The sequence below is a fragment of the Polaribacter sp. genome (genome assembly GCF_049276715.1).
Taxonomy (GTDB): domain Bacteria; phylum Bacteroidota; class Bacteroidia; order Flavobacteriales; family Flavobacteriaceae; genus Polaribacter.
In genome coordinates this window covers 57,672-115,342 of record NZ_JBASWY010000026.1, presented here as the reverse complement: position 1 = coordinate 115,342, position 57,671 = coordinate 57,672, and the positions used below count along the sequence as shown (strand labels likewise).

At 30.0% G+C, this 57,671-nt stretch carries 61 protein-coding genes (2 of these 61 cut by a window edge); 18 read left to right on the top strand and 43 right to left on the bottom strand.

All coding sequences use genetic code 11. The features are described 5' to 3' along the window. Both WAO74_RS07340 and WAO74_RS07335 read left to right on the top strand, forming a co-directional pair. A protein-coding gene (locus tag WAO74_RS07340; RefSeq protein ID WP_422160824.1) for a zinc-dependent metalloprotease crosses the window boundary here: on the top strand, positions 1-1,286 show its 3' end. The gene continues 1,339 nt to the left of window position 1, outside the view; the window shows 1,286 of its 2,625 coding nt (coding positions 1,340-2,625); its start codon lies off the left edge, out of view; its stop codon occupies positions 1,284-1,286. A gap of 62 nt (positions 1,287-1,348) precedes the next feature. Continuing rightward, positions 1,349-2,227, top strand: a complete 879-nt coding sequence (locus WAO74_RS07335; protein ID WP_422160823.1) for a TIGR01777 family oxidoreductase — start codon at positions 1,349-1,351, stop codon at positions 2,225-2,227. Positions 2,228-2,257: 30 nt separating this feature from the next. Here the strand turns inward: WAO74_RS07335 and WAO74_RS07330 are convergent, their stop codons facing one another. From WAO74_RS07330 to rsfS, 7 genes are read right to left on the bottom strand one after another with little or no spacing between them, the layout of a single operon-like run. Further along, complete coding sequence (locus WAO74_RS07330) at positions 2,258-2,902, bottom strand: YceI family protein (protein ID WP_422160821.1); 645 nt, start codon at positions 2,900-2,902, stop codon at positions 2,258-2,260. A gap of 33 nt (positions 2,903-2,935) precedes the next feature. Beyond that, positions 2,936-3,226, bottom strand: a complete 291-nt coding sequence (locus WAO74_RS07325) for an acyl-CoA-binding protein (protein ID WP_422160819.1) — start codon at positions 3,224-3,226, stop codon at positions 2,936-2,938. Beyond that, complete coding sequence (locus WAO74_RS07320; RefSeq protein ID WP_422160817.1) at positions 3,201-3,857, bottom strand: phosphatidylserine decarboxylase family protein; 657 nt, start codon at positions 3,855-3,857, stop codon at positions 3,201-3,203. Before WAO74_RS07320 ends, WAO74_RS07325 begins: the two co-directional genes overlap by 26 nt. A gap of 2 nt (positions 3,858-3,859) precedes the next feature. Then, positions 3,860-4,654: a phosphatidate cytidylyltransferase gene (locus WAO74_RS07315; protein ID WP_422160815.1), complete on the bottom strand. Its 795-nt coding sequence runs from the start codon at positions 4,652-4,654 to the stop codon at positions 3,860-3,862. A gap of 1 nt (position 4,655) precedes the next feature. Further along, a complete protein-coding gene (locus WAO74_RS07310; protein ID WP_422160814.1) occupies positions 4,656-5,240 on the bottom strand; it encodes a hypothetical protein in 585 nt (194 codons plus the stop codon). 9 nt (positions 5,241-5,249) lie between these two features. Further along, positions 5,250-7,223, bottom strand: a complete 1,974-nt coding sequence (gene ftsH / locus WAO74_RS07305; RefSeq protein WP_422160812.1) for an ATP-dependent zinc metalloprotease FtsH — start codon at positions 7,221-7,223, stop codon at positions 5,250-5,252. Positions 7,224-7,244: 21 nt separating this feature from the next. Then, positions 7,245-7,613, bottom strand: a complete 369-nt coding sequence (gene rsfS / locus WAO74_RS07300) for a ribosome silencing factor (protein ID WP_422160810.1) — start codon at positions 7,611-7,613, stop codon at positions 7,245-7,247. Positions 7,614-7,699: 86 nt separating this feature from the next. Here rsfS and WAO74_RS07295 point away from each other — a divergent pair, with 86 nt between their 5' ends. Further along, positions 7,700-8,431, top strand: coding sequence for a biotin--[acetyl-CoA-carboxylase] ligase (locus WAO74_RS07295; RefSeq protein WP_422160808.1), 732 nt, complete (start codon positions 7,700-7,702; stop codon positions 8,429-8,431). On the opposite strand, the gene WAO74_RS07290 is transcribed toward WAO74_RS07295, so the two are convergent. Both WAO74_RS07290 and pyrE read right to left on the bottom strand, forming a co-directional pair. After that, a complete protein-coding gene (locus WAO74_RS07290) occupies positions 8,428-8,817 on the bottom strand; it encodes an SRPBCC family protein (RefSeq protein WP_422160807.1) in 390 nt (129 codons plus the stop codon). The genes WAO74_RS07295 and WAO74_RS07290 overlap by 4 nt on opposite strands. An 18-nt stretch (positions 8,818-8,835) precedes the next feature. After that, on the bottom strand, positions 8,836-9,477 hold the full coding sequence (gene pyrE / locus WAO74_RS07285; protein ID WP_422160805.1) for an orotate phosphoribosyltransferase: 642 nt from the start codon (positions 9,475-9,477) through the stop codon (positions 8,836-8,838). Positions 9,478-9,484: 7 nt separating this feature from the next. On the opposite strand from pyrE, the gene WAO74_RS07280 reads away from it, so the two are divergent. Continuing rightward, positions 9,485-10,087 (top strand): NUDIX domain-containing protein, encoded by a 603-nt coding sequence (locus WAO74_RS07280; RefSeq protein WP_422160803.1) that lies wholly within the window; start codon positions 9,485-9,487, stop codon positions 10,085-10,087. Between the two features lie 41 nt (positions 10,088-10,128). After that, positions 10,129-11,802, top strand: coding sequence for a SulP family inorganic anion transporter (locus WAO74_RS07275; protein WP_422160801.1), 1,674 nt, complete (start codon positions 10,129-10,131; stop codon positions 11,800-11,802). A gap of 3 nt (positions 11,803-11,805) precedes the next feature. Here WAO74_RS07275 and WAO74_RS07270 read toward each other — a convergent pair whose 3' ends face one another. Further along, positions 11,806-12,897, bottom strand: a complete 1,092-nt coding sequence (locus WAO74_RS07270; RefSeq protein WP_422160800.1) for a cyclic nucleotide-gated ion channel — start codon at positions 12,895-12,897, stop codon at positions 11,806-11,808. Positions 12,898-13,028: 131 nt separating this feature from the next. Between WAO74_RS07270 and WAO74_RS07265 the strand changes: the two genes are divergently transcribed. Next, entirely contained in the window at positions 13,029-14,096 is a 1,068-nt protein-coding gene (locus tag WAO74_RS07265; protein WP_422160798.1) for a T9SS type A sorting domain-containing protein, read from the top strand. A gap of 1 nt (position 14,097) precedes the next feature. On the opposite strand, the gene WAO74_RS07260 is transcribed toward WAO74_RS07265, so the two are convergent. From WAO74_RS07260 to WAO74_RS07245, 4 genes are all read right to left on the bottom strand, one after another. Continuing rightward, on the bottom strand, positions 14,098-15,201 hold the full coding sequence (locus tag WAO74_RS07260; RefSeq protein WP_422160797.1) for a lactonase family protein: 1,104 nt from the start codon (positions 15,199-15,201) through the stop codon (positions 14,098-14,100). Further along, positions 15,198-16,955 carry a M14 family metallopeptidase gene (locus WAO74_RS07255; protein WP_422160795.1) on the bottom strand — a complete coding sequence of 586 codons (1,758 nt, stop codon included), beginning with the start codon at positions 16,953-16,955 and terminating at the stop codon, positions 15,198-15,200. The genes WAO74_RS07260 and WAO74_RS07255 overlap by 4 nt, the downstream gene beginning before the upstream one ends. 63 nt (positions 16,956-17,018) lie before the next feature. Beyond that, positions 17,019-17,474 carry a pantetheine-phosphate adenylyltransferase gene (coaD, locus tag WAO74_RS07250; protein ID WP_422160794.1) on the bottom strand — a complete coding sequence of 152 codons (456 nt, stop codon included), beginning with the start codon at positions 17,472-17,474 and terminating at the stop codon, positions 17,019-17,021. Between the two features lie 36 nt (positions 17,475-17,510). Further along, positions 17,511-18,485, bottom strand: a complete 975-nt coding sequence (locus WAO74_RS07245; RefSeq protein ID WP_422160793.1) for a D-alanine--D-alanine ligase — start codon at positions 18,483-18,485, stop codon at positions 17,511-17,513. A 191-nt stretch (positions 18,486-18,676) separates the two neighbouring features. Here WAO74_RS07245 and WAO74_RS07240 point away from each other — a divergent pair, with 191 nt between their 5' ends. Beyond that, positions 18,677-19,132, top strand: a complete 456-nt coding sequence (locus WAO74_RS07240) for a PASTA domain-containing protein (protein ID WP_422160791.1) — start codon at positions 18,677-18,679, stop codon at positions 19,130-19,132. A 114-nt stretch (positions 19,133-19,246) separates the two neighbouring features. Then, positions 19,247-20,284, top strand: a complete 1,038-nt coding sequence (locus WAO74_RS07235) for an RluA family pseudouridine synthase (RefSeq protein ID WP_422160790.1) — start codon at positions 19,247-19,249, stop codon at positions 20,282-20,284. A 20-nt stretch (positions 20,285-20,304) separates the two neighbouring features. Here the strand turns inward: WAO74_RS07235 and WAO74_RS07230 are convergent, their stop codons facing one another. From WAO74_RS07230 to WAO74_RS07195, 8 genes are all read right to left on the bottom strand, one after another. Beyond that, complete coding sequence (locus tag WAO74_RS07230) at positions 20,305-20,787, bottom strand: GNAT family N-acetyltransferase (RefSeq protein ID WP_422160788.1); 483 nt, start codon at positions 20,785-20,787, stop codon at positions 20,305-20,307. A gap of 2 nt (positions 20,788-20,789) precedes the next feature. Continuing rightward, a complete protein-coding gene (locus WAO74_RS07225) occupies positions 20,790-21,251 on the bottom strand; it encodes a DUF6428 family protein (RefSeq protein WP_422160786.1) in 462 nt (153 codons plus the stop codon). 25 nt (positions 21,252-21,276) lie between these two features. Next, positions 21,277-21,603, bottom strand: a complete 327-nt coding sequence (locus WAO74_RS07220; protein WP_422160784.1) for an ArsR/SmtB family transcription factor — start codon at positions 21,601-21,603, stop codon at positions 21,277-21,279. 49 nt (positions 21,604-21,652) lie between these two features. Continuing rightward, positions 21,653-22,558, bottom strand: a complete 906-nt coding sequence (locus tag WAO74_RS07215; protein ID WP_422160782.1) for a hypothetical protein — start codon at positions 22,556-22,558, stop codon at positions 21,653-21,655. Positions 22,559-22,571: 13 nt separating this feature from the next. Next, positions 22,572-23,045, bottom strand: coding sequence for a hypothetical protein (locus tag WAO74_RS07210; protein ID WP_422160780.1), 474 nt, complete (start codon positions 23,043-23,045; stop codon positions 22,572-22,574). 47 nt (positions 23,046-23,092) lie between these two features. Then, positions 23,093-23,965 carry a hypothetical protein gene (locus tag WAO74_RS07205; protein WP_422160778.1) on the bottom strand — a complete coding sequence of 291 codons (873 nt, stop codon included), beginning with the start codon at positions 23,963-23,965 and terminating at the stop codon, positions 23,093-23,095. 84 nt (positions 23,966-24,049) lie between these two features. Next, on the bottom strand, positions 24,050-24,583 hold the full coding sequence (locus tag WAO74_RS07200) for a hypothetical protein (protein ID WP_422160777.1): 534 nt from the start codon (positions 24,581-24,583) through the stop codon (positions 24,050-24,052). A 41-nt stretch (positions 24,584-24,624) separates the two neighbouring features. After that, complete coding sequence (locus WAO74_RS07195; RefSeq protein ID WP_422160775.1) at positions 24,625-25,164, bottom strand: RNA polymerase sigma factor; 540 nt, start codon at positions 25,162-25,164, stop codon at positions 24,625-24,627. A 196-nt stretch (positions 25,165-25,360) separates the two neighbouring features. Between WAO74_RS07195 and yaaA the strand changes: the two genes are divergently transcribed. Continuing rightward, positions 25,361-26,119 carry a peroxide stress protein YaaA gene (yaaA, locus tag WAO74_RS07190; protein ID WP_422160774.1) on the top strand — a complete coding sequence of 253 codons (759 nt, stop codon included), beginning with the start codon at positions 25,361-25,363 and terminating at the stop codon, positions 26,117-26,119. Here the strand turns inward: yaaA and WAO74_RS07185 are convergent. Further along, entirely contained in the window at positions 26,116-27,000 is an 885-nt protein-coding gene (locus tag WAO74_RS07185) for a Brp/Blh family beta-carotene 15,15'-dioxygenase (RefSeq protein WP_422160773.1), read from the bottom strand. The two genes, yaaA and WAO74_RS07185, sit on opposite strands and share 4 nt — an antisense overlap. Positions 27,001-27,089: 89 nt before the next feature. On the opposite strand from WAO74_RS07185, the gene WAO74_RS07180 reads away from it, so the two are divergent. Then, positions 27,090-27,812, top strand: coding sequence for a bacteriorhodopsin-like (locus WAO74_RS07180; protein WP_422160771.1), 723 nt, complete (start codon positions 27,090-27,092; stop codon positions 27,810-27,812). 57 nt (positions 27,813-27,869) lie between these two features. On the opposite strand, the gene WAO74_RS07175 is transcribed toward WAO74_RS07180, so the two are convergent. Together WAO74_RS07175 and WAO74_RS07170 are read right to left on the bottom strand one after the other, a co-directional pair. After that, the gene (locus WAO74_RS07175; protein ID WP_422160769.1) at positions 27,870-29,294 is read right to left on the bottom strand and encodes an L-serine ammonia-lyase; all 1,425 of its coding nucleotides are present in this window, start codon (positions 29,292-29,294) and stop codon (positions 27,870-27,872) included. Positions 29,295-29,382: 88 nt separating this feature from the next. After that, positions 29,383-29,724, bottom strand: a complete 342-nt coding sequence (locus WAO74_RS07170) for a DUF2853 family protein (protein WP_422160767.1) — start codon at positions 29,722-29,724, stop codon at positions 29,383-29,385. Positions 29,725-29,976: 252 nt separating this feature from the next. On the opposite strand from WAO74_RS07170, the gene dnaK reads away from it, so the two are divergent. The 6 genes from dnaK to WAO74_RS07140 all read left to right on the top strand — a co-directional run bounded on the left by dnaK (position 29,977) and on the right by WAO74_RS07140 (position 37,642). Next, positions 29,977-31,878: a molecular chaperone DnaK gene (dnaK, locus tag WAO74_RS07165; protein WP_422160766.1), complete on the top strand. Its 1,902-nt coding sequence runs from the start codon at positions 29,977-29,979 to the stop codon at positions 31,876-31,878. Positions 31,879-32,101: 223 nt separating this feature from the next. Further along, positions 32,102-32,626 carry a hypothetical protein gene (locus tag WAO74_RS07160; protein ID WP_422160764.1) on the top strand — a complete coding sequence of 175 codons (525 nt, stop codon included), beginning with the start codon at positions 32,102-32,104 and terminating at the stop codon, positions 32,624-32,626. A 68-nt stretch (positions 32,627-32,694) separates the two neighbouring features. After that, positions 32,695-33,996 (top strand): NAD(P)/FAD-dependent oxidoreductase, encoded by a 1,302-nt coding sequence (locus WAO74_RS07155; protein WP_422160762.1) that lies wholly within the window; start codon positions 32,695-32,697, stop codon positions 33,994-33,996. A gap of 95 nt (positions 33,997-34,091) precedes the next feature. Then, positions 34,092-36,248, top strand: coding sequence for a TonB-dependent receptor (locus WAO74_RS07150; protein ID WP_422160760.1), 2,157 nt, complete (start codon positions 34,092-34,094; stop codon positions 36,246-36,248). 399 nt (positions 36,249-36,647) lie between these two features. Continuing rightward, complete coding sequence (locus tag WAO74_RS07145) at positions 36,648-36,977, top strand: DUF2141 domain-containing protein (protein WP_422160759.1); 330 nt, start codon at positions 36,648-36,650, stop codon at positions 36,975-36,977. Positions 36,978-37,018: 41 nt separating this feature from the next. Then, positions 37,019-37,642, top strand: coding sequence for a tetratricopeptide repeat protein (locus tag WAO74_RS07140; protein WP_422160757.1), 624 nt, complete (start codon positions 37,019-37,021; stop codon positions 37,640-37,642). Positions 37,643-37,728: 86 nt separating this feature from the next. Here the strand turns inward: WAO74_RS07140 and WAO74_RS07135 are convergent, their stop codons facing one another. From WAO74_RS07135 to kynU, 15 genes are all read right to left on the bottom strand, one after another. Continuing rightward, positions 37,729-38,817: an amidohydrolase family protein gene (locus tag WAO74_RS07135; RefSeq protein WP_422160755.1), complete on the bottom strand. Its 1,089-nt coding sequence runs from the start codon at positions 38,815-38,817 to the stop codon at positions 37,729-37,731. Positions 38,818-38,996: 179 nt separating this feature from the next. Further along, complete coding sequence (locus WAO74_RS07130; protein WP_422160754.1) at positions 38,997-39,530, bottom strand: 3-hydroxyanthranilate 3,4-dioxygenase; 534 nt, start codon at positions 39,528-39,530, stop codon at positions 38,997-38,999. 155 nt (positions 39,531-39,685) lie between these two features. Continuing rightward, the gene (locus WAO74_RS07125; RefSeq protein WP_422160752.1) at positions 39,686-40,465 is read right to left on the bottom strand and encodes an SDR family oxidoreductase; all 780 of its coding nucleotides are present in this window, start codon (positions 40,463-40,465) and stop codon (positions 39,686-39,688) included. A gap of 145 nt (positions 40,466-40,610) precedes the next feature. Next, entirely contained in the window at positions 40,611-42,062 is a 1,452-nt protein-coding gene (locus tag WAO74_RS07120) for an aldehyde dehydrogenase (RefSeq protein ID WP_422160751.1), read from the bottom strand. Further along, a complete protein-coding gene (locus WAO74_RS07115; protein WP_422160749.1) occupies positions 42,062-42,781 on the bottom strand; it encodes a DUF6090 family protein in 720 nt (239 codons plus the stop codon). Before WAO74_RS07115 ends, WAO74_RS07120 begins: the two co-directional genes overlap by 1 nt. Positions 42,782-42,812: 31 nt before the next feature. Then, positions 42,813-43,508: a DUF6090 family protein gene (locus WAO74_RS07110; RefSeq protein WP_422160748.1), complete on the bottom strand. Its 696-nt coding sequence runs from the start codon at positions 43,506-43,508 to the stop codon at positions 42,813-42,815. A 35-nt stretch (positions 43,509-43,543) separates the two neighbouring features. Continuing rightward, a complete protein-coding gene (locus tag WAO74_RS07105; protein WP_422160747.1) occupies positions 43,544-44,257 on the bottom strand; it encodes a DUF6090 family protein in 714 nt (237 codons plus the stop codon). A gap of 43 nt (positions 44,258-44,300) precedes the next feature. Further along, positions 44,301-45,047, bottom strand: a complete 747-nt coding sequence (locus WAO74_RS07100) for a DUF6090 family protein (RefSeq protein WP_422160746.1) — start codon at positions 45,045-45,047, stop codon at positions 44,301-44,303. A 40-nt stretch (positions 45,048-45,087) separates the two neighbouring features. After that, on the bottom strand, positions 45,088-45,504 hold the full coding sequence (locus WAO74_RS07095) for a hypothetical protein (protein WP_422160745.1): 417 nt from the start codon (positions 45,502-45,504) through the stop codon (positions 45,088-45,090). Positions 45,505-45,708: 204 nt separating this feature from the next. Next, positions 45,709-45,816 (bottom strand): DUF6090 family protein, encoded by a 108-nt coding sequence (locus tag WAO74_RS07090; RefSeq protein WP_422160907.1) that lies wholly within the window; start codon positions 45,814-45,816, stop codon positions 45,709-45,711. Positions 45,817-45,856: 40 nt separating this feature from the next. Beyond that, complete coding sequence (locus WAO74_RS07085) at positions 45,857-46,261, bottom strand: RidA family protein (protein WP_422160743.1); 405 nt, start codon at positions 46,259-46,261, stop codon at positions 45,857-45,859. A gap of 1 nt (position 46,262) precedes the next feature. After that, the gene (locus WAO74_RS07080) at positions 46,263-46,784 is read right to left on the bottom strand and encodes a DUF1697 domain-containing protein (RefSeq protein WP_422160741.1); all 522 of its coding nucleotides are present in this window, start codon (positions 46,782-46,784) and stop codon (positions 46,263-46,265) included. Between the two features lie 246 nt (positions 46,785-47,030). Next, complete coding sequence (locus WAO74_RS07075; protein WP_422160906.1) at positions 47,031-47,114, bottom strand: GIY-YIG nuclease family protein; 84 nt, start codon at positions 47,112-47,114, stop codon at positions 47,031-47,033. A gap of 62 nt (positions 47,115-47,176) precedes the next feature. Continuing rightward, positions 47,177-48,598 carry an FAD-dependent oxidoreductase gene (locus WAO74_RS07070; RefSeq protein WP_422160740.1) on the bottom strand — a complete coding sequence of 474 codons (1,422 nt, stop codon included), beginning with the start codon at positions 48,596-48,598 and terminating at the stop codon, positions 47,177-47,179. A 1-nt stretch (position 48,599) separates the two neighbouring features. Beyond that, a complete protein-coding gene (gene kynU, locus WAO74_RS07065) occupies positions 48,600-49,859 on the bottom strand; it encodes a kynureninase (RefSeq protein ID WP_422160738.1) in 1,260 nt (419 codons plus the stop codon). A 106-nt stretch (positions 49,860-49,965) separates the two neighbouring features. On the opposite strand from kynU, the gene WAO74_RS07060 reads away from it, so the two are divergent. Beyond that, complete coding sequence (locus tag WAO74_RS07060; RefSeq protein WP_422160736.1) at positions 49,966-51,150, top strand: NlpC/P60 family protein; 1,185 nt, start codon at positions 49,966-49,968, stop codon at positions 51,148-51,150. An 86-nt stretch (positions 51,151-51,236) separates the two neighbouring features. Here WAO74_RS07060 and serA read toward each other — a convergent pair whose 3' ends face one another. Further along, positions 51,237-53,129: a phosphoglycerate dehydrogenase gene (gene serA, locus WAO74_RS07055; RefSeq protein ID WP_422160734.1), complete on the bottom strand. Its 1,893-nt coding sequence runs from the start codon at positions 53,127-53,129 to the stop codon at positions 51,237-51,239. A gap of 134 nt (positions 53,130-53,263) precedes the next feature. Then, positions 53,264-54,076: a hypothetical protein gene (locus tag WAO74_RS07050; protein WP_422160732.1), complete on the bottom strand. Its 813-nt coding sequence runs from the start codon at positions 54,074-54,076 to the stop codon at positions 53,264-53,266. 203 nt (positions 54,077-54,279) lie between these two features. On the opposite strand from WAO74_RS07050, the gene gcvP reads away from it, so the two are divergent. After that, the gene (gcvP, locus tag WAO74_RS07045; RefSeq protein ID WP_422160730.1) at positions 54,280-57,165 is read left to right on the top strand and encodes an aminomethyl-transferring glycine dehydrogenase; all 2,886 of its coding nucleotides are present in this window, start codon (positions 54,280-54,282) and stop codon (positions 57,163-57,165) included. A gap of 184 nt (positions 57,166-57,349) precedes the next feature. Here gcvP and WAO74_RS07040 read toward each other — a convergent pair whose 3' ends face one another. Next, a protein-coding gene (locus WAO74_RS07040) for a class I SAM-dependent methyltransferase (RefSeq protein ID WP_422160729.1) crosses the window boundary here: on the bottom strand, positions 57,350-57,671 show its 3' portion. It continues 344 nt past the right edge of the window; only the last 322 of its 666 coding nucleotides appear in the window; its start codon lies off the right edge, out of view; the stop codon is at positions 57,350-57,352.

The following is a 57,671-nucleotide window of genomic DNA, read 5'->3' as shown; positions in this document are numbered from 1 at the left end:
AGAAAAATAATTTATTGTATTGTTCTGCTGGTCATATAATGCACGAAAATCTTCAATTAGGAACTGCTGTTTTAGAAGCTTCTGGTGCCTCTGATATGGATATGGAAGCAATTAAAAAAGAAGGAATGAAATCTTTAATTATGCACGAAGTTGGGCATACATTAGGGTTAAACCATAATATGAAAGCTTCTCAATTATTTTCTCCAGCTCAATTAGCAGATGCAGATTTTATCAAAGGAAAAGCACTAACAGGTTCTGTTATGGATTATGCTGGAATTAATATTACTAATGATAGAACAAAACAAGGACAATACTATGATATGGCTGTTGGACCCTATGATGTTTGGGCTATTCAGTTTGGTTATATGCCATTTAAAAGCGAAACAGAAAGAAATGTTTTATTAGAAAGATCTACAGAGCCAGAATTAATTTTTGGAAATGATGCTGATGATATGCGTTCACCTGGAAAAGCAATCGACCCAAGAGTAATGATTGGAGATTTATCAAATGATCAAATTACCTATTCCATCAATCGTTTTGAATTGGTAAATAATATGATGAAAAACTTAAAAACTCAGTTTACTAAAAAAGGAGAAACCTATGAAGATTTAAGAAGAGCTTACTACACATTACATAGTCAATCTGCAATTGCAGGAGGTGTTGTTTCGAGGTTTATTGGAGGTGTTTATGTTGATAGATCTACCTTTGGTCAAGAAGGAGGAACACAACCTTACACTCCTGTAAGTTTAGAAGATCAAAAAAGAGCCATGGCTGCTTTAAAGAAATACATTTTTGCTCCAGATGCTTTTAGCACTCCAAAAGAGGTTTACAATTACTTAGCAAGTCAAAGAAGAGGATATAATTTCTTTGGAGGGCCAGAAGATCCAAAAATTCATGAGCAAGTTTTAAGCTATCAAACAAGAGTTTTGGCACATATTATGCATCCAAATACGTTGCAAAGATTGTCTAACTCAGAGTTATATGGAAATGATTACAAGTTATCTGCATTTATGACAGACTTAAATGATATGATGTTTAAGCCAGATGTTTATGGCAGTATAAATTCTTTCCGTCAGAATTTACAAGCTGTATATACGAAACAATTAATTGAAATGCTAACAGGAAGAGCAAATGGAAGGTTTTCTGTTGCTTCTAAGTCTATGGCAATTTATAATTTAAAAAATATTAAAACTTGGGTAAGTAATAATTCAGGAGATTTAGCTACAAAAGCTCACAAAAATCATTTGAATACTTTAATTACAAATGCCATGAAAGAAATAAAATAATTCTTTAAAATATTTAACTTAAAACCGCAATTTTTTAATTGCGGTTTTTTTATTTTTGATACATGGCAAAAATATTAATTACAGGTGGTACAGGTTTGGTTGGTTCTAGACTAACAGAAATGCTATTAGAAAAAAAACATGATGTTTTAATTCTTAGCAGAAAACCTAAAAATAAAAACGAATACAAATGGGATATTTCTAAAAATTATATTGATAAGAAAGCTTTTGAGAATATAACTCATATTATTCATTTAGCAGGTGCAGGAATTGCAGATGAACGTTGGACACAAGAAAGAAAAAAAATAATTATTGAAAGTAGAGTTGATACTGCTAACTTACTTTTTGAAAAAGTTAAAGAACATAAAGTAAAATTAAAAGGGTTTGTATCTGCTTCTGGAATTGGCTATTATGGAGCAATAACTTCTGATAAAATTTTTACAGAAACTGATAAAGTTGGTAAAGATTTTTTAGGTGAAGTTTGTGAAAAATGGGAAGATGCTGCTCATCAATTTAAAACATTAAATATTCCTGTAAGTATTTTAAGAACAGGCATTGTATTGTCTAAAAAAGGTGGCGCATTAGAAAAAATGAAACTTCCAGTGATAACTCCTTTAGGTTCAGGAAACCAATATATGCCTTGGATTCATATGGATGACTTATGTGAAATGTACGTAAAAGCTATTGAAGGAAAATTAATTGGAATTTATAATGCTGTAGCACCAGAACATCAAACTAGCAAAACATTTTCTAAAATATTAGCAGAAAGTGTAGGGAATCCTTTTTTAGCTATAGCTGCTCCAAGCTTTGCTTTAAAATTAGTGTTTGGTGATATGTCTAAAATTTTACTTGAGGGTAGCCGAATTTCGTCAGAGAAAATCAAAAAAATAAATTTTAAATTTCAATTTCCAACCTTAAAAATGGCTTTAGAAAATTTATTCTAAATATCCGATTTCATTTTCTTTCATAAACTATTAAAATGTAGTGGTAATATTTAACCCTACTTCACTCCAAGTTTTAGAAACACCATCTGCGCCTTTGTGCAAGTCTTCACAAACTTTATTTAAAGATGCTAATGCTGCACTTGCATTCCAAGTATTAATATCTATAGTGGCTTGCATATTAAAAGTCTTATCGTTAATAGTATATGTAAAAGGTACATCCTTTGTTTCACCATTCATAGTAATTTTTGCAGTTCCATTCGCATCATCATTCAAAATCAAATTACCAGAAAGTAATTTGGTATTGTCCATAATTCCGAAGAAAAACTTCTTAATTTTATAATCTCTACTAGCATCTTTGGTAGCTAAACTACTTACAGGAATTGAAAAGTTAATATTATTAATTGCCTCTTTTACACTATTTCCTTCTCCACCAGAAATGATATCAATTTTTTTAAACTGTCCTCCAACTGCAACTTTTTCTGTAGTTTTATAGGCTGTGAAATTAATTTCATTATTTGCATTTAAAACTGAAAATGGTGCTGTGGATTTTTTAATTTCAGATGTTGCAACCTCTTTAGATTCCTCTTTTTTAGTTTCAGATTTACATGCTAAAAAATTAAAAGCGATAGCTAGAATCAAAAAAGAAATAATATTTGTTCTTTTCATGTTTTTCATTTTTAAAATTTAATAATATTTACTTATTCAGACTTATTTCTTAAGTATACTTTTTGCCAACTCAATGTATTCTTTTTTAGCATCTTCTGCAGACATACCATTTAATTGTATCCATGCATTAAATTTAAAGGCACTTCTTACATCTAAATCGCTATTAAAAGAAAAGTTGTTGCCAAAACTAGCTTGTTTATAATAAGCATATAGTTTTAGCATAATATCTGGAGCAATAGCATTTTTAAATTTAGAAATTTCATTGAAAATAATTTCAAATTCCTCATTTAAATCTTTAGGCTTCTCTTTATTTTTTTGCGATAACTTGGACACCACCTTTAACTTTATCTCCTAAATTTACTTTAATACTAGTTCCTAATGGTAAATATAAATCTACTCTCGAACCAAACTTAATAAAACCAGCATCTGTTCCTTGTATGACCTTGTCATCTATATGAGCATAGTTAACAATTCTTTTAGCAAGTGCACCTGCTATTTGTCTGTACAAAACTTCACCAATCGATTTGTTTTCAATAACAACTGTGGTTCTTTCATTTTCTGTTGATGCTTTTGGATGCCATGCAACTAAGTATTTTCCTGGATGATATTTACTATATTTTATAATTCCACTCATGGCATATCTTGTAACATGCACATTAATTGGTGACATAAAAATTGATACTTGTAGTCTTTTATCTTTAAAATACTCTGGTTCTTCTACCTCTTCTATAACCACAACTTTACCATCTACAGGAGCAATAATTGTGTTCTCATCTAAAACTGTTAACCTTTTTGGATTTCTGAAAAACTGCAAAACAATAATTACAAAAAATATAGCAAGCACTTGAATACTTTTTTGAACCCAAAATATATTTACAAAATTATCTGCAAGCAAAACAAATGCAATTGCTATAATAAAAGTAATAACAATAATTTTATATCCTTCTTTGTGAAAACGAATCATTTTTAAATAATAAAGTTAATATACAAATATACAAATGGCGTAACAAACAGCAAACTATCTAACCTATCTAAAATACCTCCATGTCCTGGCATTAAATTACCACTATCTTTAATATTGGCTTGTCTTTTAAATTTAGACTCAACCAAATCACCTAAAGTACCTATAGATGAAACAATTACGCCAATTATAAGCCAATTTAACATTGTGAAATTCGAATTAAATTTACTAATAAACATAGCTGCTAAAAGAGAAAATACAAGACCTCCAAAAAAACCTTCCACCGTTTTTTTAGGAGATACAGAAGAAAATAATTTATGTACGCCTAAATTTTTACCCACTAAAAAGGCAAAAGAATCATTTACCCAAATAATAGATAAAATGCTTATAATTAAATTTGGATGGAATTCGTTTTGATGAAAAGGGAGTAAAATTAAAAAAGTAATAGAGAAAATAACATATCTAATTGTTACCCCTAATTTAGCTCTATCATTAGAAAATGTTATCTCTTTCTTTGCTAATAGTTGATAAATTAAGCTTAAAGATGATAAAATGGTAATCATTAAAATACCTGTAGTCGCGTAACTTTCTTGTTTTTTTAACATCAAAAAAAGTAGCGTTCCAAAAAATATATAGGTTACAAAACTTTTTAATTGAATCATCTTAGAAAATTCCCAAATGCATAAAAATCCAAATAAAGCAGTTAAAATTACATAAGACTCTTTAGAAAAAAGGATTGCAGATATAAATAATAAAACAAAAACAATACCGGAAAAACTCCTTTTTAAAAGGTGGCGCATATTATAAATCTTCTAATAGCAACAAATATAAGTTTTTTGAATTACTGTTACCATAGTTTAAAAAATTATCATCGTTTTTATTAATGCTATAATTTTTTATAGAAGAAATATTGGTTGGTAAACTTCCAGAATTGTTTAGTTTTATGCCAGTTAAACCTTGGCCAGTATCTTTAACTAACTGACTTGTAGTAGCAAATACAATAAAATTTTCAGAATAACCATTCAATTTAACGCTACCCAGTTGATTGGATGAAAACAAAATATCGCCTTTATCTGCTATTAAATGCTCACAAGTAGTAAAAACAGGAGACATTAATGTATGTTTTTCTAAAACTTGAATGCTTTTTTTATTTAAAAATAAAGACAATTGTTTCTCTAATAAATGTATTTGATGCCAATTATTTTCTAGTAAAACCTTTTGGAGATTCTCTACAACTTCTTGCTTTTTTGTACAATAAAGAAACTTGCCTCCCTTATTCACAAAATTATGCACAAAAAGATCATCAAGAGATAATTTCACTTCTTGTTTCTTAATCTCAATATCTTCTTTTATTGGGATATTAAAAAGCTTTCTAAAAATATTCATTCTAAAAAATTACTCTTCAGACACCTTATCTGCAGCTAAGGTATCTATTTCCTCATCTACATTTTTTTTCTGTGCGTCTTCTTCAAATGGTCTTTTACCGAAGATTTTTTGTAAATCATCTTTAAAAATAACTTCTCTTTCTAGCAGTAAATCTGCTAAAACTTTTAATTTTTCCTTGTTATTACTCAACAACTCTAAAGCTCGTTGATATTGAATTTCTATCATTTTAGAAATTTCCTTATCAATTTTCTTTCCTGTTTCCTCACTATAAGGCTTTACAAAGGCGTCATTTCCTGAAGAGTCATAATATGTAATATTACCAACCTCTTCATTTAAACCATAAACAGTAACCATAGCTCTTGCTTGTTTGGTTACTTTTTCTAAATCGCTCAAGGCACCAGTAGAGATTTTATTAAAAATAATTCTTTCTGCTGCTCTACCTCCTAAAGTAGCACACATTTCATCTAACATTTGATCTGTTTGTACAATCATTCTTTCTGCTGGTAAATACCAAGCAGCTCCTAAAGATTGACCTCTTGGAACAATAGTTACTTTAACTAAAGGTGCAGCATGCTCTAACATCCAACTTACAGTTGCATGACCAGCTTCGTGATAAGCAATAACCTCTTTTTCTTTAGGCGTAATTACTTTTTTCTTTTTCTCTAAACCACCAACAATTCTATCTACTGCATCTAAAAAGTCTTGATGATGAATTGCTTTTTTACCTTGCCTTGCAGCAATTAAAGCAGCTTCATTACACATATTTGCAATATCTGCTCCAGAAAAACCTGGTGTTTGTTGCGCTAAAAACTCGATATTTACATCATTAGACATTTTTAAAGGTTTAATATGTACTTCAAAAATTTCTTGTCTTTCTCTAATATCTGGCAAATCGACATATATTTGACGATCAAAACGCCCAGCTCTCATTAAGGCTTTGTCTAAAACATCTGCTCTATTTGTTGCAGCAATAACAATCACATTAACATCTGTTCCAAAACCATCCATTTCTGTTAGTAATTGGTTTAACGTATTCTCTCTTTCATCATTACCACCTGTCATACTATTTTTTCCTCTTGCTCTACCAATCGCATCAATTTCATCAATAAAAATAATTGAAGGAGATTTTTGTGCTGCTTGTTTAAACAAATCACGAACTCTAGAAGCACCTACTCCAACAAACATTTCTACGAAATCTGAACCTGAAAGTGAGAAAAATGGAACTCCTGCTTCACCAGCAACTGCTTTTGCTAATAATGTTTTTCCTGTTCCTGGAGGACCAACTAACAAAGCTCCTTTTGGTATTTTACCTCCTAATGAAGTATATTTTTCTGGACTTTTTAAGAAATCTACAATTTCTTGAACCTCTTCTTTAGCACCTTCTAAACCAGCCACATTCTCGAAAGTAGTTTTTACTTTGGTGTCTTTATCAAACAATTTAGCCTTCGATTTACCAATGCTAAATATTTGACCTCCACCACCAGAACCACCTCCAGCACCAGACATTCTTCGCATAAAGAAAAGCCAGATAATAATTAAAATGATAAATGGTAAGAAACCTAAAAAAGCATCAAAAATACTTGTTCTTTCATCGTTTTTAATATCTACAATTAAACCTTTCTCACTTTTAGTTTTTTGAACTAAATTTTCGAAATTTTGTTGATCCCCAAAATTATATTCGTAAACTGGAGAACCTGGTCTGTAAAATGTTGATGTTGTATTTTTCTTATGTTTGGCTTTATCTAATGCTTCTTTTGTTAAGAAAATTTGAGCAACATCTTTGTTTATGACAACAATATCTTTGATGTCATTATCATTTAACATTTCTTCAAATTTATTTTTAGAAATGCTCTTAGAGGCTAAATCTCCACTATTAAAAAACTGAATTGCAATTATTGCAATAAAAACTGCTCCATAAATCCAATAAGAACTAAACTTAAATTTAGGCATATTCGATTTGTTATCTTTATTTGTATCACTCATGTGTTTTAAAAATCAAAAGTATTAAACTGGATTAATTTCGGTGATTTTAGCATCACCCCAAAGACCTTCAATATCATAAAAATCTCTTACATGCTTTTGGAAAATATGCACAACTACATTGACATAATCCATTAAAATCCATTCAGAATTTGTTTGGCCTTCTACGTGCCAAGGTTTATCTTTTATTTCTTTACTAACTACTTTTTGAACGGATCCAGAAATAGCATTTACTTGGGTATTGGAAGTACCTGAACAAATTATAAAATAGTCGCAAACCGTGTTTTCTAAATCTCTTAGGTCGAGTAATTGAATATTTTCTCCTTTAACATTATCAATTCCCTTTATAATTACAGCGATTAACTCGTCTGTGCTTACTTGTTTTTTTGCCATTAATATTATTCTAGTTTAACGCAAAGTTATTATTTTTTTGCGAGTTTTTTATGTAATTTTGAACTACTTTACACTTTATTTAACAATTGAAATTAATCAAACTTAATGCCATTGATTCTACAAATTCTTTTTTAAAAGAATTAAAGCATCATTCAACCTTAGAAAACTTTACAGTTGTTGTTGCTAATGACCAAAAAAATGGAAGAGGACAGCAAAATAGCCATTGGCACTCTGAACCCTATAAAAACCTTACTTTCAGCGTTTTTATTTCTGATTTAAACATCGATTTTAACAATGTAAAATACTTAAATTTTGCAATAAGTTTAAGCGTTTTTGAAGTGCTTTATAAAAAAGAAATACATGCTCTTTCTATTAAATGGCCAAACGACATTTTGTCAGCAAATAAAAAGGTTTGTGGTATTTTAATCGAAAATAGTCTAAAAGGTAATAAAATAAACGATTCAATTATTGGGATTGGACTAAATGTAAACCAAGAAAAATTTCCAAATTCCCTAAAAGATGCTTCTTCATTAAAAAATATAACTGGTTTGGAATATAATTTAGATGATTTATTGTCTGAAATTATAGACTGTTTAAAAACCAAAATAGAACTACTTAAAACTAAAAAAAAAATAGAATTAAAAAATGCGTATTTAGAAAAGTTATACAAAAAAAATATTCCTGCAATGTTTAAAGACAAAGAGAACAATATATTTATAGGAATCATTAAAGGAATTTCTGAAAGCGGAAATCTTTTAGTGCAAACAGAAGATGATTGTATAAATGAGTTTGGAGTAAAAGAAATTTCTTTTGCTTAAATTTTTTCTAGGTTGTCTGTTAGGGTTTCAATAAAATTTGTCAATGGTTTTTTTACCATCATTGCCATCATCATATTAAACTGCCCATTAAAATCTAATTGCACTTCAGAAGATTCCTCATCAATTTCATCAATATTTGCAACCAATTCAAAATCTAATTTACTGCTTGCAGCTCCTAAAACTATTTTAGAATATTCAGTTTGCTCTTTTAAAACCAGTCTTATTTCTGGCATCCCTTTTAATCCAAAAATAAAAGAATTTCCATCTACTTCAAATTTCTGAATAGACTCAGGCATTAATTGTTCAAAGTTTTTTAAATCTGATAAAAATTCAAATGTTTCTTTTTGAGATTTCTCTACAACTACTCTATTGCCTGCTATATTCATTTTTTTCGTTTTATTAGTTTATTGATTCCAGTCACTTGGATTTGCTCTCCATTCTTGCAAGGTAAGCAATTCTTTTTCAGTAATATAACTACTATCTAAAGCTTGTTCTAACAAGTTTTCGTAATTGCTAAGTGTAGTTAAACTCACATTTTTATTTTTAAAATTATCTACAGCAACATCAAAACCATAGGTAAAAATAGCAACCATTCCTTTAATAACTGCACCAGCTTCTTTAAGAGCATCTACAGCATTTAAACTACTATTTCCTGTGCTAATTAAATCTTCTACAACAATAACATTTTGACCACTTTCTAAATGTCCCTCAATTTGATTTTTTCTCCCATGAGATTTTGGCTCTGGTCTAACATAAATAAAAGGCACACCTAATTCTTGTGCTACCAAAACACCAATTGCAATAGCACCTGTGGCAACTCCTGCAATTACATCTGGTTTGCCATATTCTTTTTCTATAATTTTTGCAAACTCTTGTTTTAAAAATATCCGCACAGGAGGATAAGAGAGCGTAATCCTATTATCGCAATAAATAGGAGATTTCCAGCCAGAAGCCCATTGAAAAGGCTCACTTGGATTTAATTTTATTGCCTTAATTTGCAATAGAAGTTCAGCAGTTTTTTTTGCAGTATCTTTGTTCTTAATCATAAAACAAATGTATAAAGTTTTTGTAAATGATAAGCCAATAATTATCACATCTTCGTTAAAAAAAGAAAATAATTTCCCTGTATATATTTTTAGTGATCTTACTTTAGACGAAATTATACAGAAATTAAGAGCTGAAAAAATAGAAGGAGTTAATCTTTATTCTGCTGATTTAGAACAAGATTGGAAATTATTTTTAAAGAATATTAAAGTAGTTCCTGCTGCTGGAGGCTTGGTTTTAAATCCAAAAAAAGAAGTGCTTTTTATTTATAGAAATTCTATTTGGGATTTACCAAAAGGAAGAATTGAAAAAGGTGAAAGCATTGAAAATGCAGCGATTAGAGAAGTTGAAGAAGAATGTGGAATTTTTAATTTATCAATTATAAAAAAACTTCCAGTTACTTATCACATTTACTTTGACAAAGAAAACAAATTAAAATTAACTTATTGGTTTTTAATGAGTTCTGATTATGGTCAAAAATTAATTCCACAAATTGAAGAAGGTATTACTGAAGTTGCTTTTAAAAATGATGAAGAAATAAATACTGTACTTCAAAATTCATATGCAAATATTAAACTAGTTTATGATACCTTTAAAGAAGGTGGTTTCTAAAAATCCTTCTATCTTTGCCCACTTGAAAAAAATACCAATTTATGACTGAGTTTATTACCAAACGTGTAAAAAATGTTAGAAATGATGTATTGTCTGGAATTACAGTTGCTTTAGCACTTGTTCCAGAAGCTGTAGCCTTTGCTTTTGTGGCAGGTGTAGATCCTTTAGTGGGTTTATATGCTGCATTTATGATTGGTTTAATTACTTCTATTTTTGGAGGAAGACCTGGAATGATTTCTGGAGCTACAGGTGCTTTAGCTGTTGTAATGGTTTCTTTGGTTGCAGAAGGAAATGCGATGGGAAATCCTGCTGAAAATTTAGGTTTGTATTATCTTTTTTTAACAGTAATATTAATGGGCTTTATACAGGTTTTAGCGGGTCTTTTTAAACTAGGAAAATTTGTGCGGTTAATTCCACATCCAGTAATGATGGGGTTTGTAAACGGTTTGGCTATTGTTATTTTCTTGTCTCAATTAGGTATGTTTCCTGATTTAGTTCCTAATGGAATTTCTTTTTGGGGAGATATGGGAACTTGGTTTTCAGAACTGTTTAATAGTTTAACTACAAGTATTAGCTTCTGGATGATGTTATTGTTTGTTGGTTTAACAATGCTAATAATGTGGGGGTTGCCAAAGATAAAAGCAACCAAAAAACTGCCTGAGGCCTTAATTGCCATTTTAGTAGTTTCCGGAATTGTAATTTTCTCTAATTTAGATGTTGCAACTGTTGGTTCTTTTATTAAAGATGGTGGTGGAGAAGGTTTAAAAGGTGGTTTTCCAACTCCTGTTTTAGAAACTTTTTCGAATATTCCTATGAATTTTGAAACGTTAAAATTCATTTTTCCTTATGCTCTAATTTTGGCTGCAATTGGTTTAATTGAATCTTTAATGACCCTTAATTTAATAGACGATTTAACAGAAACTCGTGGAAATACAAACAGAGAATGTATTGCACAAGGTGGGGCTAATATTGTTACAGGCTTATTTGGTGGAATGGGTGGTTGTGCAATGATTGGACAATCTATCATTAACATAAAGGGTGGTGGACGTGGACGTTTATCTGGAATTACTGCAGCAGTTTTCTTGCTGATGTTTATTCTTTTTGCTTCTTCTTATATTGAGCAAGTTCCTATTGCTGCTTTAGTTGGAGTTATGTTTATGGTGGTTATTGGAACCTTTGCTTGGTCTAGTTTCAGAATTATGAATAAAATACCAAAAACAGATGTTTTTGTACTAATTTTAGTTTCGGCTTTAACCGTAATTTTTGATTTGGCAATTGCTGTAATTGCTGGAGTAATTGTATCTGCATTGGTTTTTGCTTGGGAGAGTGCCAGAAGAATTAGAGCTAGAAAACGTATTAGAGAAGATGGTACTAAAGTATACGAAATTTGGGGACCACTTTTCTTTGGCAGTATATCCGCTTTCAACGAAAAGTTTGATGTTAAAAACGATCCTGAAAAAATAGAAATTGATTTTGTAGAAGCTCGTATTTCTGATCATTCTGCGATTGAAGCTATTTTTGCTTTGGTCGAAAAATATCAGGCAGAAAATAAAAAGATTACTTTAAAACATTTAAGCGAAGATTGTAAAGTATTGTTGTACAAGGCAAGTCCTATTTTTACAAATATTATCGAAGAAGATATTGATGATCCTCGCTATCATTTAGCTGCAAATCCTGAGCAATTTCCTAAACCTTTAGGTGAGTATAAATTTTAAAGTTTAAAACAACTCAAACCTTACTTTTGCTACTTTTTCTATAGATTCGATAATATCTGGCCTAGATTGTATCAATCTTTTTAAATCGTAGGTAGTTAGCTCTAACATTTCACAACGTTTATTAGCACTAACATTAGCCGTTCTTTTAACATCTCTCAAAAGAGCTATCTCTCCAAAAAAATCGCCTTGCTTTAATACTATTGGTTCAATATTTTGGTTAATCATTACCTCAACTTCGCCATCCAAAATAAAATACATGGAGTCTCCTATATCTCCTTTTTTAATAATTACTTCATTTTTTGTGAATCTTTTTATAACCAATAATCTTGCTATTTCTGATATTGTACCACTATCTAAATGAGAAAAAATTGGCACTTTTGCCACTAAATTCCAACTAGTTACATATTTAATTCTTGCTAATTCTTGCGCAAATCCGTTTGCTAAAATACCTGCAGGCAATGCAAACATGCCTAAACCAACAATAGAAGCTAAAGCTCCAATTAATTTACCTAAAACAGTAATAGGTACAACATCCCCATAACCTACTGTTGCCAAAGTAACCACAGACCACCACATAGATTCTATAATGCTCGAAAATCCCTTTGGATTTGCATCCTTTTCTACAAAATATAAAATAGTTGATATAAAAAAAGTTAGTAAAAACATGAGGTACAATGAAGCCAACATCGATTTTCTTTCACTAATTATTACATCTTTAAAAATGGTTAAAGCATCAGAAAATCTAGCGATTTTTAAGAAAGCTGCAATTCCGAAAGAATATTTTAAAACTTCAGAATATTCGAAACTAACAAACGTAATTATTAACGGAATGCAAGCTATAAAGTCTATAATTCCTTCAAAAGATTTTAAATAAGTAACTACCCTTTTAAATTTTATAGCTTCTAAGAAATGAAAAAAATAATCTAAAGTTAGCAAACCAAAAAAAACACGTTCTAATAATAACGTATTTGGAATAAATCGAATACCTTCTTTTGAACTTTCTATAGCAATTAATAAAGTAGCCACAATTGTTACAAGTATAATCAAGTACTTATAAAATGATGTAGTTTTTAAATTGGTAAAAAAAGAGATCATGAAACAAATGTAATTATAAATTAGATTTTTTATTTAGCGAAAAATATAAATTATAATCATTTGTTCAACTTAAAGGTTTATTCACTATTTTTATAACCTTAAACTGGTTAACCAATTTTAAATCCTATTAAATGAAACAGCTTTTATTTCTGATTATTTTCTTGTTTATATTTATAAACTCTTTAAAATCTCAGGTTACTTTAACTGCAAACGGACCTGGAGATACTTATGAACTAATAAATTCTGTAATGGCTCCAGGCTATAATGTTGTTGAAGTTCCAGATTGTAATCACGTTAGTTTTGGCAGACATGTTGATGAAATTTTTGACGCAACTTTGAATAAAAATGTTTTTCGATTTTTTATACACACAGCCAATGATAATGATAGATGCATTAATTTTGATAGACAAAGAAATGAGATAAAAAGCTACGATAAGAGTCCAGAAAATTTAAAAGGTATTGAAGGAGAAAAGGTGATTTATAAGTGGAAAATGAAGATTGATGCAAATTTCCAAGCATCACCAAATTTCACACACTTACATCAATTAAAATCTGTTGGAGGGAGTTTTGATGCAACACCCATGTACACTTTAACCGCTAGAAAAGGAAACCCAGATCAATTAGAATTAAGGCAAACCAGCACAAATAATCAGCAAACAAAGAAAAAAATAGATTTATCTTTAATAAAAGGTATTTGGGTTGAGTTTACAGAACAAATTGAGTATGGTATAAATAGTTATTATTCTCTAGAAATTAGAAGAGTAGACAACCAAAATGTTGTTTTCGAATATGAAAATACTGCCATTGATAATTGGCAAAGTGGAGCAGAATTTGTGCGTCCAAAATGGGGAATTTATAGAAGTTTGATAAATGTGCAAGACCTAAGAGATGAAGAGGTTTTGTTTGCAGATTTTAGTATTCAAGAAGTTAGTACTTTAAGTTTAGATGATTTAAAAGTGAACAATCAAATTATAAAAACCTACCCTAATCCTGCCAGAAAAACCATTCAAATTAAAGGAGATATAAAAGATCACTTTAACCATATTTACATCTACAATGTTTTGGGTAAACTAATTGATAAAAAGCAAAAAAACTTTAAAGATACTCTAGATGTTTCCAATTTAAAAACAGGTTCTTATTTCTTTATATTTAAAAACGATGATAAAATCATCAGTAAAAACACGGTAATTATTCAGTAATTTAAAACAAAATACAAACTGGATTTGGGGCTGAAACTTCATTTACAAAAGTTAGTTTTCCAGTTTCTGCATTTCTTTTAAAAGATACTAAATTATTGGTATCTTGGTTTGCAACTAAGAGAAACTTATTGTCTGGAGATAAAGAAAAATTTCTTGGATTTGCACCTCTTACATCTTCGAAACCAACCAATTCTAAAGTTCCATTTTCTGAACTCATCTTATAAATTACAATAGAATTATGCCCACGATTGGAAGCATACAAAAATTTACCATCGTTAGAAATATGAATATCTGCACCTTTACTATACTTGGTAAAATCTTTTGGTAGCATAGAAATTGAACTTTCTACAACATAAATATTATTATTTTCTTTCACCAAAGAAACTGTGTTATTCAATTCGTTTAAAACATAAATCCATTGATTTTTTGGATGAAAAGTTAGATGTCTTGGACCTGCACCCTCTGCCATATTTAATATTTTTTGATTTGTAAAAACAAATCCTTTTTTAGTTTCATCAATGGCAGAAAACCATAATTGATTGGTACCTAAATCTAAAGAAATAATTTCGTTTTTCGTTGGATGAAACCAAGCAGAATGAGCATGAGGTGCTTTTTGTCTGTCTGTGACTCCTTTGCCAAAATGTTGCTGAACATCTAAAATATTTGTCAATCCATTTTGATCATCAACTTCTAAATAACCAACATTACCTCCAGAATAATTGGAAACCAAAACTTGATTTTTATGATTTATTGTGATAAAACATGGATGAGCTCCACCAGATTTAGATTTGCTTGTAAAAATTAAAGTGTCTTTCAGAATTCGAAACGAATTTACAAAACCTGTCCCATTTTCATCAGTTTCTTCCACTGCTAAAAGTGTTTGGTTGTCTTTTGTTTTTGCTATAAAAGACGGGTTATTCGTTTCTGCAACCAACCCAATTTTCGACAAGAGACCTGTACCATCTATCTGATATTTATAAATGCCTTTGCTATCTCCATTTGTATAGGTACCAACATAAAAACTAGTGGGTTCTTTTTCATTAATTTTTATATGGATACAATTAGAAAATACCATTAGAATCGATAGCATTAGTAATTTTTTCATAATTTAATTTCTTTAAAAATTGGCAAACGCAAATGTGCTTTTTCATAATGTGGTGAATTTTCATAAATAAAATCCAACTGCATCCTTGGATTCTTATTAAAATCATCATCAGTTTTTAATTTCTCGTCAAAAGTTACTTTTAAGGATGGGTTTTCTACCAATAATTTTTCAGCAATATCTTCGAAAACATAGGCAGAATAACCCTCTTTTTCCTGTAAAATGGTGTCAAAAAAGTTCCAGTTAAAAAACGAATCTGTAGCTTCTGCTTCTAATGTTTCCAGCAAATAACGCACTCCATTTTGGTTTGTAGAAATGTAAACATCTCCTTTTTTAAAGTTGATATTTTTTGTTGACCTAGAAATTATGGTATTATAATGTAAATAATGACCTTCGAAAGGCGAATTTCGAGTTTCAAAATCTTTGATATGATTTACCTCAACTGTAATTGAAGTATCATTTTTAAAACGAGTAAACTCGATGCTATTATTTTTTAATCGATCAATAACCGTAAACCAACCTTGTGGAATTATATACGCTCTTGGAATTGTAATTTCTTTGGTTACCATAAACTCATCATAATATTTTATTACTTTTTCGAAAGGCTTGTTTTTGTCGTAAAAAAGTCTTTTTCCATTGGTAACTTTACTATCAATCATTTCGCCTTCATAACCTTTAAAAAACAAATCGCTATAGTATTCATCATCAACTTTAAAATGAATTGGATATGTTTTTTTAGCTAAAATTTCTGATGTTGCTTTTGAACGTAAATCTTTAATAATTTCTGAGTTTTCTTCTGTAAAATCGTAAGCCGAAAGCATTAATTCATAGGTTTGCTCTACACGAATTTTATAAGGTTTTAACATGTGCGTTTCTACCATTAAACCCAGTGTGTGAAACAAAGTTGTGTAGCCTGTAGAATATCTGGGAGAGTCGAAAAATTGAGAAAAACCTGCTTCAGGAGTAGAACCCCAAACGTTTACGTAAGGTGTAATATCAATGCCTTTTTTCTCTAAAGATTCTTCTAATTGTGGACGCATTTCATTCTTTAAAAATGTACCTAAACTTCCTCCTAACTTATTATGCTGCGTAAACAAATGCGTAATTACATATTGATAATCTGCGCCATTACTTACATGATTATCAATAAAAACATCAGGATTTACTACATGAAAAATTTCGGCAAAAGTTGCTGCATTTTTGGTGTCTTGCTTTATAAAATCTCTATTTAAATCGTAATTTCTTGCATTGCCTCTAAAACCATATTCTACAGGTCCATTTTGATTGGTTCTTGAGTGCGAATTTCTGTTTAATGAGCCACCAACGTTATAAACAGGAATTACACAAATAATAGAATTTTCATACTTTTTCTGCAAAGAATCATTCTGCACAATATCTCTTAAAAGCATCATAGAAGCATCAATTCCATCAGATTCTCCTGGGTGAATTCCATTATTAATTAAAATTCTATTTTTTGAGGAGTTTTTAATTTCATCAACATTATAAATGCCTTCTTTATTAAAAACCACCAAATGCAAAGGTTCTCCTGAATCTGTTTGCCCAAAAGTGAATAATGAAATTTGAGAATATTCATTTGCTAAATTTGTGTAATACTCAATTACATCATTATATTCTGGAGTTTCTGTTCCTTTGGATTTCTCGAAAAGTGTGGTAAAATCTATTTTTTCTTTGGATGAATTTTGGCAAGAAATAATTACAAGTATTATTGATAAAACAATAATGTTTAATTTTTTCATTTTGGCTGATTTTTTTTTGAGATTTCTCCTGTCGTCGAAATGACATTAAAACTTTTAAACTTCTTATTTAATTCTTACTTCTTTTGGAACCAGTTTTGTGTAATCGCCATTGTTTCGAATAACATCTCTCACAATAGAAGATGATATGTAAGAGGTTTTTGCAGCTGTTAATAAAAAAACTGTTTCTACTGGAGCTAAATCTCTATTGGTATGTGCAATTGCTTTTTCAAACTCAAAATCTGCAGGATTACGCAAGCCTCTTAAAATAAAATCGACCTTATTTTTTAAACAAAAATCTACAGTCAAACCCTGGTAAGTAACCACTTTTATTTTAGGATTATCTCTAAAACAATCTTCAATAAATTTTTTACGTTGCTCTAAAGAAAACATATACTTTTTATCAGCATTTATTCCGATTGCAATAATTAATTCATCAAAAAGATTTGCGCCTCTTTTTATAACATCATAATGTCCTGAAGTTATTGGATCAAAAGATCCTGGGAAAATTGCTTTTTTCATATTTTTTCTATTTTTTAATTAAAGAAAATCCTGATTCTACAACATAGCAGACTCAATTGCATTCTCAAATAATTCGTCTAAAGAAATTCCTGCAGTCTGTGCTTGTTGAGGCAAAATACTTGCTTCTGTTAAACCTGGAACTGTATTTATTTCTAAAAAATGAGGTTCGCCTTTCACAAAAATATATTCTGCTCTCGAAAAACCGGACATATTTAAAGCTTTATACACTTTTTTAGCAGCTTCTTCTACCCTATTTTTCTCATTATCTGTAATTCTTGCTGGTGTAATTTCCTGAGATTTCCCTTCGTATTTGGCTTCATAATCAAAGAAATCATTTTCGGAAACTATCTCTGTAATTGGTAAAACTTTAATTGTATTTTTATACTGAATAACGCCCACAGAAACTTCTGTTCCATTTAAAAAAGATTCAATTAAAATAGATGCATCTTCTTTGTAAGCTACCTCTATTCCCTTTAAAACTTCTTCTTTATTATATGCTTTAGATATTCCATAACTAGAACCTGCATTGTTAGGCTTTATAAAACAAGGCAAGCCAACTTTGGCAATTATAACATCTGTATCAATAAAATCACCTTTATTTAAGTATACAGAAATGGCAGTTTTAATGCCATATTCTTTTACAACACTTAAAGTATCTCGTTTGTTAAACGTTAATGCCATTTGATAAAAAGGCGCTGATGTATGAGGAATATTTAGCAATTCTAAATACGCTAAAATCATTCCATTTTCTCCAGGATTACCATGAATTGCATTAAAAACGCAATCAAAATTGATTTTTTGATTTTTTAAAACAAATGAAAAATCATTTTTATCAATAGGATATTCGTTGTTATCATCATCTAAAGCAGCCCATTTTTCCTTAAAAATATGAACCCTAAAAGGATTGTATTTTTCCCTTTCTAAATTTTTAAAAACAACATTTCCGCTTTTTATAGAAATGTGACTTTCGGATGAATAACCACCCATTATAATGGCAATATTTTTTTTCATCAATTCTAATTAATTGAAACAAATTTATCAAAATATAAATAGAATCCACAACGTTTAGTTTTTATATCTTTGCTTAATTAACAAAAACATATATGAGTATTTTTCAGTTTCTTAAAAGCAAATCGTTTTTTAAACAACTAATCATTGCAATTATTGGTTTTTCGGTGTTTTTTTTCATCCTAAAATTTTGGTTGAATATTTCTACGAATCACGATCAAAGAATTCAAGTTCCAGATTTACACAAATTAACAATTAGCGAAGCTGAAAGAAAATTAAAAGAACTCGATTTAGATTTTAAAGTTTTAGATAGTGCAAGTTACAACCCAGATTATCCTAAAAGATCTGTGATTGAACAAACACCTGATGGTGGAGATTTTGTGAAGGAAAAGCGTAAGATTTACTTGACTTTAAACCCTTCTAAATATGCAGACAAAACAATCCCTAATTTAAATGGACGCACAAAAAGACAAGCTATTTCTGAATTAAAAGCCATTGGTTTTATTGTAGGTACAAATTACACTTATGTAAAAGATATTGGAAAAGATGTTGTAAGAGGCTTAAGACACAAAGGAAAAATTTTAAATGAAAATGATAAATTACCTAAAAACTCTATAATTGAGTTAGTTTTGGGTGATGGAAATGAGTAGTTTAGTTGTTAGTTGTTAGTTGTTAGTTGTTAGTTGTTAGTAAAATTAAAAATTAGAACGACTATCAAACTTTTAACCTTTTAAACTTTTAAACCTAAATAAAACAAAAAAGATTTGCAAGAAAACCAACCTCAAGATACAGATAATGATGATTTGTATGAACATTACAGATTTACAGCAAGCCTAGGACAAGAGCCTTTGAGAGTTGATAAATTTTTAATGAACTTTATTGAAAATGCCACTAGAAATAAAATACAACAAGCAGCAAAAGCGGGTAATGTTTTAGTAAATGATGTGGTTGTAAAATCGAATCAGAAAGTAAAACCAAATGATGTTGTTCGAGTTGTTTTGGCTTATCCACCAGCAGAGAATTTGTTGGTTGCAGAAGATATTGCTTTAGATATTATTTACGAAGATGATACTGTTATAGTAGTAAATAAACCTGCAGGAATGGTTGTGCATCCAGGTCATGGAAATTATTCTGGAACTCTGGTAAATGGCTTAATTCATCACATAGAAAATTTACCTACAAATTCAAATGAAAGACCAGGTTTGGTGCATAGAATAGATAAAGATACAAGTGGTTTATTAGTAGTTGCAAAAACCGAATTTGCCATGGCTCATTTATCTAAACAATTTTTTGATAGAACTACAGAAAGGCTGTATTACGCTTTAGTTTGGGGAAATATTGAAGAAGATGAAGGGACTATAGAAGGTAATATAGGACGAAGTTTAAAGAATCGTTTACAAATGGATGTTTTTCCTGATGGCGATTTTGGCAAACATGCAGTAACTCATTTTAAAGTTTTAGAACGTTTAACCTATGTAACTTTGGTACAATGTAAATTGGAAACTGGAAGAACGCATCAAATTAGAGCACATTTTAAACATATTGGTCATACACTTTTTAATGATGAACGTTATGGAGGAAATGAAATTTTAAAAGGAACTACATTTACCAAATACAAACAGTTTGTACAAAACTGTTTTAAGGTTTTACCAAGACAAGCATTGCACGCTAAAACATTAGGTTTTACGCATCCAAAAACTGGAGAATTTTTACGATTTAATTCTGAAGTTCCAATTGATATTACAGAATGTTTAGAAAAATGGAGAACGTATTCTGAGAATTCTAAACACGAATTTGAATAATCTTAATTGTTATCTTTTGTTTAAATAATTTTACTCCTTCTCTCTAAAATAATATTGTCTTTCCAAACACTATGTAATTTGGCGATTTTTTCTTTGTAACCAACAACTCTAAATCCACACTTTTTATGAATTATTAAACTTGCTACATTTTCTCTAAAAATACTTGCCTGTAAAGACCAAATACCATTTTCTTCGCTTTTTTTTGTTAATTCTTTTAAAAGAATTTCACCTAAACCTTTTCCTCTTTCAGAGGTTTTTACATAAATACTTACCTCTGCAACTCCTTTATAAACGTCTCTTTTAGAGACTAAAGATAAACTTGCCCAGGCTAAAATTCTAAAATTTTCCTCAATTGCTATTCTACAAAAAGGCAAATATTTATTATTCCAAGTTTTCCAATCTGGGACTGCTGTTTCAAAAGTAGCAACATTAGTTTCTATGCCCTCTTTATAAATCTCGGTAATTTGATGATAGTATTCTTTATTTATCTTTACAAAATTCATCGTTAACAACAACCAGATTTTGGGTCGCAACAAGAACTAACAGCCTGCGCAACTTTAATAATAGGTTTTGGAATTCCACAAGCATCTAATGCCAAACAAGCCGTAACTTTTGAAGTTAGCAAAAAATTGGTTCCGTCAAAATCTAAATTGTATTTGCCAATTGTTTCTTTTCCTTGGTATTCTACTTCGATTTCTAAATCATCAAAATGAAACATCTTTTCAGAGATTTCTATAATTTTCAATAATTTCTCTGGATGCAATCTGTGATTGTAATCTCTTTCTTTCCAAAGTTGAAAATTAATGACAGTTTCACTTCTTACTTTGCCTCCACAATCAATAAAATCTTTGGTTATTTTGCCAACTTCTGTCACATGAAAATGGGCTGGAACTAAATCACCATTTGGTAATTGAAAACCAATAGTTTTTAAATGATTTAAATGATTTTTAATTTCTGATAATTTCATATTGTTTGTTTATTAATTTTAATTTTTAACAACAACTTCCTGTTGAATTTTTGTTTAAAAAAAGCCCTAACAAGCTTTTTATTTCTTCCCAATTTTCTTCATCAATACAATAACAAACGCTTGTACCTTCTATGGTTCCTTTTATAATTCCAACTCTTTTTAACTCTTTTAAATGCTGAGAAATAGTGGGTTGTGCCAAACTAATTTCCTTTACCAAATCTCCACAAACGCAAGTTTCTAATTTTATTAAATATTCTAAAATGGCTATTCTAGCAGGATGCCCTAAAACTTTGGCTATTGATGCAATTTTATTCTGTTCTTCTGTAAAAATTTCTGACTTTGTTAATCCCATTCTTAATTTATATATTGCAATATTACGATTAATAGCTTAAATAAAAAAATTATTTCTTTAAATCGAACATATATCCAACTGATAAATTAAAGAAACCCGTAGTTTTTAAATCGGTTTCATTGGCAACAGCATTTGGTAAATTTATGTTGTAACCCAGTTCAAAATCCCAAGAATTTGTAGTTAAAGAAATTGGGAAGTTCATTTGTGTGTTTAATAAATCGAATATATTTTGATTGACAGAAATTAACTGAGGACCTGTTGGAGTTCTTATCACTTTATTAAAGGTATATGATTGACTTGCAATAATAAAATTGATGTTTGGCCTAAATCTTACAGCCAAATTAGGCCTTCTACTTAACGTAAAGTTTGCAAAAGTATTAGATACTATTTGAAATGAGTTGTCTGTGCCAAACAAATAAGATGCTGATATTGTGCTGCCTAAAGTTCTTTTTTTACTTCTAATTCCTACACTTACATCTAAAGAATTTGTAAACGCATCAAAACCATCTGAATAAAAATAACGTGTATAACCTAAATTATAAATGATGTTTTTCTGATTTCCTAAAGTATTAAAATACCCTAAAGAAACACTTGTAAAATCCCAACTTGGTGCAAATTCTTGATAATAAACTCCAGAAATACTAGCATTAAAACCAGAAGAATGATAATAGGAAACTTGAGGAATAAGGTTGAATTGATCTGTTCCAGAATCTCTTCCTGAAAAAAAAGTATTGCTATTGTAAGAAACTGAGGTGTATAAAAAATTGTAAGAAAAATCCTCTTCCAACATTTCATCTATAAATTGTTGATCTTTAAAAAAAAGTTCATCAATTAAATTATCTAAATCGTCTAAATTTTCTTCTTGTCCATAAGCACAAAAAGAGGTTGCTATTGAAAACAATAGCAACCCTAAAATTTTAATTTTTGCCTTTATTTTTTGATAAAGATTTGTCATAGATATTTAAAAGCTAATTTCCTTTATTTCTAACTTTTCTATCTTTATCATTATTTATTCTTGGTCCATCTTTTAACTCTCCTCTATCTTTAGATTCTCTAATTTTATCAATTCGTTCTTTCAGCATTTTTCTTTGCTCACCAGTTAACGTTTTTCGAAAGTTTTCTCTAGTTTTTCTCAAACGTACTTGTTGATTCTGAACCATACTTTTTTGCTCTCTCGAAAAAGTAGCAACCAATTGTTTTCTCATTTCTATTTTAGAAATTGTTTGGTCTCTTAAAATTGCCAACTGCTCTTTGGTTAAAGATGCTTTAAAAGCTTCACGATTTGCTTTAATTTCTGCTCTTTCCTTTTGTAACAATTCTCTTTGCTCTAAGGTTAATTCCTTTTGAATTAAAGTATAATCTGAATCTTGAGCAAAAAGTGTTGTATTGAATAGCATCAAACCTAAAAAGCTTACTGTTATTATGATGTTTTTTACGATCATTTTTATTTTTTTACTCTTTTTAAAAATCTAAAATACAAAATTAAGAATTAATCAGTACACGATTCTTTTGCAGCAACATATTCAGTTTCATCAGCAATTGTTTCTGTAGTTCCATCTTTATACTCAATGGTTACAGGGAAATTTAAAGCAGGTTTAACAGTTGCATCTGGATTGGCTTTTCTCCACTCTCTTAACAATTTAAAATCCGCTTTTTCATTAACCGTAATTACACTTGCATCTTCCATTGTAAAACTTACTGGTAAAACCAATCTAAAACATTTTCTTTTGTCTTTTCCTTTTTTGCAAGAATCTTTAATTGCTTTTAGCTCATCTAAATCTATTAAAGTTTGCACAGAACCATCTTCTAAAGTAACATCTACAGGAAAAACTAATTCTGGTCTCTCTTTAACATCTGTATTTACAGCATACCAATCTTTAAGTAAACTCCAATCATCTTTACTATTTAAAGTGATTGATGTTGCATCTGGCATTATAAAATCGATAGGAAAAACAAACTTAAAACACTTGAATCTGCGTTTATTTCTTCGCTCGCTTTTGTCATTTAGTTGTCTTCCTTGTATAGAAAAGTAAACATCGCTATCTATTTCTTCTCTTTCTACATTGTCTGTAATTACTGAAACTTTGTAACCCAAACCTTCTGCTAACAGCACATTTTCTATAAAACTATCTGATAAATCTCCATTTAATACACTTATTGTTGCTGATGGTAAATTCGATGCATCAATAGTAGTTTTTGCTGAATTCTCTATTTTTTCTATCAAAGCAGTATCATCTGAAATTTCTAATCCATCAGAATTGGAGCAAGATGTAAATAATAAAGCTGATAAAATAAATGCAGTAACTGTAAAAAATAAAATACTCGATTTTAAAATGTTTTCTTTTGATATTGTAGTTTTCATAATTGGTAAATTTTAATTAATTATTGTTTCTATTTGTTTAGAACCATGTTTCTTAAAATAGTTTGAAAAATTTTTATTTTTTTTTTATAAAATGATGTTTTCAATCAACTCTTTATCCATATAATCATCTAATAATGAGTCTTCTAAAATTAGTGAGTTTAAAATTAAATTATCCATTTTTTGTTCAGATAATTCTGCTTTTACAACTACTTCATTAAATAAAGTAGCATCCGCAAACGCATCTACTTCAGAATCTGCTATGAAAATAGAGTTGATTAAAACATCGTCTGAAAAAGCGAATTCCTCAAAATTTGCTTTATTTATGCCATTTGAATTGTTAGAATTATGCAGCCAAACTGACAAACTCAACATAAAAATTAAAGATGCAGCTGCAATGTATTTGAATTGAGGGCGCAAGTAAAAAACGATTTGCTTTTTCGGTTTTAACTCAATTTTGGTTTCCTGTTTAATTTTATCTAAAATCTCCATTTTAGATTTTATAAAATATCCTCGAGGAACTTCTGTTCCTAAATATTTTTTATGATGTTTAGAAATATCGTCCTGTAAACCTTCTTTTAGAAAGTTGTTTTTATCTTTATTTTCTGTAGATTTTTTCATATTATAATAGTTAGACCCAACTTTTTGTAAATAGTTTGGATTTATAAAAATATTTTTTCTTCAATAATTTTTACTGTTGTGTAATAGGTGGATTTTAAAGTACTTTCTGAAATATTTAATACCTCAGAAATTTGTCTGAAGCTTAAATCGTCAAAGTATTTCATATGAAAAACACGTTTCTGTTTTTCTGTAAAACCGTCAATAATTTTGTGAAGTTTTCTTTGAATTTCATCACCATCAAAATAGTCATCTTCAAATAAAACTTCCAAATTCGACTCCGAAATTTCATCAATATTAGCATACCTTTTCTTATTATTTTTCTCTAAAAAACGAATAGATTCATTGTATGCAATTCTATACATCCAAGTATGCAGAGAGCTTTTCTCTTCAAAATTAGGAATGCTTTTGTAAATTCTAATAAAGGTATTTTGCAGCACATCATCTGCATTTTCATGGGTAGTAACCAGTTTTCTAATATGCCAATATAAACGTTCTTGATACGCATCAAGCAACTCACTAAAAGCCGAATCTTTTAGTGTAGCATCTTTTAACTTTTTTACAAGTTCTGCGTCTTTATTCAAATATTATTTATTGGTTTCTATTCTTTTGACCCAATATAAAAGAAATAGTTTGATGAATTTATAAAATAATTTTGACTTATAAATTTTTTAAATATGTTTATCAATTTTAAATGATGAGATTATTTTATAAATTTTATAATCATTTGTATTTTTATACTTTTAATTTATTAATCATTTAATTTTTCAATTTCATTCAATGAAAATTATTATATCACCTGCAAAATCTTTAGATTTCGAAAGCAATGTACCTACAAGTTTACATACGCAACCTCAATTTTTAGAGCAATCTGAAAAACTGAATAAAAAACTAAAAACACTTTCTAAAAATAAATTGGCAGATTTAATGTCTATTTCTGATGATTTGGCTACTCTAAACTTCGAACGCAATCAAGAATGGGAAACACCTTTTTCTCCAGAAAATGCAAAACAAGCTATTTATGCTTTTACTGGTGAGGTTTTTAGAGGTATAGATGTAAATTCTTTGGATGAAAAGAAGATTCCTTTACTGCAAGAAAACTTAAGAATTTTATCTGGTTTATATGGTTTGTTAAAACCTTTGGATTTAATTCAGCCTTACAGATTAGAAATGGGCACAAAATTAAAAGTAGGCAGAGCCGAAAACTTATACAAATTTTGGGATGATGCTGTTGCAAATGCTTTAAATAATGAATTAGATGATGATGAATTGTTAATCAATTTAGCAAGTTCAGAATATTTTAAAGTACTACCAAAAAAGGTTTTAAAAGTACCAATGATTACTCCTGTTTTTAAAGATTTCAAAAACGGACAATACAAAACCATTATGACATTTGCCAAAAAAGCAAGAGGTTTAATGGTTCGATATATTATTGATAACAATGTTAAAACAATCGAAGAACTAAAAGGTTTTAATGTTGAAAATTATCGTTTTTCTGAAGAAATGTCAAAAGGAAATGATTTGGTTTTTACCCGCTAATTTTTCATTTTGTACATCACCCAAATATGGGGAGCAGTTACAGATAACAAGATCACAAAAATAATAGTTGATAATAAAGTTACTTCAGGAATAAATTGATATAGCACAAACAATCCAACAATGCTTATTAGCCAAAAAAGGAGTGCTTTTTTTACATAAAAGAGAATGCTCTTTTTTGTAACATCTCCAGAAATAAAAACGATTTGATGAATTATAGATGGAATAGAATGCCAAAAAATAAAATAGATAGCAAAACTTAAAATAAGTGAAGAAGTTTTAAAAACTAAAAAAAGTAAGCCTAAAAAAAATATTTCATTCAAAAATTCCTTAATTTCTATTTTCTTTTTCCAACATAAGTATAGACTCATTACTACAAATATTACAAATGATGTAATAAATGTTATTTGAACCAAAAGTTCAGAAAAAGTGTTTTTTGAAAGCTCTAACATAATTGTATTCACTTCAAAAAGAGTTTCATAAAAAAGCATTGAAAAAATCAATAATCCATATACTATAAAATATATCGTATCAAAAGAAGCATTTAAACTGGCTTTTATGCTTAAATGCTCTTCCCCAAAATGATAAGAACTAATAAAAATAAATAAGAGAATCGATAGAAAAGGACTCAACAAATAAAATAGTGCACAAATTGAAACAATACTTATATAAATGATAAAATTTCTTAAAAATCCATTTCTGTTTATTTTTTTTAAGTATAATATCAACAAATCATTAGCTCCATGCATAATTCCTATAGAAACTACTAAAACATATGCAATTGAATCTTCAATAGGTTTTTCGAACTGAATACTAATCCAAAATAAGAAAACCGTAATTAAAATCTTAAAATTTTGATAATTTTTTATATTACTTATATTCATTTAGCAAAAATAAAAAAATATTTTATATATTTGTTTAGCATATATATAAATATGTTAAACAACTTATTAATAACTTAAATTTATTTACAATGGTCTTATTAACAAATTTTTTATCCGTTGCTAAATTAGCAACTAATGACTATGTGGGCTTTACATTCTTCGTAGGAAGTATGGCTATGATGGCTGCATCAGTATTTTTCTTTTTATCATTAAACACTTTTGATAAAAAATGGAGAACTTCAATTTTAGTTTCAGGTTTGATTACTTTTATTGCGGCTGTACATTATTTTTACATGAGAGATTATTGGGCTTCAAATGCTGAATCTCCAACCTTTTTTAGATATGTAGACTGGTTACTAACAGTACCATTAATGTGTGTTGAGTTCTTCTTAATATTAAAAGTTGCAGGCGCTAAAAAATCTTTAATGTGGCGTTTGATTTTCTTATCAGTTGTAATGTTAGTTACAGGGTATATGGGAGAAGTAATTTTTAGAGAACAAGCTTGGTTCTGGGGATTAATTTCAGGAATTGCATACTTTGTAATCGTTTATGACATCTGGTTAGGTAAAGCTAAAAAATTAGCTGAAGCAGCTGGTGGTGCTGTATTATCTGCACACAAAACTTTATGTTGGTTTGTATTGGTTGGATGGGCAATTTATCCATTAGGATATATGGCTGGAACTCCAGGTTGGTATGATGGCTTAAATGGATTGCTAGATATGGATGTTATATACAATATTGGTGATGCTGTGAATAAAATCGGATTTGGATTGGTTATTTATAACTTAGCTATTCAGAGTTCAGAAAAATAATCAAACATTTAAATATAATATAAGAATCTCAAGGTGTTAAAACCTTGAGATTTTCTTTTAACAATCTGCCAAACGAACTGTCACAGCCAAACCACCTTCTGAAGTTTCTTTGTAATTTTTATTCATGTCTTTCGCAGTTTCCCACATGGTATCAATTACGTTGTCTAAATGAACCAAACATTCTTTAGGATTTGTTTCTAAAGCAATTTCTGCTGCATGAATCGCTTTTATTGCACCCATAGAATTACGCTCTATACAAGGCACTTGCACCAAACCTCCTATTGGATCGCAAGTCATTCCTAAATGGTGTTCCATTGCTATTTCTGCTGCAGATAAACATTGTGCAGGGGTTCCTGCCAACAACTCTGTTAACGCAGCTGCAGCCATTGCAGATGAAACTCCTATTTCTGCTTGACAACCACCCATTGCTGCAGAAATTGTGGCATTTTTCTTAAAAATACTCCCAATTTCTCCTGCCACTAATAAGAATTTTTTAATGTGGTTAAAATCGGCTTTATGATTTTCTATGACCAAATAATACATTAAAACAGCAGGAATTACACCTGCACTTCCATTAGTTGGTGCTGTTACTACTCTCCCTAAAGCTGCGTTTACTTCGTTTACAGAAAGCGCGAAACAACTTACCCATTTTAAAATTTCTCTAAATTTTACTTCTGTACTTCTTATGGCTGTAATCCATTCTTTAGGATTTGTGTAACTTGTATCTTTAATCAGTTTTGTATGCGTATCAAAAGCGCGTCGTTTTACGTTTAAACCTCCAGGAAGTTTTCCTTCTGTATGACAGCCAATGTACATACATTCTAACATGGTTTCCCAAATTCTATTTAATTCAAAATCAATTTCATCTTCTGATTTTAATTCTAATTCGTTTTTAAGAACAATATCAGAAATTTGTAAATTCTCTTTTTCGCAATACTCTTCTAATTGCAGAGCTCTATTAATTGGATATGGAAAATTCTTTTTATTGATTTCTATTTCTTCTTCTAAATTGTCATTTTCTTGCACTATAAAACCACCTCCAATAGAAAAATAGGTTTGTGTAGATATTTCTTCACCCTTAGAAAAGCCACGAAAAGTCATTCCATTAGCATGAAATGGTAAAAATTCCCTGTTAAATTTTATTGAATTTTTAGGGAACTTTACTGTTTTACCTCCTTTAAAATAAATTTCTTCTTGTGTATTTATTCTATCAACAATAATAGCAATATCTTCTATGGGTATATATTCAGGATCAGCCTCACTTAAACCCAAAAGAATTGCAATATCTGTTGCATGACCTTTGCCTGTTAAAGATAAAGAACCATATAAATCTACTTTAATAGCATCTATAGCATCAAATTTTTTATTCTCTTTTATTTTCTGAATCCAAGTTTGTGCAGCTCTCCAAGGACCCAAAGTATGCGAACTTGATGGACCAACACCAATCTTTAACATATCAAAAACACTAATAAATTGCGACATTCTTAATTATGATTAAAATAATTGATGTAAATGTAAAAAATCCAACTCAATGAGTTGGATTTTTTTATATTATTAATAAATAGAAAGTTTAGAAACCGTAAACTGACTCTTTATCAAACTTTTTCATTAGCATGTAATAGACCACAGCTCTGTATTTCTTTCTTTCAGATTTGCCAATTCTTTCCATAACTTCCTCAATTCCTTCATCAAGCTCTTTGCTGTCAGTTAAACCCAATTTTTTTATTAAAAAATTATTTTTAACAGTTGCTAATTCTTTTGCATCAGAACCAGAAACAGTTTCAGCATCGGCTTTGTAAATAGAAGGACCTAAACCTTTGGTTACAGCAGCTAATAATTCTGTGTTAGAACGAAGATCTCTATCGTCCATAAATTTTTTGTACAAAGCAACTTTTTCGTCAAATTTACTCATGATTTTGTATTTAGTTTATTGTAAAATATTTTTTGTCTATTAAAAGAACATTTCAAATATATAAAAATTAAAGCATAAAGGAAAATGGAAATCGTTGAATGGCAAGATTTAAAGGTTGTGTCATATTGTCATAACTATGAGTGTAATTATTTTAAAAAACTGACAATTCTTTATCAAAAGGCTAATGGCATACACTTTGACTATTGGTAAGTGTAAAATTGAAAAACGAATTTAAATTATAAAATTAATATTATGAGTAAAATAATTGGAATCGATTTAGGAACAACAAACTCATGTGTTTCTGTAATGGAAGGAAATGAGCCAGTTGTAATCCCAAATGCTGAAGGAAAAAGAACAACACCATCTATAGTTGCCTTTGTAGAAGGTGGAGAACGTAAAATTGGTGATCCTGCTAAAAGACAAGCAGTAACAAACCCAACAAAAACAGTTTCTTCTATTAAACGTTTTATGGGAAATAAATTCTCTGAATCTTCTAACGAAATTAAAAGAGTACCTTATAAAGTGCTAAAAGGAGATAATGATACACCAAGAGTAGATATTGATGGTCGTTTATACACACCTCAAGAAATTTCTGCAATGGTACTGCAGAAAATGAAAAAAACTGCTGAAGATTACTTAGGGGCTGAAGTAACTGAAGCTGTAATTACAGTTCCTGCATATTTTAATGATGCACAAAGACAAGCTACCAAAGAAGCTGGTGAAATTGCTGGTTTAAAAGTAAGAAGAATTATTAACGAACCAACTGCAGCTGCTTTAGCTTACGGTTTAGATAAATCTCATGATGACAAAAAAATTGTTGTTTTTGATTTTGGTGGTGGTACGCATGACGTTTCTATCCTAGAATTAGGAGATGGTGTTTTTGAAGTTTTAGCAACAGATGGAGACACACATTTAGGTGGTGATGATGTTGACGCAAAAATTATAGATTGGTTAGCTGCAGAGTTTAAAGCAGATGAAAACATGGATTTAACAACAGATCCTATGGCTTTACAACGTTTAAAAGAAGCTGCTGAAAAAGCGAAAATTGAATTATCTTCTTCTGCGTCTACAGAAATTAACTTGCCATATATTACTGCAACTGCAAGCGGACCAAAACATTTAGTTAGAACTTTATCTAGAGCTAAATTCGAACAATTAATAGATGATTTAGTAAAAAGAACTATAGAGCCTTGTGCAACTGCATTAAAAAATGCTGGTTTATCAAAATCTGATATTGATGAGATTGTTTTAGTTGGTGGTTCTACAAGAATACCTGCTGTACAAGAAGCTGTTGAAAAATTCTTTGGAAAAGCGCCAAGTAAAGGTGTAAATCCTGATGAAGTTGTAGCTTTAGGAGCTGCAATTCAAGGTGGAGTTTTATCTGGAGATGTTAAAGATGTATTGTTATTAGACGTTACTCCTTTATCTTTAGGTATCGAAACAATGGGGAATGTTTTCACAAAATTAATTGATGCAAACACAACCATTCCAACGAAAAAATCGCAAGTATTTTCTACAGCTGTAGACAATCAACCTTCTGTAGAAATTCATGTTTTACAAGGAGAAAGAGCAATGGCTGCAGATAATAATACCATAGGCCGTTTCCATTTAGATGGTTTACCACCAGCACAAAGAGGAGTTCCTCAAATTGAAGTAACTTTTGATATTGATGCAAATGGGATCATTAAAGTATCTGCTTTAGACAAAGGAACAAACAAATCTCATGAAATTAGAATTGAAGCTTCATCTGGTTTATCTGAAGAGGATATCAAAAAAATGAGAGAAGAAGCAGAAGCAAATGCAGATTCTGATAAACTTGCAAGAGAAACTGCTGAGAAAATTAATGGAGCAGATTCTATGATTTTTCAAACAGAAAAGCAATTAAAAGAGTTTGGTGATAAATTATCTGCGGATAAAAAAGAACCAATTGAAGCTGCTTTGGTTGAGTTAAAAGCTGCACATGAATCTAGAGATTTGGCACAAATTGATGCTTCAATGGAAAAGATTAATGAAGCTTGGAAAGTTGCCTCTGAAGAAATGTATGCTGCTGAAGGAGCTGCAGGAGCAAATCCTGGTGCAAACCAAGGAGAACCAACTGCCACTGACACTCAAAAAGACAATGTTGAAGATGTAGATTTTGAGGAAGTGAAGTAAGCAGAGAACCAAAATTTCATTAGAAATTTTGTGTGAATCGCTTATCCCAAACTTGATTTGGGATCTCTTCTACAAAAGATGTATTTGAATTTATCTCTTTGAAAAATGGGATTTCAAAATAAACATTTTCAAAAGTTGATTTAAAAATAAATATTTAAAACGCAATCATTAATTTGATTGCGTTTTTTTGTGCCTTTTAACTACTTTTACGAAAATTTCTTTTTTGAAAACCTACAACCAAACCAATTTTTTCAAACATACTTTTTGCGAATTTCAGCAAGTTGATAATTTTGTATTTCCCGAAAATACAAATTATAAAAGCAAATCAGAAAGTAGCTATTTTTACTCTCATGAAGGTGTTTACAGAAAATCGAATCATTGGGGAAGAGTTGCCAATTGCAGATGGAAAATTATTGCTGATGACAATTATAAAAATCAAAAAACTGTAATTGGTTTTGCAAAATGGACAGACTTCTACCCTATTCATTCATTAGAAAAAATATTTTTTATTGAAGTTGATTTTAGTAAAAAAATTGCAGAAATTCAAGCTAAAAAAGAAAAATCCGAAAATCATTTATTTACTTTTTCTGAAGCTCAAAAAAGAATCAAACAAATAAATTATTTATTTACAAATGATAAGTGGGCAAATTATTATGCGCTAGAAATAGAGGATTTGTACTTTAAAATTATTTCAGAATTTATCAATTCAGATAAAACACTCCCTGAAATAAAACGAAGTTTCAAATAAGAAATCATCGCTTTTGAGTAAATTTGCTTTTCTAAAATTCGAAAAATCTAACAATCCAAAAGTCTAATATGAACATTCCACAAACAAGTTTTCAAAGAGTTGTAATTATTGGAGGCGGTTTTGCTGGTTTAGCAGCTGCAAAAGGTTTGGAAAAACAAGAATTGCAAGTTGTTTTAATAGACAAACACAATTATCATACATTTCAACCTTTATTGTACCAAGTTGCAACAGGTGGTTTAGAACCGGATTCTATCGCTTTTCCACTTAGAAAACGTTTTAACGATGTAGAAAATTTCTACTTTAGATTGGCTGAAGTTCTTAAAATTAATCCTGATAAAAACACCATAGAAACTTCTATTGGAAATTTAGATTATGATGAGTTAATTATTGCAACTGGCTCTAAAACCAACTTTTTTGGAAATACTAATATCCAAAAATATGGGATGGAAATGAAGTCTGTTCCACAGGCTTTAAATATTAGGAGTTTAATTTTAGAGAATTTTGAGGAAGCACTTTTAACGTCGAATATTGAAGAAAGAAATGCTTTAATGAATTTTGTAATTGTTGGAGGTGGACCTACAGGCGTTGAATTGGCTGGAGCTTTGGCAGAAATGAAAAAAGGCATTTTACCAAAAGATTATCCAGATTTAGATATCAGGCAAATGCAAATAAATTTAATTCAAAGTTCTGGAGAAATCTTAAAAGGTATGAGTGCAGAAGCTTCTGAAAAAGCAGAAGATTTTTTAATTGGATTAGGTGTAAATGTTTGGAAAAATCTACGTGTTTTAAATTATGATGGTAAAATGGTAACCACAAATGGAATAGACCATTTTAGAGCAGAAACCGTAATTTGGGCTGCTGGTGTGCAAGGTGAAACTGTTGCTGGTTTGCAAGCAGACTGTATTGTAGAACGTGCTGAAAGAATTAAAGTGAACGAATACAACCAAGTTGTAAACTACCAAAACATTTATGCAATTGGTGATGTTGCTTGCATGACCTCAGAAAAAAATCCACAAGGTCATCCAATGATGGCTCAGCCTGCAATTCAACAAGGCAAATTAGTTGCGAAAAATATTTTAGCCAAATTATTCAATAAAAAAACAACTCCTTTTGTTTATAAAGATAAAGGTTCTATGGCTACCATTGGCAGAAATAAAGCTGTTGTAGATTTACCAAATTGGAAATTTCAAGGAGTTTTTGCTTGGTTTGTTTGGATGTTTGTTCATCTATTATCTCTTATTGGTTTTAGAAATAAAGCCATCGTATTTCTAAATTGGGTATATAATTATATTCGTTTTGATAGGGAAACAAGATTAATTATTCGCCCTTATAAAAATAAAAATAGTTTTAGTTTTAACACCAAAGAATAGAATTACAACTCATCATTTAAAAATTACAGTTGAGTACTTCTTATTATTTTAAAGACTAAAATCGCTTCACTTTTGTGTTATCAAAAACCAAACTGATGAAACGTATTTTATTTTTAGTATTTAGTATTATTCAATTTTCCACAATTGCCCAAATCACCATTTCTGGGAAAGTAACCGACTCTAAAAGCAACCCAATTTTAGGCGCAAACGTTTATTTAGATGGCACTTACGATGGAACATCATCAAACGAAATTGGAGAATTTTCTTTTAAAACATCAGAAACTGGAGTACATACTTTAGTGGTTTCTTTCTTATCATTTGAAACTTACATAAAAACTGCGGATGTTTCATCACTAAAAAATTTACAAATAAAATTAAGAGAAGATGTAAATGCTTTGGGTGCTGTTGTAATTAATGCTGGAACTTTCGAAGCTGGTGAAAAAGCGAAAGTAACCGTTTTAAAACCTTTAGATATTGTAACCACTGCAAGCGCAGTTGGTGATGTTTTAGGAGCTTTGCAAACACTCCCTGGAACCTCAGCAAATCCAGAAAATGGGCGCCTTTTTGTAAGAGGTGGAGATGCAGAAGAAACCCAAATTTTTATTGATGGCCTTCGTGTATTTACGCCTTATAGCCCAGCACCCAATAATGCTCCAACTCGTGGAAGATATTCGCCTTTTTTATTCAAAGGCATCTCTTTTTCTACAGGTGGTTATTCCGCAGAATATGGGCAAGCCTTATCTGGTGTTTTAGATTTAACTACTATTGATAAACCAGATCAAGAAAAAACAGAATTTCAGTTTATGACAGTGGGTGCTGGTTTTGGAAATACACAAATTTGGGAAAATAGTTCCTTAAGTGTAAATACATCTTATATTAATTTACAACCTTACACAGAATTATTTCCAGATAGAAATACATGGTTAAGTCCTTTTCAGTCTGCAAGTGGAGAAGCTGTTTACAGATATAGCTTTAAAGACAATTCTATGCTAAAAGTCTATGGTGCATTTAGTTATACAGATTTAGATGTAATTCAAGATAATATAAATTTTGAAGACGGTTTTCGTTTTGGATTAAGAAATAAAAACCTATACATAAACAGTTCTTATAAAAATAAACTAGGCAATAATTGGAGAATTGAAACAGGAATTAGCTTTACAAATGATAATTCTACTGTAAAAATAATTGATGATGTAATTAATAATACAGAAAACTCTGCACATTTTAAAGTAAAATTAAAAAAGCAAATTACAAACAGATTTAGAGTTTCTTTTGGTTCAGAATACTTTATTTCGAGTTTTGATGAAAAATATACACCCATAAATAGCCAAGAATTTAATTATGGCTTTGACAACAACATTTTTGCTTCTTTTTTAGAAACAGACATTTTTTTCTCTAAAAACTTAGCCGCAAAATTGGGTGTTAGAGCAGAACATTCTAATTTGTTAAATGAATTTACATTCTCTCCAAGAGCATCCTTATCTTATAAAACAGGAGAAAGTTCTCAAATTTCATTGGCTTATGGTCAGTTTTACCAAAATCCAAGCAATAATTATTTAAAATTTGGTAATGATTTTAAAGCAGAAAATACTTCTCATTTAATTGCAAACTATCAACACACTAAACAAGATCAGATTTTTAGAATTGAAGCATATTATAAAGATTATAACGATTTGGTAAAATTCGATACAGAAATACCAACTTTCGATTCTAACTTTTCTAATGATGGAAGCGCTTATGCAAAAGGGATTGATGTTTTTTGGAGACAAAATGGAAAAATTAAAAATACCGATTATTGGATTTCTTATTCTTTCTTAGACACAGAAAGAGATTTTAGAAATTACCCAACCACAGCAACTCCGAATTTTGCATCTGCACATAACTTTTCTTTTGTTGCAAAACATTGGGTAGAAAAATGGAAAAGTCAGTTGGGTATTGCGTATAATTTTGCCTCTGGCAGAACCTATACAAACCCAAATGAACCTGGTTTTTTAAACAACAAAACCAACCCTTACAATTCAGTAAGTATCAATTGGGCGTATTTAATAGATCAACAAAAAATTCTATATTTCTCTGTAAACAATGCTTTAGGTACCCGAAATGTATTTGGCTATAATTATAAAAACACGCCAGATACAAATGGAAATTTCGATAGACAAGCTGTTTTACCAAATGCAGATAGTTTCTTTTTTGTCGGCTTTTTCTGGACTATCAGTACTGATAAAAAATCAAATCAATTAGACAATTTGTAATTTTTTTTAGAAGCTATTTCCTGCTTTCAGCACTCGCTTTTTTTAGTTTGTTCTCGATACAAATTTGTTCATTCTTCACAAATTCACTCGAACCTACACTAAAAAAGAGCTCAAACAAATGCTTCAATCAGGGCTAAGAAAATTTGCCAATGAATAAGCTTCTAATAAACCAATGCAACTTTATAAACTTTAAACTTAAAAAAACACAACTCATCAACTAAAATTTACAATTCGGTATTATTATTGCTTTATTGTCGTAAAAACATCAGATATTTGAATCATCAAAAAATAACAAACATGAAAAAATCATTTTTAATCATCCTTTTTATTTTCAATGCCATCTTCACATCAAAATCACAAGAAGAAGAAACTTTCGATCTTACTGTATAAATCACTGGAATGAACACAGATACTGGAAAAGTTTTCTTGGCCTTATATAACAGCCCAGAAACCTTTTTAAAAACAAGTGAGGATACCAAAGGTACAAACGCAGTTGTAAAAGGCAAAAAAGCAGTTGCCTATTTTAAAGGATTAAAAAAAGGTGAATATGCAATTTCACTTTTTCATGATGAAAATGACAACAATAAAATGGATACCAAAATTTTTGGAATACCAAAAGAACCTTATGGTTTTTCAAATGATGCAACCGGTTTTATGGGACCTCCAAAATTTAAGGATGCTATGTTTATTTTAAATACGAATAAAACAATTACTATATCTGTAGATTAATCACTACAAAAACCAACTAAAAATCTTAATATCAATCTATTATGAAAAATTTATTTTTATTCATTGGGCTATTTATTGCTCTAAATGTAACAGGACAAACTAAATATCAATCTGGAATGCAACAAGCATTTGGGCTTTGGGAACAAGGAAAAACAACAGAAGCATCTCAACTTTTTGAAAGAATTTCGAAGGCAGAACCAACAAATTGGCTGCCCCCTTATTACGCAGCGACCATAGAAATTTTAGGCTGTTTTGGATTGAAAGATGAAGCTGTTTTAAATTCAAAATTAACAAAAGCACAAGAATTTTTAGATGCTGCAAGTTCTAATTCTGAGAATAATCCAGAAATAATAATTACGCAAGCTTTATTAAATACAGCTTACATTGCTTTTGATGGTCAAAAATATGGCATGACTATGTCTGGAAAAAACAGTCAATTATATGCAAAAGCTTTAGAAATTGCTCCAAAAAACCCCAGAGTTGTTCTTGGAAATGCAGAATGGAATATGGGTGCAGCAAGTTTTTTTGGAAAGTCTACAAAACCTTATTGTGATGAAATTAAAAGAGCTATTGAATTAAGTAAAGAAGAAAAAATTGAAGAAGAATTTTATCCACTATTTCAATTATCTAGGGCTGAAGAAGTTTTAAAACAATGCCAAGAATAAAATTGAATTCCTGTCATTTCGATCGAAGAATGAGGAGAAATCTCAAATTTAATAAAAAGAGATTTCTCCTTTCGTCGAAATGAAATTTATACTCCTAAAATTTTATTAATTAACTCTTGTTTGGCAACCTCATCATCTCCAAACAACCATTGTAAAACATTATCTTCCCAAATTTGTCCTTTTTCTTCATCAGAAATAATACCTTTTTCAACAGCCAAATCTAAAATTTTTCCTGGATAAGAAGATTGTTTGTTGTTTTCCATTTCACCTAAAGGATAAGGATCGTCTAAACCCATTAATACCTGTTTGGTTCCTTGTCTTTGAAACATTAATTTTAAAGAATCTGTATCGTGAACTAATGTATCAAAAAAGATATTTTTATGACCAACTGCTTTTCTTGGATGGTATTTTCCTTCGAACAAATCTGGTCTTCCATCAAAACCCTGAATTCTTCTTCCTAGATTCATTTGAGCTAACTGACCTCCATGTGCGAAACAAGTTCTAATATTTGGAAAACGTTCTTGCATACCATTTAAGGTATAAAAATGATAAGCATCTCCACATTGAGCCAACATCCAAATTAAATGAAAACGCCAATTGGTATTTTCTAATTTTATCATTTTATCACCATCATAAGGATGAATTTCGATGGCTAATTTATATTTATCTGCGAGTTCAAAAATTCGATCATTTTCTTCATCAAAAACACATCTCCATTGACCAATAGAATCCATAAAATGCGTTGGTAAACACAAAACTTTTAATCCTAATTCTTCTACACAACGTTCTATTTCGTACAAAGCACCATAAATAAAACCTGGATGCACCACAAAACCACAAGTAAATTTATCTGGATGATTTTTTTGCACTTTTGCGTTAAAATCGTTTTGAAAACGCAAGGCTTTTTTCATTTCTTCCAAACGCAAACCATTTCCATACAATTGCGATAGATTTAAAACCACTGCATGATCTATTTTGTTGCGTTCCATCCATCGTAATTTTTCGTCTAAGAAAAAACTAGAATCTGTAACTGGTCTGCTCCAATCTTTTTGCAACATATGTTTACGCTCATCATCTACCCAAAAAATTTCTTTTTCCTTCATAAATTGAGGAATTTCTTCTGGATAAGGTAATAAATGTGAGTGTCCGTTAATTCTTAGTTTTCTGTGGCTCATTGTTTTGTTGTTCGGTTTTATATAGGAAAATTGCTTTAAAATTAGACGTTTTATTTTAAAATTTCGTGTTTTTAAGAAAACAAGCAGTCTGTTTATTTAATAAAGTATTTTCCTCTTAAAGAGATTGCTTCGTTCCTCCCAAACACGAGTTTTTATTTTTTACTGCTGACTGCAACTGATTAAATGCCTACTTTTTTCGGAGCTTCCATAATATCACCACAATTATCACAGGTGCATTTTTCTAGGTCTGAATAATAATTATCGAAAATTATAGGCATGTCAGTTTCTATATTATCTAAAGCAAATTCTTCTCTATATAACTGATTTCCACAATTTTCACAATACCATTCTAAAGCATCCAACATTCCTTTAGATCGCGGATATTCAATCACCAAACCAACAGTATTTGCTTTTCTTTGAGGAGAATGTGGCACTTTTCCAGGTAATAAATAAATATCGCCTTCATTAATTTCTACATCTATTTGAGTGCCTTTTTCATCGATGATTTTTAAAATCATATCGCCTTCTAATTGATAGAAAAACTCTGGAGTTTCATTATAATGATAATCTTTTCTATTGTTTGGGCCACCAACAACCATTACAATATATTCGCCGTTTTTCCAAACTTGTTTATTACCAACTGGCGGTTTTAATAAATGACGATTTTCGTCAATCCACTTTTTAAAATTTATAGGTTGTACTAGTTTGCTCATGTTTTCAGCCCATCCTAGCCTTCCCAGAGGGAAGGAACTCCAAACTGGGTAAAATTTGGAATATTTTATTATTAAAATGTTTAATTCTACTATACTAATATAATCATTATTCTCAATCTAATTCCCTTCCCTTTGGGAAGGGTTAGGGATGGGCTCTACAAACTTTTTGTTCTTCCACCATCTACAGGTAAATTAATTCCGTTAATGTAACTCGCTTTTTCACTTGCTAAAAATACAATTGCATTGGCTGTTTCTTCGGGTTTTGCAAAACGTTTTGCAGGTGTATAATTTTTCATGATTTCTGTCATTTGCTCAATACTCCTGTTTTCGATATTCGCCTTTATTTTAATAATTTCTGATAAACGCTCTGTGTCTGTAAAACCTGGCAAAACATTATTTACGGTAATTCCATGGCTTCCAATTTCTTCTGCCAACGTTTTTGCCCAATTACCAACTGCATTTCTAATGGTATTACTTACCCCTAAACCAGGAATTGGTTCTTTTACTGAAGTAGAAATTACATTGATAATTCTACCAAAACATTGCGTTTTCATAAAAGGCACAACAGCTTGGGCTAAAATATGGTTGCACAATAAATGTTGTGCAAAGGCATTTTGAAACTGCTCTAAAGTAGCCTCTAAAATAGCACCACTTCTGGGGCCACCTGTATTATTTATTAAAATATGAAACTCTAATTTTGATTTTTCCAGGGCTTTTTTAAGTTTTTCTGGGTTGGAAAAATCTGCTATTAAATAGCTATGATTTTGTTCTCCATTATTACTCAACTCTGATAAAACTGCTTTTAGTTTTTCTTCATTCCTAGCAATTAAAGTAACATTCACACCTTCTTCTGCCAACAAAAGCGCAGTTGCTTTTCCTATACCTTGTGTGCTTCCGCAAACTAATGCGTTTTTATTTTTTAGTTCTAAATTCATTCCTATTCCTAACCCTTTCCATTTCGACTGCGCTCAATGCAGGCTAAGAAAGGGAATTTTTAACGTGTTAGTAATTCTCTTTTATTTTGATAATAATATTATATTTTTCTTTAAAAACCACAACAGTTTCTTCCCTTTGGGAAGATTAAGATGGGCTTTCATATTGTATGCAAATATTTTTGGGTTCAGTAAAAAATCGTAGTGCTTCAAAACCACCTTCTCTGCCTACTCCAGAATCTTTTTGACCACCAAAAGGAGTTCTTAAATCACGTAACATCCATGTATTTACCCAAATTATTCCTGTTTGTAATTGCTTAGAAAATTGCATAGTTCTGTTTAGATTATTCGTCCATAAAGTAGCTGACAATCCATATTTTGTATCGTTTGCTAAAGTTAAGGCTTCTTTATCAGTTTTAAAAGACATCAATGTAACAACTGGCCCAAAAATTTCTTCTTGATTTAATCTGCAACGATTATTGGTAACCTCAATAATTGTTGGTTGCAAATAATAACCATTTTCGCAATTTTTAATTATAACTTTATTCCCTCCAAAAAGGATTCTACCTCCTTCTTGTTCTGCAATATCAATATAACTTTTTACTTTTTCTAGATGTTCTGCTGAGACTATAGCTCCAATATTAGTGCTGTTATCTGATGGATTTCCTACCTTTAATTCAGATACTTTTTTTATAAAATCCTTTTTGAATTTTTCGTAGATTTTTTCTTCCACTAAAATTCGACTTCCACACAAACAAATTTGCCCTTGGTTTGCAAATGAAGAACGAACAGTAGTTTCTAACATTTTGTCATAATTACAATCTGCAAAAATGATATTTGGGTTTTTTCCACCCAATTCTAAAGATAATTTTTTAAACATGGGTGCAGCAACTTTAGCAATATGAGCTCCTGTTTTTGTGCCTCCTGTAAACGAAATTGCTTTTATGTTTGGATGTGCTACAATTGCTTGACCAGTTGTTGAACCCAAACCATGAACAATATTTAAAACTCCTTCTGGAAGTCCAGCTTCATTGCAAATCTCTCCTAACAAGTAGGCTGTCATTGGTGTAATTTCACTTGGTTTTGCAACCACACAATTGCCAGCTGCAATTGCAGGTGCAATTTTCCAAGTAAATAAATATAAAGGTAAATTCCATGGAGAAATACAACCTACCACTCCAATTGGCTGACGTAAGGTGAAATTCACAGCATTTAAGCCAATACTTTCATGACTTTCTGATGAAAACTGTGTTATTGCATTTGCAAAAAACTGAAAGTTACTTGCTGCTCTAGGAATATCAACTTGTTTTGCCAAACTGATTGGTTTTCCATTGTCTTTGCTTTCTGCTGCTGCTAAAACATCCAGTTTTTCTAAAATTAAATGGGCAATTTTTGATAAAATGTTACTTCTTTCCTCTAAAGTGGTGTTACTCCAACTCGAGAAAGCTTTTGCTGCTGCTAAATATGCATTTTCTACATCTTCTTTGGTTGAGTTTGGAATCTGTCCATACACTTCTCCAATTGAAGGGTTGTAATTATCTAACCAATTATTTTTTATTGGATTTACAAATTCGCCATTGATGTAGTTTTGGATGTTCATTATCTATTTTGTAATTCAGTGGTCAATAAAATTAGTAATTCTTGAATTTCTTTATCTACATTTTTTCGATAATTAATAACATCTTGTGTAAAAGATAGTTTCATTCCTAAAAGATTTCTTGTTTTCTTTTGAGATAAAATCTTTGAATAGTCGTTTGCTTCTTCATTTTCAATAAAAACAGTTGGAATATTAAACTTTATTAATGGTATAAAATTGATTTCGTTTTCTGCAATTGCATCAATTCTAAGCTGATGAACGTTCAATCTATCACCTAGGATGTCTTTTAACATATTCAGACGAAATTCAAAATCATTGAATTTTTTATAGATAATTTTATTTTTTATCAAACTTAATTTATTGGTACTTTTTAAATCGTTATAGGTATTTAAAGTGGGTAAATTGGTTTGTAAATCCCAGACTGTAGTCTCAAAAATTGAGTCTGTTATAATGTATTTATTGTTTTTTGCTTGAGTTGAATTTATTCCAAGAATAAAAATAAGTGAGTTTTTTAAGTCTTCTTCTTGCAAAATTAATAGTTCAGATTGTTGCTTGGCAAGTGATAGATTTTCAAATAAATTTTTTAAAACAGCTGTTTCTTCAATGGTTTCTTTTCTGTTTTCATTCCAATTATTAATTTGTAAAGCAATCAAAATTCCAATAACCACTAAAATAATTTCGCCAATTGCGTATTTAAAATACTTAGAAGTTTTGTTTGCCATAAGTAAATTTTGACGGATTTTTCTGAAGAATTTAATCATACGTAGATATTTTTTTTTCTAGATATAGTAAAATTTTATTCTGTATTTCATAAAGAGCTGCAGATCGTTTTACAAGAAAGCCTGCATTCAGGGCTTTTAAATGGACGTAATTTTCAAAAACAGCACTCGATAAAATTTTCCTTTGGTCTTTATCAAAAGCGCTTTTTTTGGATGCAATTAACTCGTTTTTGTAATTTTTAGCTTGATAATTTTCAGTTATAAAAGAACTTTGTGATGATAGATTATCATAGATTAATTTAATGCTGTACTTATAATAATCGTAATTTAATTTCCAATCGTTTACCAAAGCTTTAAGCTCATCGTCAACTAAATCTAATTTTTCTGAAGATGATATTGCAGTTGAGGCATTAAATTCTGGAATGTATATCATGGAAAACATGAGTGAATCCAGTTTGTTTTCTTCAATTTCTTCCGGATTTGGTTTTATTAAATCAGATAATTCGTCAACACTCGCCTTTACAAATTTATGTTGTTCTATTTTAGTTTGTAATTCGTTTTGGTTTCTTGAAAATTCATCTTGTAATAGTAAAAGTACTTTATGAGTTTCGTTCTTTAATTTTTGGTTTTCATTCCAAGTATTAATTTGAAGCGCAATTAAAATACCAATAACTACAAGCACAATTTCGCCAATGGCGTATTTAAAATATTTAGAAGTTTTATTTTCCAAAAGCAAATTTTGACGGATTTTTCTAAAGAATTTAATCATTTTAATCTTTCTAACTCAGTATTAATTAAGTCTGCACATTCTAAAATATTCTTTTCTAATTGTCTATAGTTATCTAGCATATAAACTCTTATATCTTCATTTAAAACAAGCGCATTTTTGAATTCAATGTCATTTTTTAAAGCTTGAAAATTAATTGGTTTTGCTAATTGTTGTCCAGCAATTGCATCTATATCTTCATTTTTTCTAAACTCTACTCTTTTTAAAACTGTTGGTATTACAACTTGAAATTGTAACGCATGATCATCTTGAATTTCAAAATCAATTACATTTTGGTAATGAAATGAATACAATTTTGAAATCGATTTTCTTAAATTATCGTTTGTAATTATTTCTAATCCTTTAAATTTTAAAGTTTCATAGGCACTATAATTAACCACTGATCTTGTTGTGTAAAGTAAACTACCATAATAAACATCGAGAGTATCTGAGTATACAACATCATTTTTAAGGTTTTCTAGAACAACTTTACATGAGTTAAGTCTTGTTTCATTAAAATTTATATTGAACCTTATATCCAATAAATCAGCTTGTAAATTAGTAACAATTTCATTTAAACATTTAATTTGAACTTCCTCTAATTGTTTATTGTTATTCCAATTATTAACTTGAAGCGCAATTAAAATCCCTATTACCACCAATACAATTTCGCCAATGGCGTATTTAAAATACTTAGATGTTTTGTTTTCCATAAGTAAGTTTTGACGGATTTTTCGGAAGAATTTGATCATAGGCTTAGTTTTGACTTATTTCGTTTTGAATTAATGTATCTAATTTTTTTAGATGGATAATCATACGTTCATGAATATTCTTTAAGGTGATACTATTCATGATTGAAAGCCTTAAACCATTGATGAATTCTTTTTTTTGCAATAAAATTTTATACTCAGGAATTAGGGTTTCAAAAGGAATTTGAGAAGGCTCATTCAAAACAAGTATCCCTTTAGCAGCTGTTTTTTGTAAATCGATTAAGTTAATGGCATGAACGTTAAAAACGGTAATATTGTACAAATATTCCTCATATTCGCGATACATATGGTATTCATGGTTATGAATGGCCACATACATTTTATCTAATTCCATTAAATAATCTTTAATCGAATCATTAGAAATCAAATTTAGATTTCCAGAACTAAGTAGTTCTTTATAGGTATTGTTTGTAGGTATAAATACATTTCGTGTAAATACTTGATTAATTGTTGTTTCTAAAGTAATGACGTCTTTTGCGGTTTCAAGAGGTTTAAAATCAAGTAAATGTGCTGCTGCTTTTGCAGAACTTGCTCTGAGATGAATAAGGCTGTCATTGTTTTGAAACTCTAAAGTTATATCTGATTGTAATTTTTTCAGATATTTTACCTCTTGTTTTCTAAAATTCCGGTCTTCATTCCAATTATTAATCTGCAATGCAATTAAAATCCCAATGACCACCAAAACAATTTCACCTATTGCATACTTAAAATATTTAGTAGATTTATTTTCCATAAGCAAATTTTGACGGATTTTTCGGAAGAATTTGATCATGTTAGTAATTGTTTAATTCACTTTTAATTAAAACTCTTAATTTATCATTTTCTCTGATAACTGGCAAAAGTCGAGAGTGAAATTCATTCCATTTCAAATTAATTTCAAATAGAATTTGTTGAAATTCATCTGTTTTTGAAAGTTCAATTAATTTGTTTTTATCAACTAAATTTAATCCGTTTACAATTTTGAAAGTATAGTCATTAAAAAATTTATTTTTTATTTGAAATAAATTTTTTGTGTTGTAAAGTTTTTTTATTCCTAAATAAGGTCTTAAATCATCAGAAATTATTCGTTCTAATTCCTGTTTATAAGAAGTCTCCATATCTGCAACAAGCTGTGTATAAGCAATTAAAGCTTTTCTAATCTTAGTATTTGAAATTGAAAATGCCTTTTCTTTAAAATCTTTATCTATCAATTGTTTAAAATAAAGACTGCGTCTTATCAACGCAGGTTCGTTAATTGAATCTAAAACCTCATTATTTATTCCTATTTGATATAATTGAAAATGAAGCTTTTCAACACTTTTGAATGTCTCATTATAATAGGTAAATTGAATAGAATCAATTACTAAATCATTATAAATATTTGATAAAAACTCTTTTTCGATTTTATTTGATTTTCAATTTTCATTCCAATTATTAATTTGAAGTGCAATTAAAATACCAATAACAACTAGAATTATTTCTCCTATTGCATACTTAAAATATTTAGAAGTTTTATTTTCCATAAGCAGATTTTGACGGATTTTTCGGAAGAATTTGATCATCTTATTGCTTCTTATAAGCAGTAACTTTAATCTCCACCACCAAATCAGGATGTGGCAATTGATGTACAGCTACTGTGGTTCTTGCAGGACCAGTTTCCTTATTAAAAAACTCTGCATAAGCCTTGTTATAATCTGCAAAATCATTCATGTTTACTAAAAAACTAGAAACATCAACCACATCTTTTAAGCTTGCACCAACAGCTTTTAAATTATTATCAATATTGGTTAACACTTCTTTTGTTTGGATGTAGGCATTCAATTTTTTTGTACCCATTTCGTCAATAATATCTACGCCAGCAATGGTATTGTCTGCTCTTCTAGAACTTGTTCCTGAAACAAAAATAAAATCTCCCACCACTTTTACGTGTGGATAGGCGCCTCTTGGTGTTACTTTTTTATCTGCCATATTAATTTGTTGCTAATGCTAATAATTTTATAGTTGTGTTATAATTTCGAGTGGTTGCTCTTACATTTAATTTTCTTTCAAATAAACTATTAGAAAGTTTCGTGTCTGCAAATGATGATGGACAATAAATATATACCATGTCATCCACTATTTTAAATTGATCTTCTCCTGAATTTGGAATTTGTAAATCCTTTATTTCTGATTTTTTATCCAAAAAAACAAAAGCTACTATTTTAGGGTTGAGAATTGAAAATGGATAAGTTTCAACCGCATTTTTCAATTCAGGAATTGTCCTTGCAATTACCCCAATATCAAAACCAAATACATTAAGAATAGCTTCTTTAATGATTATACAAGTTTCTGATTTACTTTTTCTTGACTCTAAAATGATATTTCCACTTTGGATGTACGTTTGTATGTTTTTAAATTCTAAATCATTTAATAGTTTTCGTAATTCTACCATCGGAATTTTATTTTTTCCAGATACGTTTATGCCTCGTAATAAAATAATATATTTTTTCATTTTACTTGTCAGTTCGAGCGCAGTCAATAACTATTTATTCTTTGGTTTATATCTATAATGACTTGCATTGCTGCATTCAAAAAGAATCTCTAACAAATCAAAAATACCATTTACCAAAGCAGTTTTCTTTGATCTATTCCATTTTTTTATTTTCTTTTCAAAGAAAAATTGCTTGTTCTACATCATTAAAAACTTGATTGAAAATTAACTCTAATGGTCTTCTTTTGTATGTAAAACAAATTTAATTTATCCTTCTTGATGTTCATCAAATCTTCTTTTTAAATCATTTGTAATTCCAGTGTAAACAAAATTATCAGAACATTTTAATATGCATACAAAATACGTTTTTATAATTAACCTCTCAACTGCGCTCTAGGAGACATTTATTGATTTTACAATCCCGCAATTTTATCTTCTTGCAAAATTTCTTCTGTTTGTTTATTAACTTTTTCTAAAATAATTTCCAATTCATCTTTTGTCATATTTAAGTGCGTGTGTACTTCATCATCAGCAATTAAATTCAACAAAGCTTTATCTTGTGCTCGTCCTTTATTCATAGCTTCTTGATAACCAATATGCTCGTTAAAAGTCACCAACGAATATTTTGAAAAATACTGATTTGGAAAATGTTTTTCCAAATCCATTTCAATTTTTCTTTTTTCTTTAAAAAGTGGATTTGCCACATGATCGCGCATCTCAAAAAAGTTGTCAATTGCCAAATCTGCAATGGCATCTGTATCTTTTTTTCTAGTTTTTTGATAGGCCTTAAAAACAGTTTCCCAACTTTCTATTTCTCGACTGCGCTCGAAATGATTTAAAATTTCATCCAACACAAAAACATCTTCAAAAGAAGCATTCATTCCTTGTCCGTAAAAAGGAACAATCGCATGCGCTGCATCCCCCAATAAAAGGTTATTTTGATAACTCCAAGGACTACATTTTACAGTGCCTAAAGGTCCAGTTGGGTTGTTGGTAAATTCTTCTAAAATATTTGGAATTAATACCAAAGCATCAGGAAATTCTTTCTGAAAAAATTCGGTTATTTTTTCTTCGGATGTTAAATTATTAAAATTAAATTCACCTTCATCATAACTTAAAAATAGGGTTACAGTAAAGCTTCCATCCATATTTGGCAATGCAATTAACATAAAATCGCCTCTTGGCCAAATATGTAAATGACCTTTACTAATTTGATGATTTCCGTTTTTATCAGCAGGAATTTCTAATTCTTTATACCCATGATTTAGGTAGTTTTGAGAATAACTAAATAAAAACTTTCGCTCAGAAATATAGCTTTTTCGCAACGCTGAACCAGCACCATCAGCACCAAAAATAACAGTTGCTTTTTCAGAAAAATCCTCATTGGTTTCTGTGTCTTTAAAATATGCTGTGGTATTTTCAATATCCACTTTTTTACACTTTTTATTGAAATGAATGGTGACATTTTCGTGCTTTTCAGCCTCATTTAATAACAATGCATTCAAATCACCTCTTGAGATTGAGTTGATATACTCCCCTTCTCTACCAGAATAATTAGATGAAAAAGTATTTCCTTGTTTATCATGCATTAATCGCCCATACATTGGGATACAAATTTCTCTTGCTTTTTCTTCCATACCACACAAACGCAAGGCTTTTAAACCTCTATCTGACAATGCTAAGTTTATGCTTCTTCCTGCAGAAATATCTACTTTTCTTAAATCTGGTCTACTTTCATAAACCTCAACTTTAAAACCTCTTTGCGCGAGTCTTAAAGCGAGTAAACTTCCACACAAACCAACTCCAATAATTAATACATTATCTTTTTTATTCATCTTATAATAAATCTTTTAAAATTGAAACCATTTGATAAACATCTTCATAAGAATTATACATTGGAACAGGTGCACAACGTATTACATCTGGTTCTCTCCAATCAGTAATTATATTATTTGCTAGTAGTTTTTGATGCAAACTTTTTTTTGCATTTTTTACTTGAATGGATAATTGGCAACCTCTTTCTTTTGGGTTTTTAGGTGTGATAATTTTAATATCATCTGAAGCTATTTCATTGATTAAAAACTCAAAATAACCTGTTAATTTTTCTGATTTTTCTCTTAAATTCTCAAAACCCACTTCATCAAATAAATCTAAAGATGCTTTGATGGCTGCCATTGATAATATTGGGGGATTGCTCAATTGCCAACCTTCTGCTCCTTCCATTACATCAAAAGGTTGTCTCATATTAAAACGTGTTGCTTTGTTATGATTCCACCAACCTGCAAAACGTGGCAAATCTGTATTTTTAGCATGTTTTTCGTGTACAAACAAGCCTGCTAAACTTCCTGGACCTGAATTTAAATATTTGTATGTACACCATGCTGCAAAATCTACATTAGATTCGTGTAAATTTGGTTGAATATTTCCTGCTCCATGAGCTAAATCGATTCCAACAACACAATTTTTTGAATGCCCAATTGCTGCAATTTTTTTGATATCTAAAAACTGACCTGTATAATAATTTACACCTCCAATTAAGAGCAAAGCAATTTCATCACCTTGTTCTGAAACAATTTTTTCTAAATCTTCTATTCTTAATAATTCCTCTCCCACTCTTGGTTTCCATTCAATTACATCATCATTCGAAAATCCGTGGAATTTTAATTGCGATTGTACAGCATATCTATCTGAAGGAAAAGCATCACTTTCTATAACAATTTTATATTTTGTTTTTGTGGGTCTGTAAAAACTTACCATTAACAAATGTAAATTGGTTGTTAAGGTATTCATTACCACCACTTCTACAGGTTTTGCTCCTACAATTTTCGCCATTTTATCCGTTAAATATTCGTGATAATTCAACCATGGATTTTTAGCCTCAAAATGACCTTCTACTCCTAAATTTGCCCAATCTTCTAGTTCTTGATTGATATATTCTTTCGTAGATTTTGGCTGTAAACCCAAAGAATTCCCTGTAAAATACAACCAATCATTTCCGTTTTTGTCTTTTGGAATATGAAACTGATTTCGAAGATGAGAAAGCGAATCTTCCTTATCTAATTGTTTTGCGAATGCTAAGGTGTTTTGGTATTGCATTAGTTCATAAAATGATTTATTCCAAATATAAAACAATCCTCTTGAGAATTCAATTTTTAAACTTAGAAAGCTATCGTTTTTTGTATTTTTACATAAATTTATACAAATGAAATTTTTAAAATATACTTCTTTAACAGTCCTACTTGTTTTTTTTTCTTGTAAAAATGATTCCAAATCAATTTCTGAAATTGAACAAATATGTACAACCATAAAACAGAATTTTGCACCTGATAAACGAGTTGAATTGTTTAATATTCATATTGAATTTACAGACAATCAACTTATTTTAGAAGGAGAAACTACGTCTAAAAAGGGGTATTCAGTTCTATTAGATAGTCTAGAAAATAAAAAATTAAAGTTTACAAACAATATTCGTGTGTTACCAGATTCTACTGTTGGAAATCTACAATTTGCAGTAGCTAGGAATTCTGTAATAAATATAAGATCAGAACCTAAACATTCTGCTGAACTTGGCACGCAAGGTTTGTTAGGAATGCCCTTAAAAGTTTTAGACAAAAAAGGCGATTTTTACAGAATTCAAACTCCAGACTCTTACATTTCTTGGGTTGATAAAGGCGGAATTACCAGAATGAATAAAGGTGAATTTGATGCTTGGAATCAATCGAAAAAAGTAATTTTTACAGAGAGTTTTGGTTTTGTTTATGCTGATAAAAATGAAACATCAACAATTGTCTCAGACATCACTTTAGGAGGAACGTTGCAATACATTTCTCAAGATACCGAATTTTATCAGGTAAAATATCCTGATAACAGAACTGGTTTTATCAAAATAGAAGAAGCTGCAATATATGATATTTGGTTGCAAAATTGTGAAGCGACTCCAGAAAATGTAGAAGAATTTGCCAAATCTATGGAAGGCTTTCCTTATTTGTGGGGAGGAACTTCTAGCAAAGGAATGGATTGCAGTGGGTTTACAAAAATGGTGTATTTAATGAACGGTTTTATAATTCCTAGAGATGCTTCTCAGCAAGTAAATGCTGGAAAAACCGTTGATGAAAACTTAGATTTTTCTGATTTAGAAAAAGGCGATTTACTTTTTTTTGGCACAAAAGCTACCGAAAATAAAAAACAAAAAGTGGTGCATGTTGGCATTTGGTTAGGGAATGATAAAATGGAGTTTATTCACGCTTCTGGCAATGTACATATGAGTTCTATGGATGAAAATCATCCTTTATATGATGAAATGAACAAGAACAGATATTTAGGTAGCAGACGTTATTTAGGTATAAAAGATAAAAACATTATCGATTTGAAAAATGAAAAACTCTAAATTAAGTTTTTACAAATAAAACAATAAATAAAAAGACCCCAAAGATTTTAAAATCTTTGGGGTCTAAAATATTATAAAACTGAGCTCTAATACAACACTCTAAATTTAATTGTACCTTCTACTTTTCTTAACTTCTCTAAAACTTCTGTATTGTATTCTTTGTCTAAATCTGTGATTACATACCCAACTTTTGGATCTGTAGATAAATACTGCCCTGTAATATTCAAATCGTATTTTGCTAAAATTTTATTGATTTTAGCCATAATTCCTGGAACATTTTTATGAATATGTAAAAAACGATGCGCTTTTACTTGTCTTGGCAAACGAATATTTGGGAAATTTACAGCATCAACCGTATTTCCAGAATTGATATATGCCATAATTTTATTAGGTACAAAATCTGCAATATCTCTTTGTGCTTCTTCTGTACTTCCTCCAACATGTGGCGTTAAAATTACGTTTGGCAAACCTTTTAATTCTGTATAAAACTCTCCGTTTTTACTCGGCTCTTCAGGATACACATCCACTGCAGCACCCGCTAATTTTCCGCTTTTTAAAGCAGCAACCAAAGCAGGGATATCCACCACAAAACCTCTTGAAAGATTAACCAAATGTGCACCATCTTTCATTTGAGAAATTTCTGTTTCTCCTATAAAATTTTTGTTGGCTGCATTGTCATCAATATGTAAAGTTACCACATCAGAAATGGCTAATAAATCAGATAATTTACTAACTTTTGTTGCGTTTCCTAAAGCTAATGTGTCTTCAACATCATAATAATAAACGTCCATTCCTAGAGCTTCTGCCAAGATTGATAACTGCTTACCAATATTACCATAACCAACAATTCCTAATTTTTTACCTCGAACTTCTCTAGAACCGTCAGCAGTTTTATTCCACTGTCCATTATGGATTTCTGTGCTTCTCTGAAAAACAGAACGCATTAACATAATAATTTCGCCAATTGCCAATTCTACTACAGAACGAGTATTACTGTAAGGTGCATTAAAAACAACCACTCCATTTTCTTTACAAGCCTCTAAATCTATTTGTTTGGTACCAATACAAAAAGCACTCACAACCATTAACCTATCAGCAGCTTCAATTACTTTTTTAGTAACATTGGTTTTAGAACGAATTCCTAAAACATGTACATCTTTTATTTTTTCTATTAATTCGTCTTCAGACAAACTTTTAGAAACTGTTTCTACAGAAAAACCATCTGTAGATAACTTTTTAAAAGCATCTGGATGCACGTTTTCTAATAATAATATTTTAATTCTATTCTTTGGATAGGATATATTTCTTGTCAATTTATTTACGTATAAAAATTCATCTAAATTCGGTGCAATATGGTCTGCATTTTCTGTGGTTTTACCTCTAGAAACATTTTCTGTGTATGCAAAAAATTTATGCGCAACACCTGCTTCACGAGTTACATAATCGCTGTAACCATCTCCAATTACTTGTATTTCTCCATCAAGATTCATGTCACTTAGACACTTAATTTTTCCATTGTGTTTCGAAAGCGAATTGTTTCTATCAAAACCAATAATTTTTCCATCTTCTGCAAACTCAAATGTATTTGCAAAAACTCTTTCTGATGGTATATTGTATTCTTTTACAATTGGATCTATAAACTCTTTAAAGCCGCATGAAATTACATAAATATCATCTGCATATAACTCAAAAAACTCTTTATTTCTCTCTATAGATGATGAAACTTGCTTTTTTAAATCTTCAACTAAATTAGTTAAATTATTTTTATTTGCATTTAGTAGTTTAATTCTTCGCTCTAAAGATTCTGTAAAAGAAATTTCGCCATCTATTCCTAAATTAGTAATATCTATTATTTCTTGAATTATAGCATTCTTTCTAGGATTGTCTTTTAGCGTAATTTCTGCTAAAACATCTAATGCCTCAACACGTGTTAAAGTGCTATCGAAATCGAAAATATAATTTCTTTTTGTGGTAATCATTATTGATAAATCTTGGTTGATTTTAAGAACGTAAATCTACAAAGTTAATAGGGAAAAACGAAGCAAGTTTTCAGTTTTATCAAATCAATTTTATTTGATTGATATCTGAAAAAAACTTCACATAATAGCATTTTTTATCCATAATAATTATCAAATCCTAAAAGAAGTAGCCACCAAAAAATGGGTAAAGACTCCACCCAAAAAGAACAGTAATATTTAGATTGCTCGATTTTAGCTCTCATTAAGAAAATGAGTACCAAGAAAAAGAAAATCATAAATGGCGTTTTTACTTGAACCTGAGTTGCAACTAAATACTCTAAAACCAACGCAAAAACAATCAATATTAACCCTAGCCTTTTGGTCTTTTCTACCCCAATTTTTTTTGGGATAGTTTGTAAAGAAATGGCATCATATTTAACATCTCGAATATCAAAAGGAAGTATAAGTGCTATTGTAATTGCAAACCTTTGCAGCAGCAATAAAAAAACGCTTAAAGAAAATTCTTTTTCTGCATCAACTATAGGCAATAAAACTGTAAAACCTGCCCAAACTAAGGCTACAACAATTATTTTTAAATAACTTATTTCCCGTAAATTTTTATGAAATCCACTTAAAAAAGGAATTGCATATAACAACGTTAGAATATGAAATGGAATTGAAAAAAGTAGTGTTTTAATAGAAAGTAGAAAAGCAAAATAACACATAGCAATAAAACATAAAAGTGAAAATATTTGAATAATTTTCAAGTCGTTTGTTAAACTTCTATGATGCAATTTGGCAACACCTGCAAATTTCACAAAATTGTATCCTGTAATGGTTGCAAAAAAAATAAAATAATTTAGATTCTGGTTATAGGAAATTTCCAAATAAATTTCTGTAATTCTTAAAAAGGAATACACTGCTAAACCAACATGAATACTAGCATTGATGTAGAAATCAAATATCATCTTAAATAATCTCATGTTACAAAAGTAAAGCTAATGTTGATAACATTTTAATTTGGTTAATAATTAACAGATTTTTATCAAACTTAATGCAATTAAGAATCTCGTAAAAGCCTTATTTTTGTCCCTTTAAAAATCAATAGGTTCAAAAAGCCTTTAAAAGCTCTCTAAATCGATTGAAATATACCTAAATAAAACTTTATTTAATGAATACAAATTCGTTTCAACTAAGACATGTTGGTCCCAATAAAAAGGAGCAAGAAAAAATGTTAAAAACCATTAAAGCTGATAGTTTAGAACAATTAATTTCTGAGACTGTGCCTGAGAATATTCGTTTAAAAAACGATTTGGACTTAGAGCCTGCCATGAGCGAATACGAATATTTGGCGCATATAAAAGAGCTGTCAGAAAAAAACAAAGTATTCAAAAGCTATATAGGTTTGGGATATCATGAGGCCATTGTTCCAAGTGTAATTCAACGTAATATTTTAGAAAATCCTGGTTGGTATACAGCTTACACGCCTTACCAAGCAGAAATTGCACAAGGACGTTTAGAAGCATTGTTAAATTACCAAACCATGATTTGTGATTTAACAGGAATGGAATTAGCAAATGCATCGCTTTTAGACGAGAGTACTGCAGCTGCTGAAGCTATGGCTTTACTTTTTGATGTTAGAGAAAGAGATCAAAAGAAAAATGAGGTAAACAAATTTTTTGTTTCCGAAGAAATTTTACCACAAACTTTATCTGTTTTACAAACTCGCTCTATACCAATTGGTATTGAGCTAGTTGTTGGCAACCACGAAGAATTCGATTTTTCTGATGATTTTTATGGAGCCATTTTACAATATCCTGGAAAACATGGCCAAGTTTTCGATTACACAGATTTTGTTGCAAAAGCAAATGAAAAGAATATAAAAGTAGCTGTTGCTGCAGATATTTTATCTTTGGTAAAATTAAAAGCACCAGGCGAATTTGGAGTTGATGTTGTGGTTGGAACCTCACAACGTTTTGGAATTCCTTTAGGTTATGGAGGCCCACATGCAGCTTTTTTTGCAACAAAAGAAGCCTATAAAAGAAGTATTCCTGGACGTATTATTGGAGTTACCAAAGACATGAATGGAAACAGAGCCTTAAGAATGGCTTTACAAACAAGAGAGCAACATATTAAGCGTGAAAAAGCAACTTCTAATATTTGTACAGCTCAAGTTTTATTGGCAGTTATGGCTGGGATGTATGCTGTTTACCATGGTAAAGACGGAATTCAATTTATAGCAGATTCAGTTCACAACAAAACAAAATTAGTTGCAGATTATTTAGAAAAAGCAGGTTTTAAGCAATTAAACTCTTCTTATTTTGATACTCTTTTAGTAGAAATTGATAGTGTTCGATTAAAACCAGTGGCAGAATCTTTTGAAGTAAATTTTAATTATATTGATGATAATCATGTTTCGATTTCAATAAACGAAGCAACTACTCAAAAAGATTTAATGAAATTGTTCACCATTCTTGGGCAATTAAAAAAGAGGCCAAATCCTATTAAAGAAGAAAATTACGACAGTTTCTCACAAATATTAACCCAAGAACCTTTTCATTCAGATTTTGAAGTAATTTCAGAAAATGTAAAAAGAAACACCACTTTTTTAGAAAACGAAATTTTTAATACGTACCAATCTGAAACAGATATGATGCGTTATATTAAAAAACTAGAGCGCAAAGATTTGGCTTTGAATCATTCTATGATTTCTTTAGGGTCTTGTACAATGAAACTAAATGCAGCTTCAGAAATGTTGCCTTTAAGCAATCCTCAATGGGGTAATATTCATCCTTTTGTGCCTTTAAATCAAGCACAAGGTTATCAAGAAGTTTTAAAAAAATTAGAACATCAACTAAATATTGTTACAGGTTTTGCTGGTACTTCTTTACAACCAAATTCGGGTGCACAAGGTGAGTTTGCTGGTTTAATGACTATTAGAGCATATCATTTGGCAAATGGAGATGCTCATAGAGATATTTGTATTATTCCTGCTTCTGCACATGGTACAAATCCTGCATCAGCAGTTATGGCTGGAATGAAAGTGATTGTTACAAAAACGGCAGAAAACGGAAATATAGATATTGATGATTTAAGAGAAAAAGCAGAATTGCATTCAGATAATTTAGCTGCTTTAATGGTTACGTATCCATCAACTCATGGCGTTTTTGAAAGCGAAATTCAAGAAATTACGCAAATAATTCATACCCATGGAGGACAAGTTTATATGGATGGTGCCAACATGAATGCACAAGTTGGTTTAACAAACCCTGCAACCATTGGTGCAGATGTTTGTCATTTAAACTTGCACAAAACCTTTGCAATTCCTCATGGAGGAGGTGGTCCTGGAGTGGGTCCTATTTGTGTTGCGCCACAATTAGTACCTTTTTTACCTACAAATCCTATTATTAAAACTGGTGGAGAAAATGCAATTACAGCAATTTCTGCAGCTCCTTGGGGTTCTGCATTAGCGTGTTTAATATCTTATGGATATATTACCATGCTTGGTTTTAGAGGATTGACAAATGCTACAAAAATGGCAATTTTAAATGCGAATTACATTAAAGGTCGTTTACAAGGACATTATGAAACTTTATATACAGGAGAAAAAGGACGTGCAGCACACGAAATGATTATTGATTGTAGAGATTTTAAAAATAACGGAATTGAAGTAGTTGATATCGCAAAGCGTTTGATGGATTATGGTTTTCATGCTCCAACAGTTTCTTTTCCTGTAGCTGGAACTATGATGATAGAACCTACTGAATCTGAAAGTTTGGCAGAATTGGATCGTTTTTGCGATGCGATGATTTCTATTAAAAAAGAAATTGATGCAGCTTCTAAAGATGATGAAAACAATCCTTTAAAAAATGCGCCACATACACAAGCAATGTTAACTGCAGATGATTGGACTTTTCCTTACACCAGAAAACAAGCTGCTTTTCCTTTGGATTATATTGCTGACAACAAATTTTGGCCAACTGTTAGAAGAGTTGATGATGCTTATGGAGACAGAAATTTAATTTGTTCTTGTAACCCAATAGAAGATTATATGTAAAACACGTAGTGTTTTTAAATATTTTTAAAACCGTTTCTTTTTTGAAACGGTTTTTTTGTTTATAACTATGAGGGTTTTTCCTCTTGATTTTCTAAATTAAAAAACCGAACTTCGCTAACTACGAATATAAAACATTGAAACGTTGCATATTCGTGTTAACGTTAGCAAATTTTAAAAAAATCGCCTAAAAAACTTCATATAAACAAGTTATAATAACACCTTTATTGGTTTCTAATGGCAGAGATAAAAGTTCTTTTTCATATTTCACATTAAAATTAAAAGGAAATTTTAAAATATCTACTCCACTTTGTTTTTTAAGTCTGATTCCTTGTCCTGAAATGATATCTTTATTTGGTATAAAGTTTCGTTTTGGTAGATGTTCTGTTAAAATAATATATTTAAAATCAGCTAATTTATTTACAACACTTTGTACTTCTGCATTCGATAAATGTTGCAAAACTTGTCTTAAAATTACACAATCTGCTTTTGGCAACCTATCTTTTGCA

Bases quoted from the DNA above. Each gene is read 5' to 3' on its own strand.
- WAO74_RS07335 (WP_422160823.1), top strand. From the start codon at position 1,349: ATGGCAAAAATATTAATTACAGGTGGTACAGGTTTGGTTGGTTCTAGA.
- WAO74_RS07330 (WP_422160821.1), bottom strand. From the start codon at position 2,902: ATGAAAAACATGAAAAGAACAAATATTATTTCTTTTTTGATTCTAGCT.
- WAO74_RS07320 (WP_422160817.1), bottom strand. From the start codon at position 3,857: ATGATTCGTTTTCACAAAGAAGGATATAAAATTATTGTTATTACTTTT.
- WAO74_RS07315 (WP_422160815.1), bottom strand. From the start codon at position 4,654: ATGCGCCACCTTTTAAAAAGGAGTTTTTCCGGTATTGTTTTTGTTTTA.
- WAO74_RS07310 (WP_422160814.1), bottom strand. From the start codon at position 5,240: ATGAATATTTTTAGAAAGCTTTTTAATATCCCAATAAAAGAAGATATT.
- ftsH (WP_422160812.1), bottom strand. From the start codon at position 7,223: ATGAGTGATACAAATAAAGATAACAAATCGAATATGCCTAAATTTAAG.
- rsfS (WP_422160810.1), bottom strand. From the start codon at position 7,613: ATGGCAAAAAAACAAGTAAGCACAGACGAGTTAATCGCTGTAATTATA.
- WAO74_RS07290 (WP_422160807.1), bottom strand. From the start codon at position 8,817: ATGAATATAGCAGGCAATAGAGTAGTTGTAGAGAAATCTCAAAAAGAA.
- pyrE (WP_422160805.1), bottom strand. From the start codon at position 9,477: ATGATTAAGAACAAAGATACTGCAAAAAAAACTGCTGAACTTCTATTG.
- WAO74_RS07280 (WP_422160803.1), top strand. From the start codon at position 9,485: ATGTATAAAGTTTTTGTAAATGATAAGCCAATAATTATCACATCTTCG.
- WAO74_RS07275 (WP_422160801.1), top strand. From the start codon at position 10,129: ATGACTGAGTTTATTACCAAACGTGTAAAAAATGTTAGAAATGATGTA.
- WAO74_RS07270 (WP_422160800.1), bottom strand. From the start codon at position 12,897: ATGATCTCTTTTTTTACCAATTTAAAAACTACATCATTTTATAAGTAC.
- WAO74_RS07265 (WP_422160798.1), top strand. From the start codon at position 13,029: ATGAAACAGCTTTTATTTCTGATTATTTTCTTGTTTATATTTATAAAC.
- WAO74_RS07260 (WP_422160797.1), bottom strand. From the start codon at position 15,201: ATGAAAAAATTACTAATGCTATCGATTCTAATGGTATTTTCTAATTGT.
- WAO74_RS07255 (WP_422160795.1), bottom strand. From the start codon at position 16,955: ATGAAAAAATTAAACATTATTGTTTTATCAATAATACTTGTAATTATT.
- coaD (WP_422160794.1), bottom strand. From the start codon at position 17,474: ATGAAAAAAGCAATTTTCCCAGGATCTTTTGATCCAATAACTTCAGGA.
- WAO74_RS07245 (WP_422160793.1), bottom strand. From the start codon at position 18,485: ATGAAAAAAAATATTGCCATTATAATGGGTGGTTATTCATCCGAAAGT.
- WAO74_RS07230 (WP_422160788.1), bottom strand. From the start codon at position 20,787: ATGAATTTTGTAAAGATAAATAAAGAATACTATCATCAAATTACCGAG.
- WAO74_RS07225 (WP_422160786.1), bottom strand. From the start codon at position 21,251: ATGAAATTATCAGAAATTAAAAATCATTTAAATCATTTAAAAACTATT.
- WAO74_RS07220 (WP_422160784.1), bottom strand. From the start codon at position 21,603: ATGGGATTAACAAAGTCAGAAATTTTTACAGAAGAACAGAATAAAATT.
- WAO74_RS07215 (WP_422160782.1), bottom strand. From the start codon at position 22,558: ATGACAAATCTTTATCAAAAAATAAAGGCAAAAATTAAAATTTTAGGG.
- WAO74_RS07210 (WP_422160780.1), bottom strand. From the start codon at position 23,045: ATGATCGTAAAAAACATCATAATAACAGTAAGCTTTTTAGGTTTGATG.
- WAO74_RS07205 (WP_422160778.1), bottom strand. From the start codon at position 23,965: ATGAAAACTACAATATCAAAAGAAAACATTTTAAAATCGAGTATTTTA.
- WAO74_RS07200 (WP_422160777.1), bottom strand. From the start codon at position 24,583: ATGAAAAAATCTACAGAAAATAAAGATAAAAACAACTTTCTAAAAGAA.
- yaaA (WP_422160774.1), top strand. From the start codon at position 25,361: ATGAAAATTATTATATCACCTGCAAAATCTTTAGATTTCGAAAGCAAT.
- WAO74_RS07185 (WP_422160773.1), bottom strand. From the start codon at position 27,000: ATGAATATAAGTAATATAAAAAATTATCAAAATTTTAAGATTTTAATT.
- WAO74_RS07180 (WP_422160771.1), top strand. From the start codon at position 27,090: ATGGTCTTATTAACAAATTTTTTATCCGTTGCTAAATTAGCAACTAAT.
- WAO74_RS07175 (WP_422160769.1), bottom strand. From the start codon at position 29,294: ATGTCGCAATTTATTAGTGTTTTTGATATGTTAAAGATTGGTGTTGGT.
- WAO74_RS07170 (WP_422160767.1), bottom strand. From the start codon at position 29,724: ATGAGTAAATTTGACGAAAAAGTTGCTTTGTACAAAAAATTTATGGAC.
- dnaK (WP_422160766.1), top strand. From the start codon at position 29,977: ATGAGTAAAATAATTGGAATCGATTTAGGAACAACAAACTCATGTGTT.
- WAO74_RS07155 (WP_422160762.1), top strand. From the start codon at position 32,695: ATGAACATTCCACAAACAAGTTTTCAAAGAGTTGTAATTATTGGAGGC.
- WAO74_RS07150 (WP_422160760.1), top strand. From the start codon at position 34,092: ATGAAACGTATTTTATTTTTAGTATTTAGTATTATTCAATTTTCCACA.
- WAO74_RS07145 (WP_422160759.1), top strand. From the start codon at position 36,648: ATGAACACAGATACTGGAAAAGTTTTCTTGGCCTTATATAACAGCCCA.
- WAO74_RS07140 (WP_422160757.1), top strand. From the start codon at position 37,019: ATGAAAAATTTATTTTTATTCATTGGGCTATTTATTGCTCTAAATGTA.
- WAO74_RS07135 (WP_422160755.1), bottom strand. From the start codon at position 38,817: ATGAGCCACAGAAAACTAAGAATTAACGGACACTCACATTTATTACCT.
- WAO74_RS07130 (WP_422160754.1), bottom strand. From the start codon at position 39,530: ATGAGCAAACTAGTACAACCTATAAATTTTAAAAAGTGGATTGACGAA.
- WAO74_RS07125 (WP_422160752.1), bottom strand. From the start codon at position 40,465: ATGAATTTAGAACTAAAAAATAAAAACGCATTAGTTTGCGGAAGCACA.
- WAO74_RS07120 (WP_422160751.1), bottom strand. From the start codon at position 42,062: ATGAACATCCAAAACTACATCAATGGCGAATTTGTAAATCCAATAAAA.
- WAO74_RS07115 (WP_422160749.1), bottom strand. From the start codon at position 42,781: ATGGCAAACAAAACTTCTAAGTATTTTAAATACGCAATTGGCGAAATT.
- WAO74_RS07105 (WP_422160747.1), bottom strand. From the start codon at position 44,257: ATGGAAAACAAAACATCTAAGTATTTTAAATACGCCATTGGCGAAATT.
- WAO74_RS07100 (WP_422160746.1), bottom strand. From the start codon at position 45,047: ATGGAAAATAAATCTACTAAATATTTTAAGTATGCAATAGGTGAAATT.
- WAO74_RS07090 (WP_422160907.1), bottom strand. From the start codon at position 45,816: ATGGAAAATAAAACTTCTAAATATTTTAAGTATGCAATAGGAGAAATA.
- WAO74_RS07085 (WP_422160743.1), bottom strand. From the start codon at position 46,261: ATGGCAGATAAAAAAGTAACACCAAGAGGCGCCTATCCACACGTAAAA.
- WAO74_RS07080 (WP_422160741.1), bottom strand. From the start codon at position 46,784: ATGAAAAAATATATTATTTTATTACGAGGCATAAACGTATCTGGAAAA.
- WAO74_RS07070 (WP_422160740.1), bottom strand. From the start codon at position 48,598: ATGAATAAAAAAGATAATGTATTAATTATTGGAGTTGGTTTGTGTGGA.
- kynU (WP_422160738.1), bottom strand. From the start codon at position 49,859: ATGCAATACCAAAACACCTTAGCATTCGCAAAACAATTAGATAAGGAA.
- WAO74_RS07060 (WP_422160736.1), top strand. From the start codon at position 49,966: ATGAAATTTTTAAAATATACTTCTTTAACAGTCCTACTTGTTTTTTTT.
- serA (WP_422160734.1), bottom strand. From the start codon at position 53,129: ATGATTACCACAAAAAGAAATTATATTTTCGATTTCGATAGCACTTTA.
- WAO74_RS07050 (WP_422160732.1), bottom strand. From the start codon at position 54,076: ATGATATTTGATTTCTACATCAATGCTAGTATTCATGTTGGTTTAGCA.
- gcvP (WP_422160730.1), top strand. From the start codon at position 54,280: ATGAATACAAATTCGTTTCAACTAAGACATGTTGGTCCCAATAAAAAG.